Here is a 55,166-nt window from a genome sequence, read left to right as displayed (position 1 = left end):
CCGGGGTCAGTTCCGCGGCGGTGCGGGTGTGGCCGTCGGGCTGGAGGATGGGGTCGTAGCCGAAGCCGTTGGTGCCGGCGGGGGTGGGGCGGAGGGTGCCGGGCATGCGGCCTTCGACGACGCGTTCGGTGCCGTCGGGGAGGGCGAGGGCGGCGGCGCAGAAGAAGTGGGCGGCGCGGTGTTCGGGGGCGATGTCGGAGAGCTGGGCGAGGAGGAGGGCGAGGTTGGCGGCGTCGTCGCCGTGGGTGCCGGCCCAGCGGGCGGAGAAGATGCCGGGGGCGCCGCCGAGGACGTCGACGCAGAGGCCGGAGTCGTCGGCGATGGCGGGGAGTCCGGTGGCCTGGGCGAGGGCGTGGGCCTTGAGCAGGGCGTTCTCGGCGAAGGTGACGCCGGTTTCCTTGACGTCGGGGATCTCGGGGTAGGCGTCCGTGCCGACGAGGTCGTACGGGAGGTCCGCCGCGGCGAGGATGGCCCTGAGTTCGGTGATCTTCCCGGCGTTGCGGGTGGCGAGGACGATGCGGGTCATGCCCCGATTATCCGGGCCCGCGGATCAGGTGTTGTCCGGGGCCCGGATTCCGGGTGGTGTCAGGGGCTGCAGACCTTGCCCATCTCGGCGGCGGCGTCGGTGACCGGGGTGATGTCGGGGGTGGGGTCGCCGCCCTCGATGGACTTGCGGACGTTGTCGACGGCGGCGCCGAGGTCGTCGCCCGCCTTCTTCACATCGGCGTTGTCCGTCTTGTCGCCGAGCTCCTTGAGCTCCTTGTCGATGGAGTCGAGGGCCTCACGCGCCTTGGTGGGGTCCTCGGCGGCGCTGCCGACGGCCTCGGTGAGCTGGCCGACGCTGGTGGTCACGGCCTTGGCGGTGTCGACGCAGTCGAGGGCCTTGTCGATGGCGCTGCAACCGACGGTGATCGGCACGATCAGAGCGGCGGTGGCGAGCGTAAGAGCGAAACGGCGGCGCGCGGCCATGGAACTGGTCCCTCCCGGATGTGGATGTGCGCACGGTTCGATTCCGTGCGCACATGCCACTGACGACGCCCCTGGGGGCGTTTTTGGTTGCTTCTTTACCTGACCCGGCTTTACCCGGGTGGTCTTTCCTGCTCGTCGGCGGTGCCGGCGGTCGCCGGTTATCCGGCGGCGGCCTCGGTGCGGGCGAGGGCGTCGCGCTGGATGGCGGTCAGATCGGCGCAGCCGCCGGCGGCGAGGTCGAGGAGGGCGTTGAGTTCGGCGCGGTCGAAGGGCTCGGCCTCGGCGGTGCCCTGGACCTCGACGAAGCGGCCGTCGCCGGTGCAGACGACGTTCATGTCGGTGTCGGCGCGGACGTCTTCCTCGTAGCAGAGGTCGAGGAGGGGTGCGCCGTCGACGATGCCGACGGAGACGGCGGCGACGGTGCCGGTGAGGGGCTGTCGGCCGGCGCGGACGAGCTTGCGGTTCTGGGCCCAGGTGACGGCGTCGGCGAGGGCGACGTAGGCGCCGGTGATGGCGGCGGTGCGGGTGCCGCCGTCGGCCTGGAGGACGTCGCAGTCGAGGACGATGGTGTTCTCGCCGAGGGCCTTGTAGTCGATCACGGCGCGGAGTGAGCGGCCGATGAGGCGGCTGATCTCGTGGGTGCGGCCGCCGATCTTGCCGCGTACGGATTCGCGGTCGCCGCGGCTGTTGGTGGCGCGGGGGAGCATCGAGTACTCGGCGGTGACCCACCCTTCGCCGCTGCCCTTGCGCCAGCGCGGCACGCCTTCGGTGACGGAGGCGGTGCAGAAGACTTTGGTGTCGCCGAAGGAGATGAGGACGGAGCCCTCGGCGTGCTTGCTCCATCCGCGCTGGATGGTCACGGGGCGGAGCTGTTCGGGGGTGCGGCCGTCGATTCGAGACATGGCGTTGAGCCTATCGGCTGCGCGGAAGGGCCCGGCTCCATGGAGCCGGGCCCTCGCCGGGCGGCTGTCGCGGGCCTGTCTGTGGGCGGCGCGGTCAGTCCGGGTGACCTGTGGGGCCGGTGTGGTCTGTGCGGCTGGGGTGGCCGGTCGTCACATCATGTCTTCGATCTCGGCGGCGATCGGGTCGGCGTCGGTGCCGATGACGACCTGGATCGCGGTGCCCATCTTGACGACTCCGTGTGCGCCCGCGGCCTTGAGCGCGGCTTCGTCGACGAGGTCGGGGTTGGCGACTTCGGTGCGGAGTCGGGTGATGCAGCCCTCGATCTCCTCGATGTTGTCGACTCCGCCGAGCCCGGCGACGATCTTCTCTGCCTTGCTGGCCATGGTTCTCTCCCTGCGTTTCAAGCGGCGCCCGCATCGGGCGCTCGGCGCTCGTCGGCCCACCAGCGGTCCGCTTTTGTCACGGTAACGCACGGTTGGCCCATCTTCACGGGCGGGTAACCGTCATCTGTCGAATGATGACGATCACCGGCGTTCCCCGTCTCGGCCGCCGTCATGGCCCGGCGATGTATTGCAACTGGTCTACACCAATTTGGGACGCCTGCCAAACCTGGTCAGTCCGGGAGGACGCCGATGAGTTCAGGGAGTGCCGTCGCGGCACAGCCGTCCGCCTGGAACAAGCTGTTCCAGGGCTTGCAGAAGATGGGGCGGAGCCTTCAGCTCCCCATTGCCGTACTGCCCGCCGCGGGCATCCTCAACCGGCTGGGACAGCCCGATGTCTTCGGCCAGGACGGCCTGGGCTGGAACGATGTCGCCAAGGTCATGGCCGGCGCGGGCGGTGCGCTGCTCGACGCGAACATCGGGCTGCCGCTGCTGTTCTGCGTCGGTGTCGCGATCGGCATGGCGAAGAAGGCCGACGGCTCGACCGCGCTGGCGGCGGTCACCGGCTTCCTCGTCTACTACAACGTGCTGCTCCAGTTCCCCAAGGACTGCGAGGTCGGCGGCCAGGTGGTGGTCACCGGCTGCCAGGGGGCGGACGGCTCGGTCGCCCCCTTCACGTATCAGAACCCCGGGGTCTTCGGCGGCATCGTGATGGGTCTGCTGGCGGCGTACTTCTGGCAGCGCTACCACCGCACCAAGCTGGTCGACTGGCTCGGATTCTTCAACGGGCGGCGGCTGGTGCCGATCATCATGGCGTTCGTCGCGATCGCCTTCGCCGCGCTGTGCCTGTGGATCTGGCCGCCGATCGGCTCCGCCCTGGAGAGCTTCAGCGACTGGCTGGTCAGCCTGGGCGCATGGGGTTCGGGCATCTTCGGTGTCACCAACCGGGCGCTGCTGGTCATCGGGCTGCATCAGTTCCTCAATGTGCCGATCTGGTTCCAGCTCGGCAGTTACACCAAGCCGGACGGCACGGTGGTGCACGGCGACATCTCGATGTTCCTGGCCGGGGACCCGAACGCCGGGCAGTTCACCACCGGCTTCTTCCCGATCATGATGTTCGCGCTGCCCGCCGCCTGTCTCGCGATCACCCACTGCGCGCATCCGCACCGCCGCAAGGAGATCGGCGGGCTGATGCTGTCGGTCGGTCTGACCTCCTTTGTGACGGGCATCACCGAGCCGATCGAGTACTCCTTCCTCTTCGTGGCCCCGGCGCTCTACGCGGTCCACGCGGTGCTCACCGGTGTGTCGATGGCGGTGAGCTGGGCACTGGGGGTCAAGGACGGATTCAGCTTCTCGGCCGGACTGATCGACTATGTGATCAATTGGAGTCTCGCGACCAAGCCCTGGCTGATCATTCCGATCGGGCTCGGCTTCGCGGTCGTGTATTACGCGATCTTCCGGTTCGCGATCACCAAATTCGATCTTCCGGTGCCCGGGCGGGAGCCCGAGGAGATCGAGAAGGAGATCGAGCGGGACAACGTCAAATAGGCCTCCATCAAGGGGCTTTGAAAGGCCGAAGGGGCTCACCGGATCCGCGCGAGGGGACGGTGGACCCCTTCCGTTGTGCGTCCTTCTCTCTGCCGCGATGAAAGCCCGCAGGTCGAGTGCCGTTCAATTCCACAGGATCGTTGTCTAATCGGCCGCTATTCGCAGGTTCCTTATCTAAGTTTCACGTGCTACAAAGGTCTACACCACTCAGTGGTTTAGACCACGCGGCGGCGTGCCGCGTCCCCCTGAGACGCCGCCTCTTCTGCTTTTCTCCCCCGGCGGCGCCTTGGCCCCCTGGAGGATTGTGATGACCACGGCTGGCGCCGCCCCCGCGGCCGAGAAGAAGAAGGGCGCGGGCGTGATGGCTGTCATGCAGCGCATCGGCCGCAGCCTGATGCTGCCGGTGGCGGTGCTGCCCGCCGCCGCGCTCCTCGTCCGGCTCGGCAATGACGACATGCTCGGACGGGAGTCCTTCCCGGCCTTCGTCACCAAGTTCGCCGGATACATGCACGCGGGCGGCAACGCGCTGCTCGACAACATGCCGCTGCTCTTCGCCGTCGGCATCGCGATCGGCTTCGCGAAGAAGTCGGACGGCTCGACCGCGCTCGCCGCCGTCACCGGATACCTCGTCTTCAAGAACGTCCTCGCCACCTTCACCGACAAGAACCTGGCGCAGGTCGGCAAGGTCGTCGACGGCAAGATAGTGATGCAGGACGCCCCCGTGGACGCCAAGGTCCTCGGCGGTGTGGTCATGGGCCTCGTGGTCGCCCTGCTCTACCAGCGCTTCTACCGCACCAAGCTGCCCGACTGGGCCGGCTTCTTCGGCGGCCGGCGGCTCGTCCCGATCCTCTCCGCCTTCGCCGGTCTCTTCATCGGCATAGCCTTCGGCTTCATCTGGCCCGTCCTCGGCACCGGTCTGCACAACTTCGGCGAGTGGCTCGTCGGCTCCGGAGCGGTCGGCGCCGGAATCTTCGGCATGGCCAACCGCGCGCTCATCCCGGTCGGCATGCACCACCTGCTGAACTCCTTCCCCTGGCTCCAGGCCGGTTCCTACGAGGGCAAGAGCGGCGACATCGCCCGCTTCCTCGCCGGGGACCCGACCGCCGGACAGTTCATGACCGGCTTCTTCCCGATCATGATGTTCGCGCTGCCCGCCGCCTGTCTCGCGATCGTGCACTGCGCCCGGCCCGAGCGCCGCAAGATCGTCGGCGGCATGATGCTCTCCCTCGCCCTGACCTCCTTCGTCACCGGCGTCACCGAGCCCATCGAGTTCACCTTCATGTTCATCGCGCCGGTGCTCTACGCCGTCCACGCGGTCCTCACCGGGGTGTCGCTGGCGCTGACCTGGGCCCTCGGCATGAAGGACGGCTTCGGCTTCTCCGCCGGAGCGGTGGACTTCGTACTGAACCTCGGGATCGCGTCCAACCCGTGGGGGCTGGCGCTCGTGGGGTTGTGCTTCGCGGCCGTGTACTACGTGGTGTTCCGGTTCGCGATCACCAAATTCAATCTGCCGACGCCCGGGCGCGAGTCCGACGAGGAGCTGGCCGAGCTGCTCAAGGCGGAGGGGAAGTAGCCCCCTGTGCACAACGGCCCCGGTCCTGGTTCAGGATCGGGGCCGTTTCTCGTTCAGGCGTTCATGCGTTCAGACCGTGTACGTCACTCCTGTGGCCGCCAGCTCCGCCGGGCCCCCGTAGACCGCCCGGGCGTCCGCCAGATTGCGCTCCCCGTCCGTCCACGGCGGCACATGCGTCAACAGCAGCCGCCCCGCCCCCGCGCGCTCGGCGTGCGCGCCCGCCTCTCGGCCATTGAGGTGAAGATCCGGGACGGTCTCCTTCCCGTGGGTGAAGGACGCCTCGCAGAGGAAGAGATCCGCGCCGTCCGCCAGCTCGTGCAGCGCCTCGCAGACCCCCGTGTCCCCCGAGTACGTCAGCGTCCGGCCGCCGTGTTCCAGCCGGATGCCGTACGCCTCCACCGGGTGGGCCACCCGTTCCGTACGGACCGAGAACGGGCCGATCTCGAAGCTGCCCGGCTTCAGGGTGTGGAAGTCGAAGACCTCGCTCATCGAGGAGGGGGAAGGGGTGTCCGCGTACGCGGTGGTGAGGCGCTGCTCGGTGCCCTCGGGGCCGTAGACCGGGATCGCGTCGCAGCGGCCGCCGTCGTGGCGGTAGTAGCGGGCGACGAAATACCCGCACATGTCGATGCAGTGATCGGCGTGGAGGTGGCTGAGGAAGATGGCATCGAGGTCGTAGAGACCGATGTGACGCTGCAACTCGCCGAGGGCGCCATTGCCCATGTCGAGGAGCAGCCGGAAGCCGTCGGCCTCTACGAGGTAGCTCGAACAGGCCGATTCCGCGGACGGGAACGACCCCGAGCAGCCGACGACGGTGAGCTTCATGAAGCTTGGACCTCCGTGGACGGGGAGGAGGGCTGGGGGTGGGTCTGGGTGTGCGGTCCGTTGAGCGTAAAGCGCAAAACGAGGTGCCGCTCCTCCGGGGTGGGGCGTTGTGGGCGAACTCACCTGCGCTGTCACCGATTCGGAGGGCGCACAAAGGGGGGCACGCCTGCGGCGGGCCCCGGGGGAGGTCCACACCCGGTGCGGGTCGATACCTGGGGTCCGGGTCCGTGGCCGGGGGCCGGTGCCTGGGGTACGGGTCCGCTCCGGGCTCGGGTCCGGGACTGCTTTCCTCACCGCGCTCCGCGCGAGCTGCGCCGCTTTACGTCCCGGCCCCGATCCCTGCGCGTCCCCTCCACGTCAGAGCCATCCCCGCCGCGCTGGGCAAGAGCCTCAAAATCCAGCCTCGCTGGGGGTCCCTCCCAGGCGAAGCCCTGGGGGAGTTTGAGGCGCGGGGGCTTGGGGGCTGGCCCCCAACCAGGGCCCGCACCTGGCAAGAGCCTCAGAATCAAGCCCCGCTGGGGTCCCTCCCAGGCGAAGCCCTGGGGGGGAGATTGAGGACGGACCCCGTGCCCCAGGGGCCCTCACTGGGGCAGGGTCGTCAATCAGCAGGACGGCTGCCCTACGCGGGCCCCTCCTGGGCGGGGCCAGGGGCCCCGAAGGGTCAGGCCCAGAGTTGGCCCTGGAGGAGGGTGATGGCGGCTTCGGTGGTGGGGGCGGTGTAGACGCCGGTGGAGAGGTATTTCCAGCCGCCGTCGGCGACGACGAAGACGATGTCGGCGGACTCGCCCGCCGCCAGGGCCTTGCGGCCGACGCCGATCGCGGCGTGGAGCGCGGCCCCGGTGGAGACTCCGGCGAAGATCCCCTCCTGTTGGAGGAGCTCCCGGGTGCGGGTAACCGCGTCGGCGGAGCCGACGGAGAAGCGGGTGGTGAGGATGGAGGGGTCGTAGAGCTCGGGGACGAAGCCCTCGTCGAGGTTGCGGAGCCCGTACACGAGGTCGTCGTAGCGGGGCTCGGCGGCGACGATGCGGACGCCGGGGACGTGTTCGCGGAGGTAGCGGCCCACGCCCATCAGGGTGCCGGTGGTGCCGAGGCCGGCGACGAAGTGGGTGATGGAGGGGAGGTCGGTGAGGATCTCCGGGCCGGTGGTGGCGTAGTGCGCGCCCGCGTTGTCGGGGTTGCCGTACTGGTAGAGCATCACCCAGGAGGGGTTCTCGGCGGCGAGTTCCTTGGCGACGCGTACAGCGGTGTTGGAGCCGCCGGCCGCCGGGGAGGGGATGATCTCCGCGCCCCACATGGCCAGCAGCTGCCTGCGCTCCTCGCTGGTGTTCTCCGGCATCACGCAGACGATGCGGTAGCCCTTGAGCTTGGCCGCCATCGCCAGTGAGATGCCGGTGTTGCCGGAAGTCGGCTCCAGGATGGTGCAGCCGGGGGTGAGGCGGCCGTCCTTCTCCGCCTGTTCCACCATGTGGAGGGCGGGGCGGTCCTTGATGGAGCCGGTCGGGTTGCGGTCCTCCAGCTTGGCCCAGATGCGGACGTCGTCCGAGGGGGAGAGCCGGGGGAGGCGGACCAGCGGGGTGTTGCCGACCGCGGCGAGCGGGGAGTCGTAACGCATCAGTACATGCCGCCGGCGACCGCCGGGAGGATGGTGACGACGTCGCCGTCGGAGAGCTTGGTGGTGATGCCGTCCAGGAAGCGGACGTCCTCGTCGTTGAGGTAGACGTTGATGAAGCGGCGGAGCTGGCCCTCCTCCACGATGCGCTCCTGGATGCCGCTGTGGCGGGTCTCCAGGTCGGTGAAGAGGTCGGCGAGGGTGTCGCCGCTGCCGGGTACGGCCTTCGCGCCGTCGGTGTAGGTGCGCAGGATGGTGGGGATGCGGACGTCGATGGCCATGGCGTGGGGCTCCAGTCGTCAGGACGGTAGGGCGAGAGCGGAAGAGCTGGGGAACGGCGGTCGAGAGGCTCGGTGGCCGGAAAGCGGTGGGGCTTTCGGTGCTCAGGGACACATCGCGCCGGCGACGCGGCACAGGTCGACATGGAGCCGTGCGACGAGCAGCACTGAGCCGCCTCGCGCCTTGTCGCTCATGTCGTGGAGAACCATGCGGTCATCGTATCGATTCCCGGTCCGGGATCCGGAATGTGATCTCGGATGCCGGACGGAAACCGTTCACTATGCGGGCGGGAGATAGGTGATCGTGGGGGCTCCGGTGGTCGGATGGACCGCGATCTCGGCCTTGACGCGGTAGACCTCGGCGAGCAGTTCGGGGGTCAGGACCTCGTGGGGCGTGCCGGATGCGACGAGCCGTCCGGCCTTGAGGACATGGATCCGGTCGCAGTAGTAGGCGGCGAGGTTGAGGTCGTGGAGGGCCAGCAGGCTGGTGGTGCCGAGGGTGCGGATCAGGCCGAGGATCTCCAGTTGGTAGCGGATGTCGAGATGGTTGGTGGGTTCGTCGAGGACGAGCAGCGCGGGCCGTTGGACCAGGGCGCGGGCGACGAGGGCGCGCTGGCGTTCGCCGCCGGAGAGGGAGGGGAAGGCTCGGTCGGCGAGGTCGGTGATGCGGAGCCGGTGGAGGGCGTCGTCGACGACGGAGGCGTCGTTCGCGGTGTCCTGTTCCCAGAAGCGTTTGTGCGGGGCGCGTCCCATGGCGACGATCTCGCGGACGGTCAGTTCGAATTCGCCGGGGCTGTCCTGGGGGACGCTGGCCACGCGCCGGGCGCGGGCCTTGGGTCCGAGTGCGGTGAGTTCGTCGCCGTCGAGGTGAATGCTTCCGGCGCTGGGGCGGAGTGTGCCGTAGACGCAGCGCAGCAGGGTGGTCTTGCCGCTGCCGTTGGGGCCGACGAGGCCGACGGTCTCGCCCGGGCGGGCGTCGAGGGCGATGCCGTGCAGGAGGGTGCGGCCGTCGGTCTCGTAGGTGATTCCGGTGAGGGTGAGGGAGGCGGTCACAGGACGGCTCCTTGTGCGTTGCGGGAGCGCATCAGCCAGAGGAAGAGCGGGCCGCCGATGAGGGCGGTGAGCACTCCGACGGGGATGTCCTGCGGTGAGGCGACGGTGCGGGCGGCGAGGTCGGCGACGACGAGGGCGAGGGCGCCGCCGAGGGCGGAGACCGGCAGGAGGGCGCGGTGGGTCGCGCCGACGAGGAGCCGGGCGGCGTGGGGGACCATCAGTCCGATGAAGCCGACGGCGCCGCTGGCGGAGACCAGGACGGCGGTGACCAGGGAGACGAGGATGAAGACGGCGGCCCGGAAGCGGGAGACGTCGAGTCCGAGGACGGTGGCTCCTTCTTCTCCGACGAGCAGCAGGTCGAGGGGGCGGGCGAGGGCGAGGAGCAGGGGCAGGGCGGCGGCGAGGACGAGGCCGGGGATCCAGAGGGCGTCCCAGCGGGCGCTGCCGAGGCCGCCGAGTGACCAGTAGAGCGCTTCGCGGAAGTGTTCGGGTCGGGCGGAGGAGACGAGGACGAGGGTGGTGAGGGCGGTGAGGATGTACGAGACGGTCACCCCCGCGAGGACGAGCCGGGTGCCGGTCATGGAGCCGCCGCGGCGGGCCAGTCCGTAGACGAGGACGGTCGCGGCGAGCGCTCCGGCGAACGCGCCGATGGGCATGGCGACGGCGGTGGTGGCGCCGATGCCGAGGGTGAGGACGACGACGGCTCCGGTGGAGGCTCCGGAGGAGATCCCGAGGAGGAAGGGGTCGGCGAGCCGGTTGCGCACCAGGGCCTGGAGGACGGTGCCGCAGACGGCGAGCCCCGCGCCGACGAGGACGCCGAGCAGGACGCGGGGCAGTCGTACGTCCATGACGATGGTGCGGAACGGGCTGGGTGCCGCGCCGGGGAGGAGCGCGTCGATCACCTGTCCCGGCGGGATGCGTACGGAGCCGAGGCTGAGGCCCGCGACCACCGCGAGGGCGAGGGCCGCCGTGAGGGCGGTGAGGACGGCCCCGTACCGCAGCCGGGAGGCGGCTGCGGTGGAGGGGCGGGCTCCGGTCCGGCGGGCGGGCACGGGGGCGGGTTCCGTGCCGGGCACGGAGGCGGGTTCCGTGCCGGGCACGGAGGCGGGTTCCGTGCCGGGCGCGGGGGTCGGCTGGGTGGCGGGCTTCACAGCGGCGGGCCTCACTCGGAGAACTGCGAGGCCAGCTTGGTGATGGCTTCGGGTGCGCGTACTCCGAGGACCGCGTCGGAGAGCGGGAGTACGGCGAACTTCTTGTTCTTGACGGCGGGGACGTCGCGGAGCACCGGGTCGTCCAGCAGGCGCTTCTTCTTCTGTTCGACGGTGGTGGCGCCGTAGTCGAGGATGACGATGATCTCCGGCTTGCCGGCGACGACCTGCTCCCAGGTGGCGTCGCCGAAGGCCTTGCCGATGCCCGCGAAGACATTGCGGCCGCCGGCCCGGGTGATCAGTTCGTTGCCGATGCCGGTGCCGCCGACGGTCTGGGCGGTCTTGTCGCCGCTGTCGTAGACGAAGACGGGCTTGGGCTCGCGGCCCTTGAACCGCTCCTCGGTCTTCTTGACGGTGGCGCGCGCCTCGGTGATCCACTTCTGGGCGCGGTCGCCGGCGCCGAAGGTGCGGCCGATCTCGTCGATCTCGCGGTAGACCTCGTCGAGGGTGGTCCTGCCCTTGGCGCAGTATTCGATGTTGAGCCGGGAGTCGATGCCGGACTTCTTCAGCTCGTCGCGGGTGCGGCCGTCCTTGGCGTCGAAGGCGCTGGCGTATCCGCCGTAGACGAAGTCGGGGTTGGCGGCGAGGAGCTTCTCCTTGGAGGGGTACTCCTTGGCGAGTACGGGGATGGCGTCGTACGTCTTCCGGTGGCGCGGCAGGACCTGGTCGTCGAGGTAGGCGGTGCCGGTGAGGGACTTCTCCAGGCCGAGTTCGAGCATGATCTCGGTGACGTGCTGGTTCATGGTGACGGCCCGTTCGGGGGCCTTCTGGTACGTCGTCTTCACACCGCAGTTGTCGACGGTGTAGGGGAAGGCTCCGCCGGTGTCGGCGGCCTTGGTGTCGGCGGGCTTCTTCTCCGTGTCGGCGGCGCAGGCGGCGAGCGGGAGCAGCAGGGCGGCGGCTATGAGCGCGCGGGTGGAGCGGTGTGCGGAGCGGTGTGCGGAGCGGTGTGCGGACATGACGGGGTACGGCCTCCTCCGGGGATTTCCACGTCCCCTTGGTGTTGGGAGAAGGGCGGCAGGTCAGTTCCTGGCTGCCAAGCCGGGGGGCTTGGTCACAGTGGCGGGACCGCGCCGGATTCGCACCGGCTTCCTGGGTCCTGCCGCCCGTTTTCAGACATGTCGAGTCGGAACTCGGTCAGCGCTCAGTATGCATCCACGACCTTGATGTCTTCTTCGGTGATCTCGCCGTCCACGATGCGGAAGGAGCGGAATTGGAAGGGTCCGGCGGCGTCGGTGTCGGCGGTGGAGACCAGTACGTAGTGCGCGGCGGGTTCGTTCGCGTAGGAGATGTCCGTTCGCGAGGGGTATGCCTCGGTGGCGGTGTGCGAGTGGTAGATGATCACCGGCACTTCGTCGTTGTCGTCCATCTCACGGTAGAGCTTGAGCAGATCCGCGGAGTCGAACTCGTAGAACGTGGGCGAGCGGGCGGCGTTCAGCATGGGGATGAAGCGCTCGGGGCGGCCGCTGTCCTCGGGGCCGGCGACCACGCCGCACGCCTCGTCGGGGTGGTCGGCGCGGGCGTGCGCCACGATCTGGTCGAAGAGAGCCTGGGTCAGGGTCAGCATGGCGATCAGGATAAGCAGACGGGCGAACGGGCGGGCCCGTACCGCTGTCGGTACGGGCCCGCCCGTTCGTTCGCCGCCGCCGGCGGGGCGGCGGTCAGCGCTTGAGGAAGGCCGCGCCCTGGGGGTTGCGGCGCTTGAGGAGCAGATAGGACACGCCGAGGATCAGCGCCCAGAACGGGGCGACGTAGAGGGAGATCCTGGCGTCCTTGTCGATGCCCATGAGCACGATGACCATGCCGATGAAGGCGAGCGCGAACCAGCTGGTGTAGGGCGCGCCGGGGGCCTTGAAGGTGGACTGCGGGAGTTCGCCGCGGTCGGCCTTGGCGCGGTAGCGGATCTGGCTGACCAGGATCATGATCCAGGCCCACATGCCGGAGATGGTGGCGAAGGAGACGATCTTGTTGAAGGCCTCGCCGGGCCACTGGTAGTTGATCCAGACGCCGATCATCATCAGGCCCGCGGAGAAGGTGGTGCCGATCAGCGGGGTGCCGTTCTTGGTGAGCCGGGTGAAGAACTTCGGGCCCTGGCTGTTGAGCGCGAGGTCGCGCAGCATCCGGCCGGTGGAGTACATGCCGGAGTTGCAGGAGGAGAGGGCGGCGGTGAGGACGACGAAGTTCACGATGGCCGCGCCGGTCTGGAGGCCCATCTCGTCGAAGGCGGCGACGAAGGGGGAGACGCCGGGCTTGAAGTTGGTCCAGGAGACCACCGACAGGATCATGATCAGCGCGCCGATGTAGAAGACGGCGATGCGCCACGGCACGGTGTTGATGGCCTTGGGGAGGGTCTTCTCGGGGTCCTTGGACTCGCCCGCGGTGACGCCGACCAGTTCGACCGCGAGGAAGGCGAACATCACGATCTGGAGGGTCATCAGCGTGCCGCCGATGCCCTTGGGGAAGAAGCCGCCGTCGTCCCAGAGGAGGGAGACGGACGCGGTGTCGCCCGCGTCGGAGAAGCCGAGGGTGAGGATGCCGAGGCAGATCAGGATCATGCCGATGATGGCGGTGACCTTGACCATGGAGAACCAGAACTCCAGCTCGCCGAAGAGCTTCACGGAGATCAGGTTCGCGCCGTAGAGGATGATCGTGAAGACCAGTGCGGAGATCCACTGGGGGACGTCGAACCAGTACGTCATATAGCTGGCCGCGGCGGTGACCTCGGTCATTCCGGTGACGACCCAGAAGAGCCAGTAGGTCCAGCCGGTGGCGTAGCCCGCGAAGGGGCTGATGAACTCGCGTGCGTACTCGGAGAAGGAGCCCGCGACCGGGCGGTACATCAGCAGTTCGCCGAGGGCGCGCATGATGAAGAAGATGACCACGCCGGCGATGGCGTAGGCCAGGATGAGGCTGGGTCCGGCCTTGGAGATGCCCTTGCCCGCGCCGAGGAAGAGACCGGTGCCGATCGCTCCGCCGATCGCGATCATCTGTATCTGGCGGGCGCCCAGGCTGCGGTGGTAGCCCTGGTCCGCGCCCGGTCCGCCCGCGGTCTCCGCGGCGGTGGCGGTGGCGGTGCCGGTGAGCCCCGCGACACCCTTGCCGTCGTGCCCGTCATCTTTGCCGACCTGCACTGAGGTCATGTTGGTGCGCCCTTTCTCCATGCGGATCCGCTCCCGCCGCCATTGGCGCGCGGACGCGGATCAGGTCCTGATCCCCCCGGATACGGATGGAGTGCTACCGGCGATCCGCCGGCTCAAGCGCCCCCAGGGGCATGGGTGGCGCCCCTGGCGGTCGTGAAGATTTATCACGGTCGACACGGAGATCATTGAGGAAGAGTGTGACGCAGACCACCGCCAGAGACGGACATATGTCCCCCGACACGACAAAGCGTTCGGGTGCGGTGATGTGATCGTTATCCGGATTTGAGCGTCCGCTGAGCGTTCACCGGGGGGTCGGTACGGGGGTGGCGCGGGGGCGCGCCGACGGGCCCCGGCGGGGCGGGCCGCCGGGGGCCGTGAAGGGGGTGTGAAGGGGCCGCGCAGGGGGCCGCGGGGAGGGCGGGTGGAGCCGGGTCAGGGCATCAGGGTTTCGACGAGGGTCTCCTGAAGCACCCCGAGCCAGAGGTAGGCCATCACCATCGGCTTGCGCGGATCGGAGTCCGGCAGCCGGTAGAGCCCCGCGCCCTCGTCCTCGTCGGTGACCTCCAGACGGGTGCCGATGGTCAGCCTGAGGTCGTTCAGCGAGCGCAGCCAGGGCACGGAGTCGGGCGCGGTCAGCTTCAGCACCGCGCCGCCCTCGCCGTCCACGGTGAGTGAATCGAGGGCGCGGACCACCGCCATCGCGTCCTCGCGCTTGTGGGTGCGCAGATCGTTCTCGGTGAAGCGGCGGAATTCGGAGGAGGCCTCCTGAAGCTCGTCGTCGGGCTTCCCGGCGGCGGGGTCGACATAGGCGTCGGGGAAGAGCCGGGCCAGCGCGGGGTCGGCGGGCGGCTCGCTCGGGCCCTCGGCGAAGAGGGCGGCGAGGGGGTCCTCGCCCTCGACGGGCGTCTCGCCGGGCCCGATCAGTTCGAGGAGCTGCACGGCGAGCGAGCGCAGGATCGAGATCTCGACCTCGTCCAGCGCGATGGCCGCGCCGCCGCCGGGGACCGGCTCGAAGTGTCCCGGCATCAGTTGCGGTCCTGGGAGAGGGTCGCCCACAGTCCGTATCCGTGCATCGCCTGGACGTCGCGCTCCATCTCCTCGCGACTGCCGCTGGAGACGACGGCGCGCCCCTTCTGGTGGACGTCGAGCATCAGTTTGCGCGCCTTGTCCTTGGAGTAACCGAAGTACGCCTGGAAGACGTAGGTCACATAGCTCATCAGATTCACCGGATCGTTGTGGACGAGCGTCACCCACGGCACGTCGGGCTCGGGAACGGCGAAGGTCTCCTCCGCCGACTCAGGACGTTCGATCTCTGTGGGAGCAACACTCACCTGGTCCATGCTGCCACTCAGGGGGGCTCGGCGCATAAACGGCCACCCACATCTCGTCACTTTGACGAGATGTGGGGTAGCATCCGGGCCATGGCTGGATCGCCCGTGCTCGAAGGGCGACCGAGACGAAAGCGCGAGGCTGAGTGCCGTGAACACCGCTGATCTGGGACTGCCGGTGGACGTCCCCTCGACCGCCCTCTTCACCGACCAGTACGAGTTCACGATGGTCCAGGCGGCCCTGCGGGCGGGCACCGCGGGCCGCCGCTCGGTCTTCGAGGTCTTCACCCGCAGGCTCCCCGAGGGACGGCGGTACGGCGTCGTCGCGGGCACCGGCCGGGTGCTGGACGCCGTGGAGAACTTCCGCTTCGACGCGGATGTGATCGGCTTCCTGCGCGAGCGCGGGATCGTGGACGAGCCCACCCTGAAGTGGCTCTCCTCCTACCGCTTCAGCGGCGACATCTGGGGCTATCCGGAGGGCGAGGTCTACTTCCCCGGCTCCCCGCTGCTGCGGGTCGAGGGCTCCTTCGCCGAGTGCGTGCTGCTGGAGACGGTGATCCTGTCGATCCTCAACCACGACTCGGCGATCGCCGCCGCCGCCTCCCGGATGTCCTCGGCGGCCGGCGGCCGGCGGCTGATCGAGATGGGCGCGCGGCGCACCCACGAGCTGTCCGCGGTGGCCTCCGCCCGGGCTGCCTATGTCGGCGGCTTCGACTCCACCTCCGATCTCGCGGCGGGCTTCCGCTACGGGATCCCGACGGTGGGCACCAGCGCGCACGCCTTCACCCTGCTGCACGACAGCGAGCGGGACGCCTTCCGCGCCCAGGTCGACTCGCTCGGGCGCGGCACCACCCTGCTGGTCGACACCTACGACGTGGCCGAGGCCGTCCGTACCGCCGTGGAGATCGCCGGGCCGGGTCTCGGGGCGGTCCGGATCGACTCCGGCGATCTGCTGCTGGTCGCGCACCGGGTGCGCCAGCAGCTCGACGAGCTGGGCGCGCGGGACACCAGGATCGTCGTCACCTCCGACCTGGACGAGTACGCCATCGCCTCGCTGGCCGCCGCGCCGGTGGACGCGTACGGGGTCGGCACCCAGCTGGTCACCGGCAGCGGGCACCCCACCTGCTCGATGGTGTACAAGCTGGTCGCCCGCGCCCGCTCGGCGGAGCCCGGGGCCCCGCTGGAGCCGGTGGCGAAGAAGTCCCTCGGCGCGAAGTACTCCCTCGGCGGCCGCAAGTGGGCCGCCCGGCGGCTGGACGCGGAGTCGGTCGCGGAGGCCGAGGTCGTGGGCACCGGGCCGGTGCCCACGGAGCTGGCGGCGCGACAGCTGCTGGTGGAGCTGGTCAGGGACGGCAAGGTGGTGGCGCGGGAGTCGCTGGACACGGCGCGCGAGCGGCACATCGCCGCGCGGGCGGCGCTGCCGATGTCGGCCGTCCAGCTCTCCCGGGGGGAGCCGGTCCTGCCGACGGAGTATGTGTGAGACGGGCGGGCGCGGCAAGGCTTCCCCCTGTGACGCGCCCGCTCTCCGCTGCCATGCTCATGAAAAGGCTCCCGTGCGGTATTACTGAGGCACGGAGAGACACGGAGAGGCACGGAAGCCTCACCGGCGTCTCCAGCCACCGCGCGACCCCGACCCCGACCCCGACTCCGAAGGACAGCCGCCATGCACCGGGCCTTGATCGTCGTCGACGTTCAGAACGACTTCTGCGAGGGCGGCAGCCTCGCGGTGACCGGGGGCGCCGAGGTCGCGGCCGGCGTCACCGAGCTGATCGGCCAGTCGGCGCCCGCCGGATACCGCCATGTCGTCGCCACCCGTGATCACCACATCGACCCGGGCGGCCACTTCTCCGACACCCCCGACTTCGAGACCAGCTGGCCGCGCCACTGTGTGGCGGGGACGGAGGGCGTGGGCTTCCATCCGAACTTCGCGCCCGCGGTCGCCTCGGGCGCGATCGACGCGGTCTTCGACAAGGGCGCCTACGAGGCGGCCTACAGCGGCTTCGAGGGCTCGGACGAGAACGGCGCCAAGCTCGCCGACTGGCTGCGCGCGCACCGGGTGACCGAGGTCGACGTGGTCGGGATCGCCACGGATCACTGTGTGCGCGCGACGGCGCTGGACGCGGTGCGCGAGGGGTTCACCACCCAGGTGCTGCTCGATCTCACGGCGGGCGTGTCGAAGGAGCGCACCGAGCGGGTGCTGGAGGAGCTGCGGGAGGCGGGCGTGACGCTGACGGGGAAGCCCGTCGGCTGACGCGACGCCGGAGCGGCCCGGCGGGATTCATGAACACGCGCTGTTCACTCCCGTAACGCGGAGCGCTCCCGCAGCAGGGTGCGGAAGGGGTGCCACAGCTCGGACGCGGTCTGCGGCAGCGTCCGCCACAGCAGCCCGTCCGGATGGTGCAGCACCGCGGTGATCTCGTCCGGGGTCGGCGGCTCCGTGTTCCCCCGGAGATAGACCGCCCGCAGCCCCAGATTGCGCAGCCTGGTCAGGGCTCGCGCACGGTTCGCCGCGTGCACCAGGAATCGGGCCGGCCGGCCGTCGCCCAGCGGGCTGGGCAGGCTGAGCGCCACCACCACACTGCCGTTCGGCAGCTTGCTGAATCCTCCACCGGGCATTTTGATCCACTCCCCCGTCAAGATGGTCTGTCAATAACGGTCCCGTCCCCGCACCTAAACACGATCGGCCGCCGCCCGCTAGAGGGCGACGGCCGATCATGCTTTGACCTGCTGTTATGCCAATTACTTGGTCGAGGGACCAACCTTGACCGTGATCGTCTTGCCGTTCTTCGGCTCCTTGACGATCGAGATCTTGGTGTTGGTGTCAGCGACCTTGACGCTGGCCGTCGGGTTCTCGGCGGTCCAGTAGACGCCCTTGCGGTCGTCGAAGACGCTGTTGCCCGGCCGCGACTTGATCGTCGTCGGCACGCCCGCCCGGTGCAGGGTCACCGCGTCGTACGGCCGGGTGCTGAAGGTCGCGTCGAAGGACTGGATGCGGTTGCGCATCATGGTGCCGTCCGACCACTTCAGCGGCGCGGGGTTGGCGTCGATCGGCAGGATCTGGCCGGCCCCCGGGTGGAGGATGGTGTTGTTGTCCCGCTGGAAGGTGTCCCAGAGCCAGATCAGCAGACCGTTCTGGTTCTTGTAGTGCTCCACCCACTGGTGCTTCGGGGCGGTGAACCCGAAGTTGTACGGGCCGAGCTCCAGCGTCTTGTCATAGCCGGTGTACTGGCGGTTCTCGGCGATGTAGTACTGCTCGTAGTCCTTGGTGAAGGAGTCGCCGATGCGCGAGAAGCCCTTCACGGTCCAGCCCGCGTCGTCGCCCTCGGCGTTGTCGGTGAACAGCGGCGCGCCGTCGGCCTTGACGGTGATCGCGTCGGCCGCGAACCCCTTCTCGGCCGTCGCGCCGTCCGTGCGGTACTGGAACCGGAGGTCGATCTTCTTGCCCGCGTACGCGTCCAGCCCGTAGACCAGCTGCTTGTACGCGCCCGAGCGGCCGGTCAGCGCCGGAGTGCCGCTGGCGTCACGGGTGATCGGCTTGCCGTCGGCCGTGCCGTCCAGCGCGGTCCAGTTGGCCCCGCCGTCCGTCGACACCTCGGTGTAGACGTGGTCGTAACCCCGCTCGGCCTGCCACCAGCCCCACAGCTCCAGCGCGGCGCTGGACTTGCCCGTCAGGTCGACCGTACGGGTGAGGGTGTTCCGCAGGTCGTCGCCCATGTCGCTCCACCACTGCTTGGAGCCCTCGGCGGGCTTCACGACAGGGGTGGTGCCGGGCTTCTTCGGGAGGTCGACGATGAGCGCCTGGGGGCGCTTGGTGTTGTACGCCGAGACGCCGAGGGTGTGGGTCGAGTCCGTCGCGGCCCGCGCCTTGGTGTAGTTGAGCCAGCCGAGCTGGAGCTTGTCCCAGGAGGTCATGTCGCCGGGCAGGTCGCCGATGGCGCCCTTGCCGGTGCCCAGCCACGAGCCCGAGGACATCAGGCTCCAGAAGCCGGTGGAGTTCTCGCCGCCCCGGCCGGAGTAGTCGTACAGATCGGGCAGGCCCAGGTCGTGGCCGTACTCATGGGCGAAGACGCCGAGTCCGCCGTTCTCGGGCTGCACGGTGTAGTCGCCGACCCAGATGCCGGTGTCGCCGATCTGGGTGCCGCCGGCCTTGTTCTGCCCCGGGCCGGTCTTGCCCGCGTCGGTGCCGTACGCGTACCAGCGGTGCGCCCACAGGGCGTCCTTGCCCTGCGCGCCGCCGCCCGCCGACTCGTCCTCGCCCGCGTGGACGAACTGGAAGTGGTCGATATAGCCGTCGGACTCGTTGAAGTTGCCGTCGTTGTCGAAGTCGTAGCGGTCCCAGAGGTCGTACTCGGCCAGCGCCGCCTTGATCTGCGCGTCGGTGCGGCCCTGTGCCTTCTGGTCCCGGACCCAGGCGTTGACGCCGTCGCGGACCGCGTCCCAGGCGTTGTCGCAGTTGCTGCCGCCGCAGTAGTTGGAGCCGTAGCGGGCCTCGTTGTAGTCGACCTTCACCCAGTCGGAGACGGTGCCGTCGACCGAGTAGCGGCCCGAGGAGGCCTGCTCGAAGTAGGTCTTCACCGACTGCTTGGCGACGCCGTTCGCGTCCTTGCCGGTGCCGAAGTAGAGGTCCTCGAAGTGCTTGCGGTTGTAGTCCGCCCGCCAGTCCGTGGAGTTGTTGACCGCGCGGTCCGGCTTGGCGATCTGGTTGTGGGCGGGGCCCGGGGTGCCGCCGTACTTCTTCACCGGCGGAAGGGGGCCCTCCGGCCCGTCCGGGTCGTGCGTGGTGGTGTCGTCGACCTTGTCGCCGAACTCCAGCAGGATGGTGAAGATCTTGTCGGTCTTCTCCCGGCCCAGCTCGACGTACTTGCCCTTGTCGAGCTTGACCACATTGGAGCCGTCGCGCCGCTGCACGGTCGCGTCCCCGGATATGACCTTCTCCAGCGCCGACTCGCGCTGCTGGGCCTGCTGCTTGCTGAAGGGACCGTCGAGGTCGTGGTCGACATGGTCCTTCCCCGGCGCCGGGTCGTGGCGCTCGATGCCGTTGGCCGCCGGGACCGGGGATCCCTGATCCCCCGCCTGGGCGGTGCTGAACGCCGCTGCCGCCGCCGTGGTCGCGGCGAGCGCGACGATCACGGCCGTCGCTCGGGTCGTCCGTCTCTTGGTGGTCACGTGTTCCGGTGTCCTCCCCCGCGCCCTCGCCGCAGACCGGAGTGGGGCTGCCCGGCCGAGGGACGCGCGCGTCACAAGTGACCGCATTCGACCGTAGTCGGAGAAGAAAAGACAACCCTTGACTAGGACATTCCAACTGCACTATGCAGAAGTGGAGTTCCGGTATCCGGACAGCCCCCGAAGAGACGGCAAATACGCGAGAACCGGACAGAGGGCAGAGGGAACAGGCCAGTCGGAGGTCTGTATGGCATGGTGCGCCCCCTATGCTCCGAGGCCGTGAGTGAGGCGGGACTCACCTCGCGGTTTCGGAGAACATCGGAGGGCAAAGGCCCCGGGTCACGCCGGAACGGTCACCACCACGGTCTTGCCCGCCTTGTCGTGCAGCCCCTGGCGATAGGGCTTGTCGGCGATGATCGTGATGATGATGACCAGCCACCAGACACAGAAACAGCAGATGAGAGCGGGGGCCCAGAGCACCGTGGCACGCAGCAGCGCGGAGCGGGTGTCCGGGGTGCCGCCGTCGTTGAGCAGCGCGACGCGGAGCTTGAACAGCCGCTTGCCGATGGTCTGGCCGTCCTTCTTCACCATGAGGGTGTCGTAGGCGACATAAGCCACCAGGGAGATCAGCGACCACGCCCACTGCCGTCCGGTGTTCACATCGTTGGCGATGTCGTCCCAGCTGTCCCCGCTGTCGCCGACGTTCCAGCCCCCGAAGATCAGGGAGAGCAGGAAGAGCGGGATGAAGATGATCAGTGCGTCGACGATCCGGGCGGCGAGCCGCTTGCCGAAGTCGGCGAGCGGGGGCATCCCGGCCAGCGGATCGGGGCCGCCGCCGTACGGGCCGCCGCCGTAGGCGTTCGGATCGTACGGGGGCATCCCGCCGCCGTACGGGCCGCTCTGGCCGCCCTGGCCCCCGCCGTACGGGGAGCCGGGCGGGGCGGGGTCCTGCGGCTTCTTGGCGAAGGGGTCGTCCTCGGGACCGCCCGGGCCGGGGGGCGGCGGCGGCTGGTCGTTGCTCATGAGGGCAGTGCACCCCGAGCCCGGTCCCCCCGCAAAAGCTCGTGTGCCGTTCGGGGGAACCGGGCCGTGCGGCGGGCCGTCAGCCGCCGGTGACGAAGGTGTGCGCCGCCTTGTCGTGCCAGCACTGCCGCCAGGGCCGGTCGAACAGCCCCCAGAGCACATTGAGCACCCCGACGACGGCGAGGCCGAGCACCCCGTACACCAGCCAGCGGCGCAGCGCCGCCCCGAACGGCGGGGGTTCGTGCGATTCGATGTCGACCACCTTGAGCCCGCAGAGCCGCTTGCCGAGGGTGCGGCCCCAGCGGGCGACCGGCAGTGCCTCGTAGAGCGCGCCGAGGATCAGCAGCGCGCCGAGGACGATGCCGAGGTGGACGGCGGTGGTGCCGTCGAGGAGCCAGACGGTGACGGTGCGGCCGGACTGTCTGGCCGCCTCGATCTTGCCGTCCACATGGTCGAGGGACTTCAGCGCCACGGGCACGGCGACGGCCGCGGTGAGCGCGCCGAGGACGACGGTGTCGATCAGCCGGGCGGCGAACCGCCTGCCGAGCGCGGCGGGCCGGGCGGCTGCCTGCGCCTGGGCCAGTTGGAGGAACGGATCGGCGACCGGGGGCTTCCAGGGGACGACGGGCTGCTGCCGCTCCCCCTCGTCGGCCCGCGCGAGCCGGTGCACCTGCTGGGCCCAGGAGTCGGCCCCGCCGCCGCCCGGCCCCTCGGCGACGGCCGCCGGGGGCTGCGGCTGCGGCTGCGGCTGCGGCTGGGCGTACTGCTGCTGTTGCTGTTGCTGTTGTACGGGGGGCTGCGGCCGGACCGGCGGTGCGGCCGGGGCCGGGCTCGGGGCCGGGGACGCGGGCCTGGGGCGGATGGTCATGGTGCTCTCGGCCGGGGGCCGCTGCTCGCCGGGCTCCGGACGGGAGCGGACCGGCCGGATGGTGACGGTCCGGTCGGCCGGCGGCCCGCCGGTCGGGTCGCCGCCCTGCGCGGGCAGCCGGGGATCCGCGGCCCGCCCGGGGGCGCGGCTCTCCGGGACCTGTCCCCGGGCGTCGGCGGCCCCGGGAGCCGACACCGGCCCCTGGGGAGCGGGCACATGCGCCGCCGCCGCGTCGGGCGCGCGCACGGGAGCGGAGGGCCCCTGGGCGCGCGGGTCCTGGCCGCCGCCCCAGGAGACCCGGTGGTCCCGCTCGCCGCCGAAGCCGGTCTGCCGCGAGGTGTCCGCCTGCCAGGCGGTGGCCGGTTCCGGCAGTCCGGGCTCGTCGGAGGGGTCCTCGTCGAGAAAGACCGGCCCGGTCTCCTCCAGCCGCTCCGCGGCGGCCGACTCCGCCCGGTCCCCCGGTCCGGCCCCGGCCGGGCGGGGCGCCTCCGGCCGGGCGGCCCGGCCCGGCTCCGGCGGCATCACCTCACCCGTCTTGGGCGCGGGCCTGCTCGTACCGGGCACCCAGGCGGCGCCGTTCCAGTAGCGGACATATCCGGGGATGGAAGGATCCGGGTAGTAGCCGGGCCGGGGACTGTCGTCCCCGCCGGCCGGGGTTGGGGCGCTCATCACCGTGGTCCCGTATCTCCTCAAGAGCCTCGATCAAGGCTCCACATCTATCAGACGCTCGTGGGCACCTGGGCCCGTCCAGCTGTAACGACCACTATCCGGGGAGGTTCCGTTCCGGTAGGCGTTCCGGGGCGGTGGGGCCGACTCGGAACCGAGCCTGTCGGGTAACCCCAAGATCACAGAAAGTTCTTGTCGAAAGTCGCGTCATCGGCGGGCGCGACCCCGCTCTCACCTCGCGAGGGCCTGATCGGGGCCCTGTACCCAGCGGGCGAGGGAGCCTCTTATGCACACCGTGATCGAACGTGAACTGGAGCTGAATCTGGTGCTGTCGCCGGAGCGCAGCATCCCTGTTCCCGCGCGGCTCACCTATCGGACGGCTGATCCGTACGCCGTGCACATCACCTTTCACATCGGGTCGGAGCACCCGGTGACCTGGACGTTCGCGCGTGAGCTGCTGGTGGAGGGGGTGTTCCGGCCGTGCGGGCACGGGGATGTGCGGATCTGGCCGACGAAGGTGTCGGGGCGGAGCGTGGTGCTGATGGCGCTCAGTTCGCCGGACGGGGACGCGCTGCTGGAGGTGTCGGCGGGGGTGGTGTCGGCGTGGCTGGAGCGGACGCTGAGGATCGTGCCGCCGGGCGCGGAGGGCGGGCGGCTCGATCTGGACGGGAGGCTGGCGGAGCTGCTGTCGCCGAGGCGGACGAACCAGCTGTGGGCCGGGGGGCACCGCGCTCCGGGCGAGGAGACTCCCCGGCCCTCCGACGAGCCGTCGGACGGCGAGGCGTAGCCGGGGTGAGGGCCTGGGCGGCCGGGTCCCGTGCTCAGAAGAGTTTGCCGGGGTTGAGGATGCCGAGCGGGTCGAAGGTCCGCTTGACGCCCCGCTGGAGCTCCACGCCGACCGGCCCCAGCTCCCTGGCGAGCCACTCCTTCTTGAGCAGGCCGACGCCGTGTTCGCCGGTGATCGTGCCGCCCAGTTCCAGTCCCAGGGCCATGATCTCGTCGAAGGATTCACGGGCCCGGCGGGACTCGTCCGGGTCGTGGTGGTCGAAGCAGACGACCGGGTGGGTGTTGCCGTCGCCCGCGTGGGCGCAGACGCCGATGGTCAGCCCGTGCTTGGCGGCGATGGCGGCGGTGCCCTCGATCATCTCGCCGAGTCGGGAGCGGGGTACGCACACGTCGTCGATCATCGTGGCGGGCTTGAGCCGTTCCAGTGCGGGCAGTGCGGTGCGGCGGGCCTGGAGGAGGAGTTCGGACTCGGCGGCGGTGTCCGCCGGGACCACCTCGGTGGCTCCCGCCGCGCGGCACAGTTCGCCGACGGCGGCCAGATCGGCCGCGGGGTCGGCGGTGTCGAACGCGGCGAGCAGCAGGGCCTCGGTCGTCTCCGGCAGGCCCATGCCGGTCATCGCGTTGACCGCGCGGACCGTGGTGCGGTCCATCAGCTCCAGCAGTGAGGGGGTGTGTCCGCGCTCCATGATCGAGCAGATCGCCTCGCAGGCGGAGGCGGCGGAGGGGAACTCCGCGCCGAGCACCAGCCGGGCGGGCGGCTTGGGGCGCAGCGCCAGGACCGCTTTGACGACGATGCCGAGGCTGCCCTCGGATCCGACGAAGAGTCTGGTCAGGTCGTATCCGGCGACGCCCTTGGCGGTGCGGCGGCCGGTGGTGAGGAGCCGGCCGTCGGCGAGGACGACGTCGAGGCCGAGGACGTACTCGGCGGTGACTCCGTACTTCACACAGCAGAGCCCGCCGGAGGCCGTGCCGATGTTCCCGCCGATGGTGCAGGTCTCCCAGCTGGAGGGGTCCGGCGGGTAGGTGAGTCCGTGCTCGCCGACCGCGCGGGCGAGATCGGCGTTGATCACGCCGGGCTCGACCACGGCGATCCGGTCGACCGCGCTGATCTCCAGGATGCGATCCATCCGGATCAGCGAGAGCACCACACAGCCGTCGCTGGCGTTGGCCGCGCCGGACAGTCCCGTACGGGCGCCCTGGGGGACGACGGGCACGCGCAGCGCCGTGGCGGTCCGCATGACCCGCTGGACCTGTTCGACCGTGCGGGGGAGCACGACGGCCGCGGGGACGCCCGCCTCGCAGAAGCCGGCCATGTCCCGTGCGTAGGAGGCCATCACATCGGGGTCGGTGATCAGGGCTTCGGCGGGCAGGTCCGCGCGGAGCCGTTCGAGGAGATCGTCCATGATCCCAGCCTCGCACCCGGGGCCATCGGTGTGAACCCGTCGGCCTTCCGCCGCCCCGAACGGAGCGCGTTCATCATATGGACTGCCCGCTGACGCACAGTGAGCGTCATGGGCAGTGAACGGATGAAGAACGCCGCCGTCGGGACACTGGTCGCCGCGACGCTGATCGCCGGGCTGGTCGCGATCGCCCCCCAGGAGCGGGAGGGGCCGCGCCCCGCGCCCGGTCCGGCCGCGCGCGCCCGGACGGCGTTCGCCGTCGGCGCCCCGGCCTCCCTGCCGGAGCTGAACGCGCTGATCGCCGAGCGGGAGCGGTGGCTGAAGACCCGTCAGGACGACGAGGAGTCCTGGGCGGTGCTGGGGACGGCGTACGCGGAGCGCGGGGCGCGCTTCGCGGACTGGGCCGCGCTCCCCCGGGCCCAGAGCGCGCTCCGGCGCTCGCTGGAGCTGCTGCCGGCCGCCGAGGGCAACGCCGAGGCCCTTCTGGGGCTGTCGGTGCTGGCCGGGGCGCGCCAGGACTTCACGGCCGCCCGCGACCACGCCCTCCAGGCGCGGAAGCTGCGGCCCCGGCGGTGGACGGTGCACCGGGCGCTGATCGAGGCGTACAGCGGGCTCGGGGACTACAAGGCGGTCGCCGCGTCGCTGGAGAAGCTGACCGCGCTGTACGACGGGCCGCAGGCGCGGGGCGTGGCCGCCCGGGTCTACCGCGACAAGGGCTGGCGCGAGGACGCTTCGGCCAACGCCCACGACGCGGTCGCCGCCGCCGAGGGGAGCGCCGAGCGGGCCGCGGCGCTGTACCGGCTCGGCGAATTCGCGTGGGAGCGGGGCGAGCCCCGGGAGGCGATCGAGAGTTACGCGCTGGCGCTGCGGCTCGACGCGGGACACCGTCCCGCGCTGGCGGGGCGGGCCAGGGCGCTGGCGGCGCTGGGCCGCACCGACGAGGCGCTGCGCGACTACCGGGCGGTGCTGGACCGGCATCCGCTGCCGGAGTACGCCCTGGAGGCGGGCGAGCTGAGCGAGTCGCTGGGGCTCGGCGCCGAGGCCGAGGCGCGGTACGGGGAGGTGCTGGAGTCGGCCCGGCGGGCCGGGGCGGCCGGGGTGAACCAGGAGCTGACGCTGGGACGGTACGAGGCCGACCACGGGGATCCCGACGAGGCGGTGCGGCGGCTCACGGCCGAGTGGGAGCGGGGTCGGCACAGCTTCGAGACGGCGGACGCGCTGGGCTGGGCGCTGTTCCGGGCGGGGCGGGCGCGGGAGGCGCTGCCGTACGCGAAGAGGGCGACCAAGGAGGGGCCGCGCAGCCCCTTGTTCTCGTACCACCGGGGGGAGATCGAGCGGGCGCTCGGGCTGTACGGTCCGGCGCGCCGGGACATCGGGCAGGCGCTGCGGATCAATCCGTACTTCTCTCCGCTGCTGGCCCCGGCGGCCCGCGCGGCCCTGTCGGCGCTGGGCGAGCCGCCCGCGGGCGGTCCGAAGAAGATCACGGGCCGGGAGGGGCTGATCAGGCCCGGCGCGGTCGGCGGCGGCGTACGGCAGCGGACCGGGACCACGAGCGGCACCGGGACCGTGGGGACGGGGCGTTAGGTCAGGTGCGGGTGGCGTAGACGATCAGGTTGTCCACCGGGTGGCCGTCGGCGTCGAAGCCTCCGTCGCAGGTGATGAGGCGCAGCTCGCGGCCGTTGACCGGGCCGTACACCCGCTGGGTCGGGAAGGCCTTCTTGCGGACGGTCTCGGTGTGGGTGACCTTGAAGCGCGCGGTGGTTCCGGCGTCGTTGCGGACGGCGATCTCCGCGCCCTTGTCGATCTTCTTCAGATCGTGGAAGACGGCTTTGCCGAACTTGGTGTCGTTGTGACCGATGATCACGGACGCGCCGGGTTCGCCGGGGACGGGCGCGCCGGTGTACCAGCCGGCCGTCATGCCCTTCTCGGGCGGCGGGACCTCGACCGTGCCGTCCTTGTTGAGGCCGAGGGTCATCAGCGAACTCTTCACGCCGATGGAGGGGATGGCCACCTCGACGGGGGCCGCGGCCCGGTCGGCCTTCTTCGGTTCGGACGCCTCTGACGCCTCGGACGGCTGGGACGGCTCCGGCGGGTTCGCGGGGGCGGTCGGGGCGGCGGCCGTGACCGGGGCGCGGTCCAGGGTCTCGTCGGCGTCCTGGGCGCAGCCGGTGAGGGCGGCGAGGGCGAGTGCGGCGAGCAGCAGGGGCGGGAGGGTGCGGGGTTTCGTCGGGGGCATCAGGGGCTCCAGGTCCGGGCGGCGACGGGCGACGACGGGCGGGGGGGCCCGCGGGGGGGTGCCCCGGGGGCCCGCCGGGGGGGGGGGGCGGGGGGGGGGGGGGGGGGCGGGGGGCCGCGCCCGGGGGGGGGGTTCCGCGGGGCCTGCCGCGGAAGGGGGGTCAGGGGGTGTCGGAGGCGCGGCGGCGGACCACGAGGACTCCGGCACCGGCGACGAGCGCGAAGGCGACGGCCGAGCCGGTGAACAGGCCGGTCGTGCCGCCGCTCTCGGCGGGGCGCTCACCGGCGGCGACGCCGCCGCGCGGGGCGACGACGGCGGGAGCCCGGCGGTCGGCGGGCTTGGCGGAGGGGCGGGCGGTGGACTTGGCGTCGCCCGGGCTCACCCTGGGCTGCTCGCCCGCGGCGACACCGCCGCGCGGGGTGACGGCGGGGGCCCGGCGGTCGGTGGGCTTGACGGGCTTGGCGTCGCCCAGGTTGACCTTGGGCTGCTCGCCCGCGGCGACACCGCCGCGCGGGGTGCGGACCTCGGGGGCCCAGACGGTGCCGGCGGTGGCGCCCTTCTTCCGCAGGGCCTCCTTGTCGGCGGCGGAGGCGTTCGCCCACCTCTCCTCGGCGGCCGCCGCGGCCTTCTTCTCCCGGGTGTCCCCGGCGCCCGCGGAGGGGGTGGCCGTCGGCGTCGAGTCGGCGAACGCCGCCCCCGCCGGGACGATCATCGCGCCGGCCGCCGCGACGGCGACGACCAGGGCGCGCGGGGAGAGACGGTAGGTCTTCACAAGTGGCTCCATTCCGGCTTACAGCTCGGGCTGTGGGGTGCTGCCGAGGCCGCGTCGCGATCACGACCCGGCATGACCGCCAGGCTGGCGTGAAGATATGAAGAACCTGTCAGAGCGCTGTGGTGGGGGTATCAGGGCTGCCGGACGGGCTCCAGCGGCAGCCGGAGGGTGAAGACCGTCCCCTCGCCCTCCCGGCTCGTCACACCCACCGAGCCGCCGTGCGCCTCCATCAGCTTGCGGACGATGGCGAGGCCGAGCCCGCTGCCTCCGGTGCGCCGGTTGCGGGACTTCTCCGCGCGCCAGAACCGGTCGAAGACATGCGGGAGGTCGGCGGCGGCGATGCCCTGCCCGGTGTCGGCGACCTCCAGCGCGAGCAGCCGCTTCCCGTCCTCGTACGCCCGCAGGGTGACCGATCCGCCGGGCGGGGTGTGGCGTACCGCGTTGGAGACGAGATTGCCCACGGCCTGGCGCAGCCGGACCGGGTCCGCGTGCAGGAGGGGCACGGGGGCGGGGCCGGGCGGGGCGACCCGGAGGGTGACGCCCGCGGTGTCGGCGCGGCCCTGGTGGGCGGCGGCGACCTGGGCGAGGAGTTCGGCGGCGCGGAGCGGTTCGGGGTGCAGCCGCAGGGCTCCCGCGTCGGCCTCCGCGAGGTCCTGGAGGTCGTCGATGATGTGCTGGAGCTGTACGGCCTCCTCCAGGAGCGAGGAGACGAAGGCCTCGTCAGGTTCGGCGACGCCGTCCTGCGCGCCCTCCAGCCAGCCCCGGATGTTGCTGAGGGGGGTGCGCAGCTCGTGGGCGACATCGCTGACCATGGCGCGGCGCTGGGCCTCCAGCCGGGCGCGGTGCTCGGCCATGTCGTTGAAGGCGGCGGCCAGTCGTCCGACCTCGTTGTCGGCGGTGACGGGGACCGGCTCGGCGCTCTCGCCGTCCTTCATCCGCTGGGCGGCCCCGGTGAGCGCGCGCAGCGGTTTCACCAGCCGGGTGGCGGCGAGGAGGGTCGCGCCGACGGTCAGCGCGAGGACGAGGGCGGCGACGCCGACGATCCGGGCGGTGTTCGTCGGGGAGAGGTCGAAGCCGGGGACGGTCGCCTGGTCGGAGTCGCCGATGAAGAGCAGCGCGGGCGAGGAGACGTGGGAGCCGAGCTGTTCGGTGCGGGCGGTGCCGACGCAGCCGGCGATGTCGCGGTCCGCGGCGCTGTCGGCGGGGGGCACCGGCTCGGCGGCGCGGGGTTTGACGGGGCCGGGGCTCTGCCACACGGCAGGCGCGCCGAGGTCGACCCCGGCGTAGCGCTCGTCCACCGCGGGCCCCTCCTTCCAGGACAGGTCGAGACGGAGCCGTACGCCGGGCCGTCCCTTCCGCTGGAGGCAGGCGTCGGAGAGCCTGTTGAGCTCGGTGAGCGCGCGGGCCTCGGTCTTGGTGGGGGCGGCGAGTTCGTCCTTGCCGCAGTGGGTGTCGCCGGGGACCCGGTCGCCGGTGTGGCCGACGATCTGGATCCGGGGGCGGCCGCTGGGGGTGTCGACGATGTCCGAGGAGAGCCCGAATCTGCGCAGGCACTGGGTGGCGCGCTCCGCGACCTTCCGAAGCTGCTCGCGTTCCCGCTGGGGCAGCCGGAAGGGGCCGACGGCGCGCGGGTCGATCCGGTCCGCGGCCCGGCCGCCCGGCTGCTGGGGGTCGGCGACCAGCGCGCTGTCGGAGCTGAGCGGGTCGACCACGGCGGACGGCTGGGCGGGCAGGGCGGGCGGCGCGCTCTCGCCCCCGGCGGCGGAGTCGGCGATGATCCGCCGGTCCCGGGTGGTCAGCGCGATCCGGCGGTCGTAGGTGCGGGCCAGCTCTCGTACGGTGCTCTCGACGCCGTCCCACTGGGCGTTGGTCGCCGCGTGGCCGCGCAGGGCGTCGTAGACACGGGCGCTGTCGGTGAGGTTCTGGCCCTGCTCGCGCTTGATGGCGCCGGAGGTGGTCTGGACGGCGAGCCAGGCGGTGGCCGCCACCGAGCAGGCCGCCACCAGCGCGGAGACGGCGAGGAGGCGGCCCAGCAGGCTCTTGCGGAGCGGCAGTCTGCGCTGCCGGTGCTCCTGCCCGGCGGCCCGGGCCTCCCGGGCGGCCCGCCTGCGCTCACGCCCGCGCACGGTCGGTCTTCCGCTCCGGGGCGGCCATCTTGTAGCCGACGCCGAAGACGGTGAGCAGCAGCGCGGGTCTGCGGGGCGCGGGTTCGATCTTCTTCCGCAGATTCATGATGTGGACGTCCACGGTCCGGTCGCCTATGTAGCGGGCGAAGCCGTGGAGTTCCTCCAGGAGCCGTTTACGGGTGAAGACCCTGCCCGGCTCGGCCGCCATCGCCGCCAGGATGCGGAACTCGCCTGGGGTGCAGTCGATCCGCGCGCCGCCGACGGTGACCTCGTGCCGGTGCGGGTTCACCACGAGGGGGCCGACGGTGAGTACGGGTTCGGCGGGCGGGGCGCTCACCTCGGCGGGCGCCCGGGTGCGGCGCAGCAGGGTGCGGACGCGGGCCATCAGCTCGCGGGGGCTGTAGGGCTTGGTCATGTAGTCGTCGGCCCCGAGGTCGAGTCCGAGCAGCAGATCGTCCTCGGTGGAGCGGGCGGTGAGCATCAGCACCGGGAGTCCGTACTCCTCGGCCCGCAGGATGCGCAGCACGTCGAGGCCGTCGACCTTCGGCATCATCACATCGAGGACGAGCAGATCGGGCGGTCTGCGGCGGACCGCTTCGACGGCGGCCCGGCCGTCCCGTACGAGGGTGACGCTGTGGCCCTCCCGTTCGAGATAGCGGCGGACCAGTTCGGCCTGCTTCTCGTCGTCCTCGGCGATCATCACTAGTGCGCACATTGGTCCCGATCGTAGGCAGCGCACCGCACGCGAGGCCGGGCGGGTCGTCGCGGCCCCGCCCGGCCGACGCCCGGCCGATGCCCGAAAGCGGCCCGCTCAGAGGTTGCCGCGCTTCTCCTGCTCGCGCTCGATCGCCTCGAAGAGCGCCTTGAAGTTGCCCTTGCCGAAGCCCATCGAGCCGTGCCGCTCGATCATCTCGAAGAAGACGGTCGGCCGGTCCTGCACCGGCTTGGTGAAGATCTGGAGCAGATAGCCGTCCTCGTCGCGGTCGACGAGGATCTTCAGCTCGCGCAGCGTCTCGACGGGCACCCGGGTCTTGCCCGCCCAGTCGCCGAGGGTGTCGTAGTACGAGTCGGGGGTGTCCAGGAACCGCACGCCGGCGGCGCGCATGGCGCGCACGGTCGAGACGATGTCGTTGGTGGCCAGGGCGATGTGCTGGACGCCCGCGCCGCCGTAGAACTCCAGATACTCGTCGATCTGGGACTTCTTCTTCGCGATGGCGGGTTCGTTGATCGGGAACTTGACCTTGAGGGTGCCGTCGGCGACGACCTTGGACATCAGGGCGGAGTACTCGGTGGCGATGTCGTCGCCGACGAACTCCTTCATATTGGTGAAGCCCATGACCCTGTTGTAGAAGGCGACCCAGTCGTTCATCCGGCCGAGTTCGACATTGCCGACGCAGTGGTCGATGGCCTGGAAGGTCCTCTTCGCCGGGGGCTCGACGATCGGCTCGGCGGCGACGAAGCCGGGGAGGTACGGGCCGTCGTAGCCGGAGCGGTCGACCAGGGTGTGCCGGGTCTTCCCGTAGGTGGCGATGGCGGCCAGCACCACCGTGCCGTGCTCGTCCTTCAGCTCGTACGGCTCGGCGAGCCCGCGTGCGCCGTGCTCCACGGCGTAGGCGTACGCGGCCCGGGCGTCGGGGACCTCGATGGCCAGGTCGACCACGCCGTCGCCGTGTTCGGCGACATGCTCGGCGAGGAAGGCGCCCCACTCGCCGGCCTGTTTGACGACCGAGGTGAGGACGAAGCGGGCGGACCCGCTCTCCAGGACGTAACTGGCGGTCTCCCGGCTGCCGTTCTCCGGTCCGGAGTAGGCGACCAGCTTCATGCCGAAGGCCGTGGAGTAGTAGTGCGCCGCCTGCTTGGCATTGCCGACGGCGAAGACGACCGCGTCCATTCCCTTCACCGGGAAGGGGTCTGCCTCGCGCGCGGTGGTCAGGTGATGATCAATGGTCTCAGTCATAGTCGCAGGCTCCACCCGATCCACAAGGTGCGCAATAGTTCGCGTTTTGACTGGGCAATATGACTAGAGCGGTCCCAGAACGGTGATGCTTTCTGTACATGATGACCACTCGGAGGGCTCCATGGCGATCGATCATCTGGACGGGCGGCTGATCGTGCTGCTGGCGCGTGAGCCGAGGATCGGGGTGCTGGAGGCCTCCCGCAGGCTGGGGGTCGCGCGCGGCACCGTGCAGGCACGGCTGGACCGGCTGCGGGCGCACGGCGTCATCAGGGGTTTCGGCCCCGACGTCGATCCGGCGGCGCTCGGCTACCCGGTGACCGCGTTCGCCACGCTGGAGATCAAACAGGGGCAGGGCGCGGATGTGCGGGCCCATCTGGCGACCGTCCCCGAGGTGCTGGAGCTGCACACCACCACCGGGCACGGGGACATGCTCTGCCGGCTGGTGGCCCGCTCCAACGCCGATCTCCAGCGGGTGATCGACCGGGTGGTGGGGTTCGAGGGGATCATGCGGGCGTCGACGGCGATCGTGATGGAGAACCCCGTACGGCTGCGCATCATCCCGCTGGTGGAGCAGGCGGCCGGGCCTCCCCCGTAAAAAGCGGATGGTCTCAGCAGGAGGGAACCTTCCCGCCCTTCTCCAGGGCCCGCAGCGACTCCACCGCGCCCTTCAGATCGGTGACGGGGACCAGCCTGAGCCCCTTGGCCTCCCCCGCCTTCGCCGCCTCGCACTCGCTCTTGGGCACGAGGAAGACCTCCGCGCCGTCCCTCTTGGCCGCCTGGGTCTTGAGCGCCACCCCGGCGACGGGGCCGACGTCGCCGTCGGCGTCGATGGTGCCGGTGCCCGCGATGTCCCGGCCGCCGGTGAGGTCGCCGCCGGAGCCGTCGCCGTCGAGCTTGTCGACGATCCCGAGGGAGAAGAGCAGCCCGGCGCTGGGCCCGCCGACATCGGCGAGACGGAGCGTGACCTTCACCTTCTTCGGGTCCCGCCCGAGATAGGAGAGCGCGGCCAGCGTCGCCTCATGCTGGGAGTCCGCCATGTCCGCGAGATTCCGCTCCGCGACCTGCTCGTCCGACTTGCCTGCCGGATACACGGTGTCCCGGGGCATCACCGAGCGGTCGGTACGGAACCACCCGTCGGCCACATCCCCGAGATCCACATCAGCGTCGGGCCCGGTGGCGACGATGGTGGTCATCCGCAGATCCCCCTCGGTCTCCCGCACGGGCGCGCCCGTGATGGAGATGACCGGGCTGCCCTGGTGCTCACCGAGGACGTTCACGGTGGCCCCGGGCTGCGCGATCACATACGGCAGCGGCGCGAACGCGGCGACGGCGAGCAGGGCGGCGACGGGGACGGCACTGAGGGCGATGGCGCGGGTGCGCGTGAGGCGGGAGAGCACAGCGCCAATCTATCGGTGACGGCACCGGCCCCGTGAAAGCATCGACGGATGATCGACGCGGCCGCGTCTGGACGGCCTCGGCCCGGTGCGGGGTCGGGTGGTGCGCGGGTCCGGTGGTCGGGGTACGGGTCCGCTCCGGGCCCGGGTCCGGGACTGCTTTCCTCACCGCGCTCCGCGCGAGCTGCGCCGCTTTACGTCCCGGCCCCGGTCCCTGCGCGGCCCCTTCGCGTGTACGTCGGCGATCTCCGGGCCTTGGGTCTTGCACGGCCTCTGCGTGTGTACGTCGGTGACTCCCGGCCTTGGGTCCCGTGCGCCCCTTCGCGTGTACGTCAGCGGACTCCCGGCCCGTACGTACGACATCGGCCCGGCTTCCCCTTTCACCGGTTCGCCGACCAGCGAATCCTCTCCGTCCGGGCGATCCGTCACCAGGACAGCGGATTCGACCGCACCGTCCTCTGGGACGACCTGGTCGTGACCGGCGAGGAGCTGAGCACGCTCGACCCCGAGCCGCGAGAAGAACCATTGACACCACTCCACTCGTAGTACTACGTTCAAACCACTTCACTCGCAGTACTCCGGAAGAGGTATCGCATTGCGCAAGCTCGTCTACTACATCGCCGTCTCCCTCGACGGATACATCGCGGGCCCCGGCGGGGAGTACGACTTCTACCCGCTCGGCGACGAGGAGCAGGCCGCCGCCTACTCCTCGTGGATCAATGCCCGCTACCCCGAGACCGTCCCCCACTTCGCCCGGGAGGCCCAGGGCCTGGCGGACGCGCCCAACCGGCGCTTCGACACCGTGCTGATGGGGCTCGGGGCCTACGGCCCGGGTGTGGCGGCGGGCTTCACCAGTCCGTACGCGCATCTGCGGCAGTACGTCGTGTCCAGCACGCTCGCGCCCGACACCGACCCGGCGGTGACGGTCGTCCCGAACGACCCGCTCGCCCTGGTCCAGAAGCTCAAGCGGGAAGAAGGGCTGGACATCTGGCTCTGCGGCGGCGGAATCCTCGCCGGGGCGCTGCTGCCCGAGATCGACGAACTGATCATCAAGAGCTACCCCGTGGTCGCCGGCTCCGGGATCCCGGCCTTCAGCGGCGCGTTCGACCCCACTCTCTTCAGGGTCACCGACCGCACCTCGTTCGACAACGACGTCACGGTCACCCACTTCACCCGCCGCTGAGATGCGGCCGTACTCGCCGATGTCGTACGTACGGGCCGGGAGTCCGCTGACGTACACGCGAAGGGGCCACGCAGGACCAAGGCCGGGAGTCGCCGACGTACACACGCAGAGGCCGTGCAAGACCCAAGGCCCGGAGATCGCCGACGTACACGCGAAGGGGCCGCGCAGGGACCGGGGCCGGGACGTAAAGCGGCGCAGCTCGCGCGGAGCGCGGTGAGGAAAGCAGTCCCGGACCCGGGCCCGGAGCGGACCCGTAACCCGAACACCGGACCCGCACCGCCCCCCGCTTCAGCGAAGAGCGTCCGCGACCTCACGGGCGGCGTCCATGACCCGGGGCCCGACCCGCTCCGGGACGGACTCCGCGAGCATCACCACCCCCACACTGCCCTCTATCCCCGTCACCCCCACCAGCGGCGCGGCCGCCCCGCACGCCCCCGCCTCCAACTCCCCGTGGGTCAGGGTGTACCCGGGCTCGTCCGGGTTCCCCTGGCGCGCGGCCAGGATCGCCCGTCCGGCGGCTCCCCGGTCCAGCGGGTGCCGGAATCCGGCCCGGTAGGCGACGTGGTAGTCGGTCCAGGTGGGTTCGACGACGGCGACGGCGAGTGCTTCGGCGCCGTCCACGAGGGTGAGGTGCGCGGTGGCTCCTATGTCCTCGGCGAGCGCCCGCAGCGCGGGCATCGCGGCTTCCCGCACCAGCGGGTGCACCTGTCGGCTGAGCCGCAGCACGCCGAGCCCCACGCGGGCCCGCCCGCCGAGGTCGCGGCGGACGAGTGCGTGCTGCTCCAGCGTGGCGAGCAGCCGGTAGACGACGGTCCGGTTGACGCCGAGCCGAGTGGACAACTCGGTGACGGTCAGACCGTGATCGGTGTCGGCGAGCAGTTTGAGGACGCGCAGTCCTCGGTCGAGCGTCTGGGAAGTCTCCGCGGTCACGACGCCCTCTCCTTCGGAGTGTGTGACGGCGGATCCCATGGCGGTGCGGCGCGACGCCGATGACGATGGCGTCGCGCCCCCCAGAGGCCCGCCGGCAGGCCAAGGCACACCGACTGGGCTCCGCGGCGGCGCTGCCACGGGGCGCTTGTGTTGCCCGGGACAGTAGCGAGCCGGTCCGCTCAGCGGAAGACCTCGTCCAGAATCCGGGCGTCGCGCTGCGATACGGCCCGGATTCCGTCGGCTTTCGGCCTCAGCGCATCCGAGTGGCCCATTCCTGGACCTTTTTGATCCGCTCCCGGATCTGCCCGGCGGTGGCCTCCGCGCTCGGCGGTCCGCCGCACACCCGCCGCAGCTCGGTGTGGATGACGCCGTGGGGTTTGCCGCTCTGGTGGACGTAGGCGGCGACCATGGTGTTCAACTGCTTGCGCAGTTCGAGGAGTTCCTTGTGGGAGACGACGGGCCGCCGCTCGGCGGGCAGTTCGAGGAGGTCGGCCTCGTCGTCGGGCTTCTTGCGGCTGTGGGCGATCTGCCGGGCCTGCCGCTTCTGGAGGAGCATCTGCACCTGGTCGGGTTCGAGGAGCCCGGGGATGCCGAGGTAGTCCTGCTCCTCCTCGCTCCCGGGGTGGGCCTGCATCCCGAACTCGGCCCCGTTGTACATGACCCGGTCGAAGACGGCGTCGGACTCCAGGGCCTCGAAGGGCAGGCTGTCCTGTTCCCCGGTGTCCTCGTCCTGCTCCTTGTTGGCCTCGTCCATCTCCTTCTCGGACTCGGCGTAGGGGTCTTCCTCCTCGCCGTCCTTCTTGGGCCGGTCGAGCACATGGTCGCGCTCGACCTCCATCTCGTTGGCGAAGCCGAGCAGCGAGGGGATGGTGGGGAGGAAGACGGAGGCGGTCTCGCCGCGTCTGCGCGATCGTACGAAGCGGCCCACGGCCTGGGCGAAGAAGAGGGGGGTCGAGATGGTGGTGGCGTAGACGCCGACGGCGAGGCGGGGGACGTCGACGCCTTCGGACACCATGCGGACGGCGACCATCCAGCGGTCTTCGCTCTCGCTGAACTCGTCGATCCGCTTGGATGCGCCGGTGTCGTCGGAGAGGACGACGGTGGCTCTGGTTCCGGTGATCTCCCGGATGAGCTTGGCGTAGGACCGCGCGGAGTCCTGGTCGGCGGCGATGACGAGCCCGCCGGCGTCGGGGATCGCCTTGCGGACCTCGCTCAGCCGCCGGTCGGCGGCGCGCAGCACATTGGGCATCCAGTCGCCGCGCGGGTCGAGCGCGGTGCGCCAGGCCTGGGAGACGGCGTCCTTGGTCATGGGCTCGCCGAGCCGGGCGGCGACCTCGTCGCCGGCCTTGGTGCGCCAGCGCATGTTGCCGCTGTAGCTGAGGAAGATCACGGGCCGGACGACGCCGTCGCCGAGGGCGTTTCCGTAGCCGTACGTGTAGTCGGCGGAGGATTTGCGGATGCCGTCGTTGCCCTCTTCGTAGGTGACGAAGGGGATCGGGTTGGTGTCGGAGCGGAAGGGCGTGCCGGTGAGGGCGAGCCGCCGGGTGGCCGGGTCGAAGGCTTCGAGGCAGGCCTCGCCCCAGGACTTGGAGTCACCGGCGTGGTGGATCTCGTCGAGGATGACGAGGGTCTTGCGCTGCTCGCAGCGGTTGCGGTGGAGCATGGGGCGGACGCCGACACCCGCGTAGGTGATGGCGACACCGTGGTACTCGCGGCTGAGCGGCCCCGCGCTGTAGTCGGGGTCGAGCTTGATGCCGATACGGGCGGCGGCGGCCGCCCACTGCTTCTTCAGATGCTCGGTGGGCGCGACGACGGTCACCTGCTGGACGACATGGTGGTGCAGCAGCCAGGAGGCGAGGGTGAGCGCGAAGGTGGTCTTTCCTGCCCCGGGGGTGGCTACGGCGAGGAAGTCCCGGGGCTGTTCCTGGAGGTATCTCTCCATGGCCCCCTGCTGCCATGCTCGCAGCTTCCCGGCGGTGCCCCAGGGGGCCCTACCGGGGAAGGCGGGGGAGAGGTGGTGGGAGTGGGAGGCGGTAGTAGTCACGGTCTCCGGTTCGGCGCTGGTCCAGTCACGACAGGTATGACAACCGGGCCACCCTACCGGTGCCGGAACCCCGGCCCGGGCCGGACGAGACGGTTGCGCCGGGGTTGAGACCCGCCTCACAGCGGGGGGTTTTCGGGCTCCCTACGGGGGTGGTACGGGGGGTCACTGGGCGTCGTGAAGGCTCCGCAGCCGGGCGGCGATCCGGGCCGTTTCCTCCAGGGCGCCGGTGGCCACCTCGATGACCAGGCCGTACGCGGCGTCCTGGTCGACCGCGACCATGTCCGCGCCGTTGATGTCGAGGAAGACCACCGTGCACATCCACGCCATGCGCTTGTTGCCGTCCACCAGGGGATGGTTGACGGCGAGGGACTGGAGGAGGGCGGCGGCCTTCTCGAAGGGGTCGGTGTACGCCTGGATGCCGAACATCTGCGACTGGGGCCGGTGCACGGCGGAGCTGAGCAGCCCGAGATCCCGCACGGCGACGGGCCCCCCGCAGGCCAGCTCCGCCAGGTCCAGGGCCTCCTGGACCGTCAGGTACTTCACCGGCTACTCCCCCAGGCGGCGCAGCAGCCCGGCGTGGTGGTTGGCGTACTTCGCCCCGAGGCGGCGGACCGACTCCCGGTCCGTCTCCTGCTCCAGATAGCGGTCGATCGCCTGGAGCACCAGGGCGTGCATGCTGCGGCCCTCCTCCTCGGCGCGGAGCTTGAGGGCCTCTTGCTGGTCGTCACGGAGACGCAGATTCATGGCCATACCACGACGGTACCAAAAGTGGGGTCATTCTGGTACCAGTCGTCTGGCCTCTCAGGCCTCCCGTACGCGCAGCCTGGTGGCGACCCAGGCGCCGGCCAGGGCGACGAGGGCCATGGGGAGGAAGACGACGGCGAAGGCGGCGGGCTGGGACTCGCCGACGGCGGTGGCGGTGTGGCCTGCGACGGTGCCGCCGCCGAGGGCGGCGAAGGCGGCGCCGCCGGCGGCGAGGAGCATGACGTTGGAGAGGCCGTCGGAGATCTGGAGGGAGGCGGAGTTCGCGCCGGCTTCTTCGGGGGCGGAGAGCTTCAGGAGCAGGACGCTGGTGGAGGCGATCACCATGCCCATGCCGAAGCAGCCGATGCCCCAGGCGAGGCCGAGGACCCAGACGGGCACGGAGTGGATCAGCACGCTGGGCGCGGCGGCTATGGCGGCGGCGACGAGGACCATGCCGATGGTCGTGAGCTTCTCGCGGTGGGGCTCCATACGGGGCCTGGACTGGAGGAAGGAGCCGAGCGCCCAGGTTCCGCCGCCGACCGCGAGGGAGAGGCCCGCCATGGTCGGGGAGAGGTCGCGCTGGGTGACCAGCATCAGCGGGATGAAGGATTCGGCGGCGATGAAGGATCCGGCGGCGATGCCGCGGAGGAGGACGACGGAGGGCAGGCCGCGCGCGGCGCGGTAGGTGCCCCTGGGCAGCAGTCCGAGGACGGCGGGGACCATCAGGGCGGTGCCGAGGGCGAGTGGGAGGAGGGAGAGCCAGCTCAGGTCCTGGGCCGCGTACTGGATGAGGGCGACGCCGAGGGAGATGCCGAGCGCGAGCCGGATCCGCCGGGCGTCGAAGGCCGGGCGGGGCGCGGTCGGGTCGGCGGGGCCGGTGGTCATCCGGCGGATCGCGGGGAGGGCGAGGGCGAGGGGGAAGACGACGAGGGCCGGTATGCCCATGAAGACCCAGCGCCAGCCGAGCTGCTCGGTGACGGTGCCGGAGGCGAGCGGGCCGACGACCGAGGGGATCACCCAGCTCGCGGCGAACGCGGCCAGGATGGCGGGCCGCAGCTTCTCCGGGTAGGCCCGGCTGATGACCACGTACAGCGCGACGATGACCAGCCCTCCGCCGAGGCCCTGCACGGCCCGGCCGAGGATGAAGAGCCACATGGTGCCCGCCGTGCCGGAGAGCAGCAGTCCGACCGCGAACGCCGAGATGCCGGTGGCGAGCGGCCGCAGCGGTCCGTCCCGGTCGGCCCACTGCCCGGAGAGCACCATCGCGAAGAGGCTCGTCGTGAAGTAGGAGGAGAAGGCGAACGCGTACAGCCCGATCCCGTCCAGCTCCCGCGCCGCCACGGGCATCGCCGTGCCCACGGCGGTCGCTTCGAAGGCGATCAGCAGCACGACGGCGATGATGCCGATGCTCAGCGCCCGGTACTCCCGCCCGAGAATCCCGCCCCGCGGGTGCTGATCAGGGGTTTCGGCTATGGGCGGCGTGACCTCGGCGTCACGGGGTTCCAGGGCGGTCATGGGCCAAGCGTAAGGGGCATGACCGAATATGAACCCTGTCCCCGGGTGGGACCGGGGCTGGTCCCTTGGTCCTAGGGCCTGTGAACGGCGTGTGGCAGTCGTATTGCGGGGTGCCTTGATCCCTTGAGCGGGGCCCGTGGGGCGGCCTACGGTTTGATCAGTTCAAGCACACGGCCGTGTGCCCGAGTGGTTCAGGGACTCGCCTGCAAAGCGAGTTACGTGGGTTCGATTCCCGCCACGGCCTCCATGAAAGGCCGGTCAGGCACCGAAGCGAAACGGTGCCGGACCGGCTTTTCGGCGTATCCGGACGGCCGGGGCACTCCGCTCAGACCCGGGCCTCCGGGAGCCGCGCGAGGAGGGTGTCCACCGTCTCCTCGGGGGTCTGGTCGCTGGTGTCGAGCCAGAGGCCGAGGCGGGGGGTGTGCTCGCGGAGGAGGGTGTCGAGGGCGGTGACGGTCCAGTCGGGGCCGTAGCCGGTCTTGGGGCGGGCCGCCTCGCGGGCGGCGACGGCGGCGGGGGTGGGGGCGAGGACAACGAGGTGGAGGGGGCGGGTGCGGACGAGGGCGGGATAGGCGGCGAGGTCGTCGCCGATGACGATGTCCTGGACCACGGCGGTGAAGCCGGCCTCCGCGTAGGTGTCCGCGGCCCCGGCGGCGAGGCGGTGGCGCAGCCGGAGCTGCGCGAGGGCCTCGCGCTCGTCGGGTGAGCCCATCTCGACACGGCCGGAGACCGTCATCCGCCGGAAGGCGTCGCCCCGGATGTGCGCGGCTCTCGGCAGCCGCTCGGCGAGGGCCTGGGCGACGGTCGATTTGCCGGAGGCCATGATCCCGGTGATGAGGACGACGGACGAGGACAGTTGTTCGATCATGGATCCAGGTTAGGGAAGGGCGACCGCCGCCTGGGGGCGGATGGGGAGACGGTTGACGGGACGGCCGGTGGCCGCGCGGACGGCGGCGGCGACGGCGGCCGGGGAGGTGACCACGGGGACCGCGCTCGCCGCCTTCGCGCCGAAGGGGGCGACCACGTCGCGCTCCTCGACCAGCTTCACGATGCGGATGTCGGGCGCGTCCAGGGCCGTCGGCAGGGCGTAGCCGGTGAGGTCGGGGTGGCGGATCACACCGCGCGTGGTGCGGAGGTTCTCCGTCAGGGCGGTGCCGACGCCGAGGGTGATGCCCGCCTCGATGCGGCTGGCGAGCTGCGCCGGGTTGAGCACCCGGCCGACGTCCTGTGCGACGGCCATCTCGACGACCCGGATCGAGCCCAGTTCGATGTCGACGTCGACGACGGCGCGTACGGCGCAGAAGGCCATGCCGACGAAGGCGTCGCCCTGTCCGGCCTCGTCCAGCGGTTCGGTGGGGTGGGGGCGGCACTGGGCGGTGGCCCACAGCTCCTTGCCCTCCATCGCCTCCATCACGGTGGTGGAGAGCACCCCGTCGTACGAGGTGATCTTGCCGTCGGCGATCTGGAGCAGCTCGGTCGACATCCCGAACTGGTGGGCCAGCGGCTGGAGCAGCTGGGTACGGACCATCTTGGCCGCGCGCTCGACCGCGCCGCCCGAGACCCAGGTGTGTCTGCCGTGGGCCGCCGGGCCCGCCGGGGGCTGGTCGGTGTCGACGGCGGCGACATGGACCTCGTCGACGCCGAGGGTCTCCTGGACGATCTGGCGGGCGAGGGTGGTGAAGCCCTGGCCGGTGTCGACGGCGGCGCAGATGACGGTGGCGATGCCGTCGTGGATCTTGACAGTGGCGGTGGAGACCTCGTCGGTGCCCTCGGCCCCGAGCATGTGGACCATGCCCAGCGCGTAGCCGACGCCGCGGCGGACCGCGCCGGGCTCCCCCGCGCCCTCGGGGCCGCCGGGGAGCAGCCAGTCGTCCTCGGGCGAGTCCTTGGGCAGCGGGGGCAGCGGGAAGTCCCGTACGGCCTGGAGGAGTTCGGCCACCGGGGCCGGGCAGGTGACGGTCTGCCCGGTGGGCAGGATGTCGCCGGTCGCGAGCACATTGCGCAGTCGCAGCTCGGTGGGGTCGAGGCCGAGCTTGACGGAGAGCTTGTCCATCTGGGCCTCGTAGGCGGCGCACACCTGCATCGCGCCCTCGCCGCGCACATGGCCCGACGGGGGGTTGTTGGTGCGTACGGCCCAGCCCTCGATGAAGGCGTGCGGGACGACGTAGGGGCCGCAGGCGAAGGCGACGGCGGCGGCGAGCGACTCGGACGAGGAGTCGGCGTAGGCCCCGGCGTCGAGGAGGAGTTGCGCCTCGACCTTGACCAGCCGGCCGTCGGCGTCGGCGTGGTGGCGGTAGCGGAGCAGGGTGGGGTGGCGGTGGGCGTGGCCGAGGAAGGACTCCTCGCGGGTGGCGGTCAGCTTGACCGGGCAGCCCGTCTTGAGCGCCAGCAGCCCCAGCGGGAGCTGGAAGCCGGGGTCCTCGCGGTCGCCGGTCGCGCCGGGGACGCCGGTGACGACGATCTTGACCCGGTCGGGCGCCAGGCCGAAGCAGTCGGCGGCGAGATCGCGGTCGGTGTGCGGGTCGGTGGAGGCGACGTACAGCTCGACCCCGCCGTCGGGCCTGGGCACGGCGAGACCGGCCTCGGCGCCGATGGGCGCGGGGTCCTGGCGTCCGATGCGGTAGAGGCCCTCGACGACGATCTCGCCGGCGGCGTCGGGGTCGCCGTAGCGCAGCGGGATGTGCCGGATCAGATTGCCGTCGGGGTGCAGGGGTTCGGCGGCGAAGGCCTGCTCCGGGTCGGTGACCGGCTCCAGCACCTCGTACTCGACCGCGATGGCGGCGGCGGCGAGCCGGGCGGTGTCGGGGTGGTCGGCGGCGACGGCGGCGATGGCCTCGCCGTGGTGGCGGACGAGGTCGGAGGCGAAGACCGGACGGTCGGCGATGCGCCTGCCGTACGAGACGTCCCCGGGGATGTCCTGGTGGGTGACGACGGCGCGGACGCCGGGCATCTCCAGGGCCGCCGAGGTGTCGATCGAGGTGATCCGGGCGTGGGGGTGCGGGGAGCGGAGGATCGCCGCCCAGAGCAGTCCCTCGGCCCAGAGGTCGGAGGCGTACGGGAAGGTGCCCTCGGTCTTGGCTCGGGCGTCGGCCGGGGGGAGGGAGGCCCCGAGGCCGTGGGCGGGCTGCTCCGGCCGGGGGAAGGGGGCCGTCCGGGGCGTCGCGTCGGCGTCGTTGGTCACGCCATGCCTCCGTCGTGCGGGTGGGGCTGCACACTACCGGCGCCGGGGGGCGCCTGGTGCGGAATGCGGGCATCCGGCGACTGTGGGGCATCGGCGGCCTCGGCCGCCGCGGCGGCGCTCGCCTCGCGGCCCTCGACCACGTCCCGTACGGCGTCGAGGACGCCCCGGTAGCCGGAGCAGCGGCAGAGGTTGCCGCACAGGGCCTGCCGGGTCTCCAGCTCGCTGGGGCGGTGGTTGCCCTCCAGGAGGTCGTGGACGGTCATCGCCATGCCGGGGATGCAGAAGCCGCACTGGACGGCTCCGCAGGCGGCCAGGGCGCGCTGCACGTCGGAGGGTTCGCCGTCGGTGGCGAGGCCTTCGACGGTACGGACCTCGGAGCCCGCGGTGGTGGCGGCGGGGACCAGGCAGGAGGCGACGAGCCGGCCGTCCACCTGGACGTTGCACGCGCCGCACTCGCCCTGCGAGCAGCCGTCCTTGGCCCCGGCGAGGCCGAGGCGCTCGCGCAGGACGTAGAGCAGGGACTCGCCGATCCACGCCTCGGTGACGGGGCGGTCGACGCCGTTGACGCGCAGGACGTAGGAGGTGGGCGGGTGTTCCTGGGCGGCGGCGGAGAGCGGGCCGGGGGCGGCGGGTTCGGCCTCGGGGGCCGCTTCCGGGGCCGGTTCCGGGTCGGGCTCCGGGGCCGGGTCCGCGGGAGTGGCGACGTCCGGTTCCGATTCCGGTTCCGGTTCCTGTGCGGGCTCGGGCTCGGGCTCGGGCTCGGCGGACTGGGCCTCGGGCTCGGGGGTCACCGGCTCGTGCGGCGTCGGCGCGTGGGTCGCCGTCACCGGCTCCTGGGGGGGCCGGGGCGCGTCGGCCCCGGGGGTGTGGGGCGCGGGCGCGTGGGTGGCCGGGGCGGGGGCCTCGGGCTCGGCGGGCGGGAGCTGTTCGGCGGCCCAGGGGGCGGGCGCGCCGCCGGGGAGGGTGGCCGGGGGCTCGGCGGCCCAGGGGGCGGTGGCGCCGCCGGGCAGGGTCGCGGGGGCGGCGTTCCACTGGGCCTGGAGCATGGAGGCGGTGAACTCCCCCGTCTCCTCGGGCAGATCGCCCCGGGCCACCGGGATCGTCCACTGGCCGGTGACGTCGGCGGCGGGCGGCCCGGACTGCTGCTGGGGCGCGGGGGCCTGGGGGGCCTCCGGAGCCTGGGGGGCCTGCGGGGCGGCCTGGGTGAAGCTCCACTCGCTGGTCGCGTGCGGGTCCGTCCGCGGCTGCTCCGGGCCCGGCGCGGGCTCGGGCCAGCCGTGCTCCGGCCCGCCGTGCCGGCCGTGCTGCTGGGCCTGCGGAGCCTGCTGGTGCTGAGCGGCCTCCGGAGCCTGCTGCGGGGTCTGCCAGACCTCCGGCACCTGGGGGTCGGCGGCGGGGGTCAGCGGAAGGATCATCGGGGGCACGTAGCCGTGCCCCGGGGCCTCCAGCGGCGAGGCTCCGGGCATGTCCTCCGGCGGGATGTGCACGAAGGCCGTGGCCTCGTAGTCGTAGTCGCCCTGCGGCGTCGGCTGCCAGCCGCCGTGCTCAGCCGGGTACCCCTGCTGAGGCCCGTGCTGGTGCCCGTGCCGCTGGTCCCGCCGACGCCCCTGCGGGTTCTCCTCGTTGCTCATGACAGCGCCCTCCCCAGTGCCCGTCGGGCCAGCGCGGCGACGGTGCGCCGCAGATGCAGTACGGCCGGCGGGTGTACGGCCGCCTCCGAGCCCTCCGGAGCCGGTGGCGGATCCGGGATGCAGGCGGCGGCGACGTACTCCCCGAAGGCGGTCAGCGCCTCGACGGAGAGCCCTCGTTCGCCGTCCCAGTCGATGAGCGAGGCGATCCAGCGCTCGGCCTCCATGGGCCGCAGCGGCATCGGCGCGATCGCTCCCACCGCGCAGCGCACTCCGCGCCGCACGGGGTCCAGCACGACGGCGACGGACGCGGTGGCGCGGCCGGGGCCGGTGCGGCCGGTGGCCTTCAGGAAGACCTGGGGCGCGTGCAGCAGCGGTACCCGCACATGGCCGATGAGTTCGGCGGGGCCGAGCATCTCGCGGCCGGCGAGCAGATGGGAGACGGGCAGCTCACGGCGGGCCCCGCCGGGGCCCGCGATGATCAGCTCGGCCTCCAGGGCGGCGAGCACGGGCAGGCTGTCGCCGGTCGCGGCGGCGGTGGCGATATTGCCCCCGAGCGTGCCCGCGTTGCGGATCTGCGGCGGGCCGGCCGCGCGCGCCGATGCGGCGAGCGCGGGGATGAGCGCGGCGAAGTCGGGGCGGCCCATCCGGGCGTGGGTGAGTCCCGCGCCGAGGAGGGCGTGCCCGTCCTGGTAGCGCCAGCCCCGGATCTCGCTGATCCTGCCCAGTCCGACGAGCCCCGCGGGGCGAAGCTGCCCCTTGTTGACCGCGGCCATGAGGTCTGTTCCGCCGGCCACCGGCACGGCGGCGGGCATGGCGGTCAGTGCCGCCACTGCCTCGTCGAGCGACGTCGGCAGCGTCACCGACCGCGTCGTCTGCGGTGCGTGCGTGGTCACCCAGCTGCCCCTTCCCGGTGTCCGGCCATCCCGCCTGTGTTGCCGTACCGTACGTGCTCACAGGCTAGGGATGGCAACTCTGGCACATGTTCCGGGCCGACCGGCGAGAGGGTCCACGAAGGGCGCATCCACGAAGGATGCGCCCTAACCGCTATGGCGTCCGCTTTTGTTATGGCTTCGGTGGCACATACGGATTGCCGGTCTTCAGCGGTGTTGCGCGGCTTGTTCCTCATGGCCGTCCCACGGTGCCAGAGTCCGGGGCGGGGGACGGCCGGCTTGGGCGCGGACTCACACGTTCGGGGGCGCTCCCTCACGCGGGAAGCCGGTCACCCCGGGGCGCTTCTGCCACGGCAACGGGCCCCCGGGTGGCCGATAGTCGACGCCGAGGGCGTCAAGGCGGCGGTAGTGGGTGGCCATTCGGCGTTCGAAGTCGGCGTAATCCCGCTCCGGGGAGGCGGGCAGCCGGGACCAGGCGACCTCGGCGAAGGCGGCGAGGCGGGGAAAGACCTGGTAGTCGATGCGGGAGCGCTCCTGCAGGACCTCGGTCCAGACATTGGCCTGGGTGCCGATGATGTGCGCCTCGGCCTCGGGGCTGAGGCCGGGCGGCACCGGTTCGAACCGGTAGACGTCCTCCAGGGTGCGGATGTACCCGATGGGCATCGGCTCGTCGGGGCCGCCGTCCTGGCGGAAGTCCAGATAGACGTGCTGCTCGGGGCACATCACGACGTCGTGGCCTGCTTCGGCCGCCTCGATGCCGGCCGCGTAGCCGCGCCAGGAGGAGACCGCCGCGCCGGGCGCGAGGCCGCCTTCGAGGATCTCGTCCCAGCCGATGAGGCGGCGGCCCCGGGCGGTGAGCCAGGTGTCGAAGTGGCGGATGATCCAGGACTGGAGTCCGTCCTCGTCACCGACGCCGAGTTCGGCGATCCGGGCCTGGGCCGTCGGGGACTGCTTCCACTGGTCCTTGGGGCATTCGTCGCCGCCGATGTGGATGAAGGGCGAGGTCTGGACGGGGAAGAGTTCGAGGACCTCCTCCAGGACGCCTTCGTAGAAGCGCAGGGTGTTGTCGGTGGGGGAGAGTACGTTGGGATTGATCCCCCAGGTCTCCCAGGGTGAAAGCGAGGCGGTGTCGATGACGTCGGTGTTGCCCAGTTCCGGATATGCGGCGATGGCGGCCTGCGAGTGTCCGGGCACATCGATCTCGGGCACGACGGTGATATGCCGCTCGGCGGCGTAGGCGACGATTTCGCGGATGTCGTCCTGGGTGTAGTAGCCACCGTAGGGCTTGTCGTCCCAGAGTTCGGAGAATCGGTGGCCCCATTTGGTGCGGGAGCGCCAGGATCCGACTTCGGTGAGCCGGGGATAGCGCTTGATCTCGATGCGCCAGCCCTGGTCGTCGGTGAGATGGAAGTGGAAGACGTTGAGTTTGTGGGCGGCCAGCAGATCGAGGTAGCGCATCACATCGGTCTTGTGCGTGAAGTGACGTGAGACGTCGAGCATCATTCCGCGCCAGGAGAAGCGGGGGCCGTCCTCGATGATCTGGGCGGGGATGTCATGGACCGCGCCGGAGCCGATCGGGGCCCGGCGGAAGGAGTCGGCGCCGAGGAGCTGGCGCAGGGTCTGCGCGCCCCAGAAGACGCCCGCGCCGGAGCCGCCGCGGATCTCGATGCCCCGGCCCCCCACGACCTCCAGCCGGTACGCCTCGGGCTCCAGGTTGTCGTCGACGAGGAGGGTGAGGGAGTTCTCGGCGTTCTCGGTCTCCCCGGGCGGCAGTGGCAGCCCGAGGGCCGGCCCGACCACCGAGCGCAGCCAGCGCTCGGTGGAGCCGGTGCCGGCGCCCGCGTAGAGGGTGGTGCGGGCGTCGGGGGCGAAGCCGCCGCCGGCGCCGTTCTCGACGGCTCGGGGGGCCGGGATCAGATCGGGAGGGTTCGCTTCAGCGGTCATGACATCCATCCTTGAGGGTTGCTCAGTCCTTTACGGCGCCGCCCAGTCCGGAGACCAGCCGTCGCTGTACGAACACGAAGAAGATGAGCACCGGCACGGTCATGACGGTGGAGCCCGCCATGATGCCGCCCCAGTCGTTCTCATCCGGTTTGAAGAAGACCAGCAGCGCCATCGGCAGGGTCGACTGCGAGGTGTCGCTGATGATGAAGGACTTGGCGAAGAGGAAGTCGTTCCAGGTCGAGATGAAGGAGAAGACACTGGTCGCCACAAGGCCCGGGAAGACCAGCGGGAAGAGGATCTGCCACAGGAAGCGGGTGCGGCTCGCGCCGTCGATGTAGGCCGCTTCCTCCAGCGCCTCGGGCACCGCCTTCACGAATCCGCGCAGCATCCAGATGGCGAACGGGAGGGAGAAAGCGATATGGGGCAGGATCAGCGACCAGAGGGTATTGAGCTGACCCGCGTCCCGCATGAGGAAGAACAGCGGGATGGCGAGCGCCTCGATCGGCACCATCTGCGCCACCAGGAACATGATGAGCAGGGTGGTGCGGAACTTGAACCGGAAGCGGGTGACCGCCGTCGCGGCGAGGAAGGCTATCAGCGCGGACGCCACCACGACGGCGCAGGCGACGAGAAGGCTGTTGAGGAAATAACGGCCGAAATCCTGCTGCTCGAACACGCGGCGGAAGGAGTCGAGCGACGGATTGAGCGTCCAGGGCAGCGCGTCGGTCGACTGGATCTCGCCCGCCGGTTTGAAGGCGGAGAGCACCATCCAGTACAGCGGGAAGGCGGTGATCACCGCGATGACGAGCGCGGACGCCTCGGCGAACAGCCGCCAGGGGCGGCGGACGCGGAACATGCTCGTACGGCTCACAGTTCTTCTCCCTGGCGTCGCAGAAGGCGCAGATAGACGAGGGTGACGGTCAGCAGGATCAGCAGCATGACGATGCCGATCGCCGAACCCAGGCTGTACTGCGAGGACGCGAAGGCTTTCTGGTACGCGTACACATTGAGGACGAGGTTCTGGCCGGCGATGCCGCCGCCGTTGGTCATCACATAGATCTGGGTGAAGATCTTGAAGTCCCAGATGATCGACTGAATGGTGACGACGACCAGGATGGGGCGGAGCATGGGCGCGGTGATGGAGCGCCAGATCTTCCACTGGGAGGCGCCGTCCAGCGAGGCCGCCTCCAGGACTTCGGTGGGGATGGCCTTGATGCCCGCGTACACGGTCACCATCACGAACGGGAACGAGCACCAGACGACCGCGAAGAGGACGAGGGCGAAGGCGCTGTAGCGCTCGTAGGTCCAGGAGAAGTCACCGAGGCCCAGGAGGCGGTTCACCGGTCCGTAGTCGGGGTCGAAGAGGAAGACCCAGACAGTGGAGCTGGTGATGGCCGGGGTCGCCCACGCGCCGAGCGCGGCCATCATCAGGGCGAGGCGGGGCACCGCCCTGATGCGGGTCAGCAGCACGGCGAGCACACAGCCGACGATGAGGGTGGCGATCACACAGGCGGCGGCGAAGAGCACCGTGGCGAGCAGGACCTGCCAGAACTGGCTGTCGGCGAAGAGTTCCCGGTAGTTGCCGAGGCCCTTGAAGGTGGTCGGCTCGCCGCCGCTGACCTGTGCCTGGGTGTATTCGAGGAAGGAGATCAGGCCGAGCTGGTAGATCGGGTAGACCAGCAGCGCGGCGAGGACGACGAGCGCGGGCAGCAGATAGAGCCAGGGCGTCCAGCGCCCGCCCTTGCGGCCGGATCGTTTTCTGGGGGGCTTCGCGGCCGGGGCCGGCGCGGTCTTGGGGGAGACCGCGGCCGGGCCGGCGGCTGTCGCTTGGTGGGTCATGTCGGTCAGCCGGCGTCGGTGAACGCCGTGTCCATCTTCTTGGCCGCTTCGTCGGACGCCTTCGCGACGTCCTTCTTGCCGCTGATGACTTCCTGGAACATCGTCGGCAGGACGAGGGAGGCGTCCACCTGGCCCCAGCCGGAGGAGGCGGGGACGAACTTGGTGCCCGCTCCGAGCGTCTTGACGAAGGGCTCGACGAAGGGCTTCTTCTTCGCGACCTCGTCACGGACGTCGGTGTACGTCGGCAGGAAGCCCATGGCGTCGAAGAACTTGCGCTGGGACTCCTTGCCGGCGAGCTTCTTCGTCAGCTCCACCGCGAGGGTGCGGTGCGAGGTGCTCTTCAGGACGCCGATGTTGTTTCCGCCCGCGAAGGCCGGGGCGATCTCGCCCTCCTTCATGCCGGGCAGCGGCACGACGGCGTACTTGCCCTTCACCGTGCCCGCCTCGACGGCCTGGTGGCTGAAGTCGCCGCCCATGGCCATGGCGGCCTTCCCGGAGGCGAAGGCGGTGACGACCGCGTTGCCGGTCATGGCGGCGCACTTGGCGGCCGGACAGTTGTCGTCGCCGAAGAGCGAGGTGTAGGCCTTGATGCCCTTCTGGGAGGCCTCGCTGTTGATGGCCGACTTGTAGGAGCCTCCGCTGCCCTCGGCCAGCTCGCCGCCGTTGGCCCAGATGAAGGGCATCGCACCGTAGGTGTACGCGCCGCCGACCGCCATGCCGTAGAGCTCCGGCTTCTTCTCGCGGATCTTCTTCGCGGTGGCGATCAGCTCGTCCTGGGTCTTGGGCAGCTTGAGGCCCAGCTCCTTGAAGACGTCGGTGCGGTAGTACAGCGCGCGGACGCCGACGAAGAGGGGAGCACCGTAGATCTTGTCGTTGACGGTGACCGACTGGGTCGCGGTGGGGTCGCTGCTCTTGGCCTCGTCCCAGGCCTTGAACTCCTCGCTGATGTCCGCGAGTCCGCCGTCCTTGACATAGCCGGCGGTGTCGGTGTTGCCGTACTCGATCACGTCGGGGGCGCTCTTCGGGTCGTTGAAGGCGGCCTTGATGCGCTGGGCGCGGGTCTCGACGGGGATGTACTCGACCTCGACCTTGGCGTCCTTGTTCTCCTTGGTGAAGGCCGCGACGGCCTCGTCCACGACCTTCTTCTTCGGGTCGTTGTTGACTTCCTGGAAGAGCCAGACGCGCAGGGTCCCGGACTTCTCGTCCTTCGAGGAGCTGTTGTCGGAGGTCTGGGGGGCACAGGCGGTCGCGGTGAGACCCGCGAGCACCAGTGCCGCGGTCGGAGCGGCGATGCGGGAGCTGAGCTTCATGAGCGGTCCCCTACGGTATTCGTTGCAGCATCTGCAACGTACGTTTCGTGCTGCACAACACGAGGAGGCTAGAGCGGGACAAACCTGGGGACAAGAGGTCTCAACCACTCTGTGACCGGCAGACGCATCCTGTGCAACGGCTGTGGCCCCGACGGCCCGAAAGGGGAACGGCCGGTGAGCGGACGGACACGGAAACGGCCCCGGGGGCACGCGTGTTCGCGTGCCCCCGGGGCCGTTCGTTCATGTCTTCGCCGCGGCGGCTACTTGTCCTTGCCGCCCTTGCCCTTGTCCCCGCCCGGGCCCATGGACTCGTAGATTTCCTTGCACATCGGACAGACCGGGTACTTCTTGGGGTCACGCCCCGGCACCCAGACCTTTCCGCACAGGGCGACCACGGGAGTGCCGTCGAGGGCGCTCGCCATGATCTTGTCCTTCTGGACGTAATGGGCGAAGCGCTCGTGATCGCCGTCGCCGTGCGACACCTGCGGCGTCGGCTCTACGAGGGTTCCCGTCCCAGACCCGCGCTCGGGCTCAAGAGTGCTCATGAACTCCAAGGGTACCCGGGCCACCGGCTCCTGGACCGCACCCGGGTCCCACTCCCCCGGACCGCCCGGGGAGCCGCTCACGCGTCGCGTCGCCGCAGCGCCGCCAGACCGCCCGCGAAAGCCACCGCCGCCCACACCAGCATCACCGCCAGCGCGCCCCCGGGACCGAAGTCCACCCGCTCGTCCGGGAAGCTCCGCATCAGCTGGGAGCCCGCGAGCTGCGGCAGATACCAGGCGAGGCGCCCCACCGTCCCCGGCACCGGTCCGATCATCTGGGGCAGCAGAAAGATCAGCGGCACCAGGACGCCGAGCGAGAGCACCGTGCCGCGCAGCACCGCCGTCACCCCCGCGGAGATCAGACAGATCACCGTCAGATGGACCGCCACCCCCAGCGTGGCGCGCAGCGCGCCCGGATCCCCGAGCGAGACGTTCAGCTCGGGGCCCATCGAAAGCTGGGCCAGCCAGAAGCCGGCGAACGCGGCGGGCAGGGCCGCCGCGAGCGCCACGGCCCCCAGCACCGCCGACTTCGCGGCCCAGAACAGGCCCCGGCGGGGCACGGCGGCCAGCGAGGACCGGATCGTGCCGGAGGAGTACTCGCCGCCGACGGCCAGCACCCCCAGACAGACCATCGCCAGCTGGGCGATCATCTGGCCGCCGAACCCGAAGAAGACCGGGTCGAAGGCGGGGTCGCCCAGATGCTCCGCGACGCGGCCGCCGGCCGCCGTGCCGTAGAGCACCGCGAAGGAGGTGCCGACGGCGAAGAAGGCGAGAAGGATCCACCAGGTGGAGCGCAGGGTGCGCAGTTTGAGCCACTCCGCGGAGACGGCGGCGGCGAAGTCGGCCGCGAGCCCGTCGTACCGCCCCCGGCTCCTCGGCCCGGCTCCGGGCCTGGACGCGGACGCGGACGCGGACACGGGCGTGGTCTGCGGTGTCATCGGGTGCTCCCCCGCTCCGAGCGACCGGCACCGGCCGCGGTTCCAGCCCCGGCACCGGCCGTGGTTCCAGCCCCGGCACCGGCCCCGGCCGAGTGGTCGGCCGGGCCCCCGGTCAGCCGGATGAACGCCTCCTCCAGAGAGCCGCCGGGAGAGGCGTGCCCGGACACGATCTCCTCCAGCGGGCCCGCCGCGAGCAGCCGCCCCCGGGCGATCACCACCACATCGTCGACGGTGAGCGCGGCCTCGGCCATCAGATGCGAGGAGACCAGCACGGTGCGGCCGTCCCCCGCCCACCGGCGCATCAGCGAGCGGATCCACACCACCCCCTCCGGGTCCAGCCCGTTGACCGGCTCGTCCAGCAGCAGCACCGCCGGGTCGCCGAGCAGCGCCGCCGCGATCCCCAGCCGCTGCCGCATCCCCAGCGAGTACGTCCCGGCCCGCCGCCGCTCCGCCCCCGCGAGCCCGGTCAGCTCGATCACCTCCGCCACCCGGCGGTCGCCGATCCGATGGGTGCGGGCGAGCGCCCGCAGATGGGACCGGCCGCTGCGCCCCGGATGGACGGACTCCGTCTCCAGCAGCGCCCCGACCTCGTGGAGCGGGCGGCGCAGCCGCTCGTAGGGCACCCCGTCGTAGCGGACCGTGCCCCCGTCGGGCCGGTCCAGGCCGACCATCATCCGCAGTGTGCTGGACTTCCCCGCGCCGTTGGGCCCGAGGAAGCCGGTCACCCGCCCGGGTGCGGCGGTGAAGCTCAGCGCGTCGACGACGGTCGCGCGCCCCTGTCGTTTCGTCAGTTCGGTTACGTCAATCACCCCGCCGACACTCCCCGGCCGGGCCCCGGGCGCGCATCGGCCCGGGGGCGGAGCGGCGGTTCTCCTCCCGGGGACGGAGGCGGGCGGCACCCCGGCGGCTCTACGGTCGGGGGATGTCCGACGCGATACGGCTGGTGGGGCGGGACGCGGTCGCGGTCGCGGTGTACGCCCTCCTGCTCACTCTGGTGGGCTCGCCCACGGTGCCCACCGCGCCCACGGTGCCCGGGGAGCCCACGCCGCTCTCCGGTGTGCCGCTCGTGCTGCTGACGGCGGCCGCCGTGCTGCCGTGCGCGCTCCGGCGGCTGTGGCCCGTGCCGGTCTTCTGCTGGGTGCTGGCGGTGACCTGGGTCGCCGTGGTGCTGGACGCGGTGCTGGACCCCTTCCTTCCGGCGGCGTTCGCGCTCCACGCGGTCGCCGTCGGCGCGGTGGGGCGGCGCTGGTGGCAGCGGTGGCCGCCGGGGCCCGCGATCGCGGTGCTGCTCTGCGCGGGGCTGGTCGCCCCGGCCCGGCAGGGGGCCCGCTACTGGTGGTCCGGCGGGCCCGGCCTGATCATCCTGGGGTGTGTCGCCCTGGTGGCGGCCTGGGAGCTGGGCCGGGCGGCCCGGGAGCGCCGGGCCTTCGCGCTGCGCGCGGCCGAGCAGCTCGCGCAGCGCGCGGTCACCGAGGAGCGGCTGCGGATCGCCCGGGAGCTGCACGATGTGGTGACCCACTCGATGGGGCTGATCGTGGTGCGGGCGGGGGTGGCCAACCATGTCGTACAAAGCCGTCCGGAGGAGGCGGCCGGGGCGCTGCGGGACATCGAGGCCACGGGCCGCAGCGGGCTGCTGGAGCTGCGGCAGATGCTGGGGGTGCTGCGTTCGCAGGGCGGGGAGCGGCTGCCGGCCTCGTACTCCCCCGCCCCGGGCCCCCGGGAGCTGGCGGAGCTGGCGCGGCGCGCCGGGGCGGAGCTGGAGACCGCCGGCCTCGGCGGGCTGCCGGAGGGGGTGGGGCTCGCGGTGTACCGGATCGTCCAGGAGGCGCTGACCAATGTGCTGCGGCACGCGGGCCCGGGCGCGGTGGGCCGGGTGGCGGTGCGCGCCGAGGGCGGCGAGGTGCGGCTGACGGTGCGGGACGACGGCCGGCCGAGGTCTTCGTACGGGCCGCCGGGGCACGGCATGGTGGGCATGCGGGAGCGGGTGGCGCTGTACGGCGGTACGTTCACGGCCGGGCCGGTGGCGGGCGGCGGTTTCGAGGTCCGGGCGGCGCTTCCGTACGCTCCGGCCGGGTGCGAGGAGGAGGGGGCGACCGGTGATCCGGGTGCTGGTGGCCGATGATCAGGCGCTGCTGCGGGGAAGTCTGCGGCTGCTGGTGGAGGCGACGGAGGGGCTGACTCCGGTGGGCGAGGCGGCGGACGGCGCCGAGGCGGTGCGCCTGACCCGCTCCACCCGGCCGGACGTGGTGCTGATGGATGTGCGGATGCCGGTGCTGGACGGCATCGAGGCGACCCGGCTGATCTGCTCGTTCCCGGAGACGGCTCGGACCCGGGTGCTGATGCTGACCATGTTCGACCTGGACGACCATGTGTACGGGGCGCTGCGCGCGGGCGCGAGCGGCTTTCTGCTCAAGGACACCCCGCCCTCGGAGCTGCTGGCGGCGGTGCGGGTGGTGGCGGCGGGGGACGCGCTGATCGCTCCGGCGGTGACCCGGCGGCTGATCTCCGAGTTCGCGCGGCGGCCGGGTCCGGCCCGGCCGGACGCGGCCGGTCTGGGCTCGGTGACCGGCCGGGAGCGCGAGGTGCTGGAGCTGGTGGCCCGGGGGCTGAACAACGCGGAGATCGCGCGGCGGCTGTATGTCGGCGTCTCCACGGTGAAGACGCATGTGAGTCATCTGCTGGGGAAGTTCGGCGCGCGGGACCGGGCGCAGCTGGTGATCGTGGCGTACGAGACGGGTCTGGTGGTTCCGGGGACGGGCACGCATACGGAGGCGGGGCTCGGGGGTCAGTTCATCGAGGGGTCGTCGGGGTAGGTGGCGAACATGGCCAGTTCGCTGCGCTGGCGGCGCAGGACGGCCCGCCAGAGGGACTCGGGGCGGGGCGAGGAGACGTCGCCGGGTTCGGACTCGACGACGTACCAGGCGCCGTCGTCGAGCTCGTTCTCCAGTTGGCCGGGGCCCCAGCCCGCGTATCCGGCGAAGATGCGCAGCGAGCCGAGGGCCGCGCCGAGCAGTTCGGGCGGGGCTTCCAGGTCGACCAGGCCGATCGCCCCGTACACCCGGCGCCAGCCGGCCGGGCCCTCGTCGCCGGGGATCACGGCGACGCCGAGTGCGGAGTCGAGGGAGACGGGGCCGCCCTGGAAGACGACTCCGGGCTCGCCCGCGAGCGGGGCCCAGGGTTCCAGGATGTCGCCGACTCCCACGGGGGTGGGCCGGTTGAGGACCACGCCGAGGGAGCCCTCGTCGTCGTGGTCGAGCAGCAGGACGACGGCGC

General features: G+C 71.4%; 53 protein-coding genes, 1 tRNA gene and 1 riboswitch (2 of these 55 cut by a window edge). Of the genes, 11 read left to right on the top strand and 43 right to left on the bottom strand.

Going from position 1 to position 55,166, the window contains the following annotated elements; genetic code table 11:
• The 4 genes from rdgB to IE247_RS26180 form a co-directional block, all read right to left on the bottom strand.
• Positions 1 to 526, bottom strand: the 5' portion of a protein-coding gene (gene rdgB / locus IE247_RS26195; RefSeq protein ID WP_190125749.1) for an RdgB/HAM1 family non-canonical purine NTP pyrophosphatase. It extends 77 nt beyond the left edge of the window; 526 of the gene's 603 nt are visible here — the first part of the coding sequence; it begins with the start codon at positions 524 to 526; its stop codon lies beyond the left edge, outside the window.
• 59 nt (positions 527 to 585) lie between these two features.
• Positions 586 to 969 (bottom strand): DUF8711 family protein, encoded by a 384-nt coding sequence (locus IE247_RS26190; protein WP_190125748.1) that lies wholly within the window; start codon positions 967 to 969, stop codon positions 586 to 588.
• A gap of 158 nt (positions 970 to 1,127) precedes the next feature.
• Positions 1,128 to 1,871: a ribonuclease PH gene (gene rph / locus IE247_RS26185; RefSeq protein ID WP_190125747.1), complete on the bottom strand. Its 744-nt coding sequence runs from the start codon at positions 1,869 to 1,871 to the stop codon at positions 1,128 to 1,130.
• 150 nt (positions 1,872 to 2,021) lie between these two features.
• On the bottom strand, positions 2,022 to 2,255 hold the full coding sequence (locus tag IE247_RS26180) for a PTS sugar transporter subunit IIB (RefSeq protein WP_190125746.1): 234 nt from the start codon (positions 2,253 to 2,255) through the stop codon (positions 2,022 to 2,024).
• Between the two features lie 249 nt (positions 2,256 to 2,504).
• Here IE247_RS26180 and IE247_RS26175 point away from each other — a divergent pair, with 249 nt between their 5' ends.
• Together IE247_RS26175 and IE247_RS26170 are read left to right on the top strand one after the other, a co-directional pair.
• On the top strand, positions 2,505 to 3,800 hold the full coding sequence (locus tag IE247_RS26175) for a PTS transporter subunit EIIC (protein ID WP_190125745.1): 1,296 nt from the start codon (positions 2,505 to 2,507) through the stop codon (positions 3,798 to 3,800).
• A gap of 307 nt (positions 3,801 to 4,107) precedes the next feature.
• Positions 4,108 to 5,373: a PTS transporter subunit EIIC gene (locus IE247_RS26170; RefSeq protein ID WP_190125744.1), complete on the top strand. Its 1,266-nt coding sequence runs from the start codon at positions 4,108 to 4,110 to the stop codon at positions 5,371 to 5,373.
• A gap of 69 nt (positions 5,374 to 5,442) precedes the next feature.
• Here the strand turns inward: IE247_RS26170 and IE247_RS26165 are convergent, their stop codons facing one another.
• From IE247_RS26165 to clpS, 11 genes are all read right to left on the bottom strand, one after another.
• Positions 5,443 to 6,195 (bottom strand): MBL fold metallo-hydrolase, encoded by a 753-nt coding sequence (locus IE247_RS26165; protein ID WP_190125743.1) that lies wholly within the window; start codon positions 6,193 to 6,195, stop codon positions 5,443 to 5,445.
• A 661-nt stretch (positions 6,196 to 6,856) separates the two neighbouring features.
• Positions 6,857 to 7,807: a PLP-dependent cysteine synthase family protein gene (locus IE247_RS26160; protein ID WP_190125742.1), complete on the bottom strand. Its 951-nt coding sequence runs from the start codon at positions 7,805 to 7,807 to the stop codon at positions 6,857 to 6,859.
• On the bottom strand, positions 7,807 to 8,085 hold the full coding sequence (locus IE247_RS26155) for a MoaD/ThiS family protein (protein ID WP_190125741.1): 279 nt from the start codon (positions 8,083 to 8,085) through the stop codon (positions 7,807 to 7,809). The genes IE247_RS26160 and IE247_RS26155 overlap by 1 nt, the downstream gene beginning before the upstream one ends.
• Before the next feature lie 102 nt (positions 8,086 to 8,187).
• Positions 8,188 to 8,292, bottom strand: a complete 105-nt coding sequence (locus IE247_RS35075) for a putative leader peptide (RefSeq protein WP_344473934.1) — start codon at positions 8,290 to 8,292, stop codon at positions 8,188 to 8,190.
• Positions 8,293 to 8,361: 69 nt separating this feature from the next.
• Positions 8,362 to 9,135 carry an ABC transporter ATP-binding protein gene (locus tag IE247_RS26150; protein WP_190125740.1) on the bottom strand — a complete coding sequence of 258 codons (774 nt, stop codon included), beginning with the start codon at positions 9,133 to 9,135 and terminating at the stop codon, positions 8,362 to 8,364.
• Positions 9,132 to 10,187, bottom strand: a complete 1,056-nt coding sequence (locus IE247_RS26145) for a FecCD family ABC transporter permease (protein WP_190125788.1) — start codon at positions 10,185 to 10,187, stop codon at positions 9,132 to 9,134. Before IE247_RS26145 ends, IE247_RS26150 begins: the two co-directional genes overlap by 4 nt.
• A 110-nt stretch (positions 10,188 to 10,297) precedes the next feature.
• The gene (locus IE247_RS26140; protein ID WP_190125739.1) at positions 10,298 to 11,302 is read right to left on the bottom strand and encodes an ABC transporter substrate-binding protein; all 1,005 of its coding nucleotides are present in this window, start codon (positions 11,300 to 11,302) and stop codon (positions 10,298 to 10,300) included.
• 44 nt (positions 11,303 to 11,346) lie between these two features.
• Positions 11,347 to 11,461, bottom strand: a riboswitch (cobalamin riboswitch).
• Between the two features lie 26 nt (positions 11,462 to 11,487).
• Complete coding sequence (locus IE247_RS26135; protein WP_190125738.1) at positions 11,488 to 11,910, bottom strand: M67 family metallopeptidase; 423 nt, start codon at positions 11,908 to 11,910, stop codon at positions 11,488 to 11,490.
• A 94-nt stretch (positions 11,911 to 12,004) separates the two neighbouring features.
• Entirely contained in the window at positions 12,005 to 13,483 is a 1,479-nt protein-coding gene (locus IE247_RS26130; protein WP_229869357.1) for an amino acid permease, read from the bottom strand.
• Positions 13,484 to 13,915: 432 nt separating this feature from the next.
• Complete coding sequence (locus IE247_RS26125) at positions 13,916 to 14,509, bottom strand: DUF2017 domain-containing protein (protein WP_190125736.1); 594 nt, start codon at positions 14,507 to 14,509, stop codon at positions 13,916 to 13,918.
• Positions 14,509 to 14,823: an ATP-dependent Clp protease adapter ClpS gene (clpS, locus tag IE247_RS26120; RefSeq protein WP_190125735.1), complete on the bottom strand. Its 315-nt coding sequence runs from the start codon at positions 14,821 to 14,823 to the stop codon at positions 14,509 to 14,511. The genes IE247_RS26125 and clpS overlap by 1 nt, the downstream gene beginning before the upstream one ends.
• A gap of 139 nt (positions 14,824 to 14,962) precedes the next feature.
• Here clpS and IE247_RS26115 point away from each other — a divergent pair, with 139 nt between their 5' ends.
• Positions 14,963 to 16,291 (top strand): nicotinate phosphoribosyltransferase, encoded by a 1,329-nt coding sequence (locus IE247_RS26115; RefSeq protein WP_190125734.1) that lies wholly within the window; start codon positions 14,963 to 14,965, stop codon positions 16,289 to 16,291.
• Between the two features lie 183 nt (positions 16,292 to 16,474).
• A complete protein-coding gene (locus tag IE247_RS26110) occupies positions 16,475 to 17,062 on the top strand; it encodes a nicotinamidase (RefSeq protein ID WP_190125733.1) in 588 nt (195 codons plus the stop codon).
• Between the two features lie 44 nt (positions 17,063 to 17,106).
• On the opposite strand, the gene IE247_RS26105 is transcribed toward IE247_RS26110, so the two are convergent.
• The 4 genes from IE247_RS26105 to IE247_RS26090 form a co-directional block, all read right to left on the bottom strand.
• Positions 17,107 to 17,427 carry a hypothetical protein gene (locus IE247_RS26105; RefSeq protein ID WP_190125732.1) on the bottom strand — a complete coding sequence of 107 codons (321 nt, stop codon included), beginning with the start codon at positions 17,425 to 17,427 and terminating at the stop codon, positions 17,107 to 17,109.
• 123 nt (positions 17,428 to 17,550) lie between these two features.
• Entirely contained in the window at positions 17,551 to 19,977 is a 2,427-nt protein-coding gene (locus tag IE247_RS26100; RefSeq protein ID WP_190125731.1) for an immune inhibitor A domain-containing protein, read from the bottom strand.
• Positions 19,978 to 20,313: 336 nt separating this feature from the next.
• Positions 20,314 to 20,997, bottom strand: coding sequence for an RDD family protein (locus tag IE247_RS26095; RefSeq protein WP_190125730.1), 684 nt, complete (start codon positions 20,995 to 20,997; stop codon positions 20,314 to 20,316).
• Positions 20,998 to 21,076: 79 nt separating this feature from the next.
• The gene (locus IE247_RS26090; RefSeq protein ID WP_190125729.1) at positions 21,077 to 22,534 is read right to left on the bottom strand and encodes an RDD family protein; all 1,458 of its coding nucleotides are present in this window, start codon (positions 22,532 to 22,534) and stop codon (positions 21,077 to 21,079) included.
• 283 nt (positions 22,535 to 22,817) lie between these two features.
• Here IE247_RS26090 and IE247_RS26085 point away from each other — a divergent pair, with 283 nt between their 5' ends.
• On the top strand, positions 22,818 to 23,318 hold the full coding sequence (locus IE247_RS26085) for an SsgA family sporulation/cell division regulator (protein WP_190125728.1): 501 nt from the start codon (positions 22,818 to 22,820) through the stop codon (positions 23,316 to 23,318).
• Between the two features lie 34 nt (positions 23,319 to 23,352).
• Here IE247_RS26085 and IE247_RS26080 read toward each other — a convergent pair whose 3' ends face one another.
• Entirely contained in the window at positions 23,353 to 24,720 is a 1,368-nt protein-coding gene (locus IE247_RS26080) for an FAD-binding oxidoreductase (protein ID WP_190125727.1), read from the bottom strand.
• A 108-nt stretch (positions 24,721 to 24,828) separates the two neighbouring features.
• Here IE247_RS26080 and IE247_RS26075 point away from each other — a divergent pair, with 108 nt between their 5' ends.
• Positions 24,829 to 26,301: a tetratricopeptide repeat protein gene (locus IE247_RS26075; protein ID WP_190125726.1), complete on the top strand. Its 1,473-nt coding sequence runs from the start codon at positions 24,829 to 24,831 to the stop codon at positions 26,299 to 26,301.
• A gap of 1 nt (position 26,302) precedes the next feature.
• On the opposite strand, the gene IE247_RS26070 is transcribed toward IE247_RS26075, so the two are convergent.
• The 5 genes from IE247_RS26070 to hppD form a co-directional block, all read right to left on the bottom strand.
• A complete protein-coding gene (locus tag IE247_RS26070) occupies positions 26,303 to 26,953 on the bottom strand; it encodes a class F sortase (RefSeq protein WP_190125725.1) in 651 nt (216 codons plus the stop codon).
• Positions 26,954 to 27,113: 160 nt separating this feature from the next.
• Positions 27,114 to 27,725, bottom strand: coding sequence for a hypothetical protein (locus IE247_RS26065; protein ID WP_229869356.1), 612 nt, complete (start codon positions 27,723 to 27,725; stop codon positions 27,114 to 27,116).
• Positions 27,726 to 27,856: 131 nt separating this feature from the next.
• Positions 27,857 to 29,851, bottom strand: a complete 1,995-nt coding sequence (locus tag IE247_RS26060) for a sensor histidine kinase (RefSeq protein WP_373305608.1) — start codon at positions 29,849 to 29,851, stop codon at positions 27,857 to 27,859.
• On the bottom strand, positions 29,838 to 30,566 hold the full coding sequence (locus IE247_RS26055; protein WP_373305607.1) for a response regulator transcription factor: 729 nt from the start codon (positions 30,564 to 30,566) through the stop codon (positions 29,838 to 29,840). Before IE247_RS26055 ends, IE247_RS26060 begins: the two co-directional genes overlap by 14 nt.
• Before the next feature lie 96 nt (positions 30,567 to 30,662).
• Positions 30,663 to 31,808 carry a 4-hydroxyphenylpyruvate dioxygenase gene (gene hppD / locus IE247_RS26050; RefSeq protein ID WP_190125723.1) on the bottom strand — a complete coding sequence of 382 codons (1,146 nt, stop codon included), beginning with the start codon at positions 31,806 to 31,808 and terminating at the stop codon, positions 30,663 to 30,665.
• A gap of 121 nt (positions 31,809 to 31,929) precedes the next feature.
• On the opposite strand from hppD, the gene IE247_RS26045 reads away from it, so the two are divergent.
• Positions 31,930 to 32,403, top strand: a complete 474-nt coding sequence (locus IE247_RS26045; RefSeq protein WP_190125722.1) for an Lrp/AsnC family transcriptional regulator — start codon at positions 31,930 to 31,932, stop codon at positions 32,401 to 32,403.
• Between the two features lie 13 nt (positions 32,404 to 32,416).
• Here the strand turns inward: IE247_RS26045 and IE247_RS26040 are convergent, their stop codons facing one another.
• On the bottom strand, positions 32,417 to 33,205 hold the full coding sequence (locus tag IE247_RS26040; protein ID WP_190125721.1) for a hypothetical protein: 789 nt from the start codon (positions 33,203 to 33,205) through the stop codon (positions 32,417 to 32,419).
• Between the two features lie 592 nt (positions 33,206 to 33,797).
• Here IE247_RS26040 and IE247_RS26035 point away from each other — a divergent pair.
• Positions 33,798 to 34,385, top strand: coding sequence for a dihydrofolate reductase family protein (locus IE247_RS26035; protein WP_190125720.1), 588 nt, complete (start codon positions 33,798 to 33,800; stop codon positions 34,383 to 34,385).
• A 288-nt stretch (positions 34,386 to 34,673) separates the two neighbouring features.
• Here IE247_RS26035 and IE247_RS26030 read toward each other — a convergent pair whose 3' ends face one another.
• From IE247_RS26030 to IE247_RS26010, 5 genes are all read right to left on the bottom strand, one after another.
• Complete coding sequence (locus IE247_RS26030; RefSeq protein ID WP_190125719.1) at positions 34,674 to 35,315, bottom strand: IclR family transcriptional regulator; 642 nt, start codon at positions 35,313 to 35,315, stop codon at positions 34,674 to 34,676.
• 250 nt (positions 35,316 to 35,565) lie between these two features.
• On the bottom strand, positions 35,566 to 37,359 hold the full coding sequence (locus IE247_RS26025) for a DEAD/DEAH box helicase (protein WP_190125718.1): 1,794 nt from the start codon (positions 37,357 to 37,359) through the stop codon (positions 35,566 to 35,568).
• Between the two features lie 162 nt (positions 37,360 to 37,521).
• Positions 37,522 to 37,902, bottom strand: coding sequence for a type II toxin-antitoxin system death-on-curing family toxin (locus tag IE247_RS26020; RefSeq protein ID WP_190125717.1), 381 nt, complete (start codon positions 37,900 to 37,902; stop codon positions 37,522 to 37,524).
• Between the two features lie 3 nt (positions 37,903 to 37,905).
• Positions 37,906 to 38,103: an Arc family DNA-binding protein gene (locus tag IE247_RS26015; protein ID WP_190125785.1), complete on the bottom strand. Its 198-nt coding sequence runs from the start codon at positions 38,101 to 38,103 to the stop codon at positions 37,906 to 37,908.
• A gap of 57 nt (positions 38,104 to 38,160) precedes the next feature.
• Positions 38,161 to 39,618 (bottom strand): MFS transporter, encoded by a 1,458-nt coding sequence (locus IE247_RS26010; protein WP_190125716.1) that lies wholly within the window; start codon positions 39,616 to 39,618, stop codon positions 38,161 to 38,163.
• Positions 39,619 to 39,790: 172 nt separating this feature from the next.
• Between IE247_RS26010 and IE247_RS26005 the strand changes: the two genes are divergently transcribed.
• Positions 39,791 to 39,865, top strand: a tRNA-Cys gene (locus tag IE247_RS26005).
• Positions 39,866 to 39,943: 78 nt separating this feature from the next.
• Here the strand turns inward: IE247_RS26005 and IE247_RS26000 are convergent.
• The 11 genes from IE247_RS26000 to IE247_RS25950 all read right to left on the bottom strand — a co-directional run bounded on the left by IE247_RS26000 (position 39,944) and on the right by IE247_RS25950 (position 52,702).
• Entirely contained in the window at positions 39,944 to 40,486 is a 543-nt protein-coding gene (locus IE247_RS26000) for an AAA family ATPase (protein ID WP_190125715.1), read from the bottom strand.
• Between the two features lie 9 nt (positions 40,487 to 40,495).
• Positions 40,496 to 42,799 (bottom strand): xanthine dehydrogenase family protein molybdopterin-binding subunit, encoded by a 2,304-nt coding sequence (locus IE247_RS25995; protein ID WP_190125714.1) that lies wholly within the window; start codon positions 42,797 to 42,799, stop codon positions 40,496 to 40,498.
• Positions 42,796 to 44,430 carry a 2Fe-2S iron-sulfur cluster-binding protein gene (locus IE247_RS25990; protein ID WP_190125713.1) on the bottom strand — a complete coding sequence of 545 codons (1,635 nt, stop codon included), beginning with the start codon at positions 44,428 to 44,430 and terminating at the stop codon, positions 42,796 to 42,798. The genes IE247_RS25995 and IE247_RS25990 overlap by 4 nt, the downstream gene beginning before the upstream one ends.
• Positions 44,427 to 45,323: an FAD binding domain-containing protein gene (locus IE247_RS25985; protein ID WP_190125712.1), complete on the bottom strand. Its 897-nt coding sequence runs from the start codon at positions 45,321 to 45,323 to the stop codon at positions 44,427 to 44,429. Before IE247_RS25985 ends, IE247_RS25990 begins: the two co-directional genes overlap by 4 nt.
• A 288-nt stretch (positions 45,324 to 45,611) precedes the next feature.
• On the bottom strand, positions 45,612 to 47,264 hold the full coding sequence (locus IE247_RS25980; protein ID WP_190125711.1) for a beta-N-acetylhexosaminidase: 1,653 nt from the start codon (positions 47,262 to 47,264) through the stop codon (positions 45,612 to 45,614).
• 22 nt (positions 47,265 to 47,286) lie between these two features.
• Positions 47,287 to 48,120 (bottom strand): carbohydrate ABC transporter permease, encoded by an 834-nt coding sequence (locus IE247_RS25975; RefSeq protein WP_229869363.1) that lies wholly within the window; start codon positions 48,118 to 48,120, stop codon positions 47,287 to 47,289.
• An 11-nt stretch (positions 48,121 to 48,131) separates the two neighbouring features.
• Entirely contained in the window at positions 48,132 to 49,103 is a 972-nt protein-coding gene (locus IE247_RS25970; protein WP_190125709.1) for a carbohydrate ABC transporter permease, read from the bottom strand.
• Between the two features lie 5 nt (positions 49,104 to 49,108).
• On the bottom strand, positions 49,109 to 50,413 hold the full coding sequence (locus tag IE247_RS25965; protein ID WP_190125708.1) for an extracellular solute-binding protein: 1,305 nt from the start codon (positions 50,411 to 50,413) through the stop codon (positions 49,109 to 49,111).
• Between the two features lie 260 nt (positions 50,414 to 50,673).
• Complete coding sequence (locus tag IE247_RS25960) at positions 50,674 to 50,958, bottom strand: DUF3039 domain-containing protein (RefSeq protein ID WP_190125707.1); 285 nt, start codon at positions 50,956 to 50,958, stop codon at positions 50,674 to 50,676.
• 77 nt (positions 50,959 to 51,035) lie between these two features.
• Entirely contained in the window at positions 51,036 to 51,893 is an 858-nt protein-coding gene (locus tag IE247_RS25955) for an ABC transporter permease (RefSeq protein WP_190125706.1), read from the bottom strand.
• Complete coding sequence (locus tag IE247_RS25950; protein WP_190125705.1) at positions 51,890 to 52,702, bottom strand: ABC transporter ATP-binding protein; 813 nt, start codon at positions 52,700 to 52,702, stop codon at positions 51,890 to 51,892. Before IE247_RS25950 ends, IE247_RS25955 begins: the two co-directional genes overlap by 4 nt.
• Before the next feature lie 113 nt (positions 52,703 to 52,815).
• Between IE247_RS25950 and IE247_RS25945 the strand changes: the two genes are divergently transcribed.
• Both IE247_RS25945 and IE247_RS25940 read left to right on the top strand, forming a co-directional pair.
• On the top strand, positions 52,816 to 54,015 hold the full coding sequence (locus tag IE247_RS25945) for a sensor histidine kinase (RefSeq protein WP_190125704.1): 1,200 nt from the start codon (positions 52,816 to 52,818) through the stop codon (positions 54,013 to 54,015).
• On the top strand, positions 53,990 to 54,706 hold the full coding sequence (locus IE247_RS25940; RefSeq protein WP_190125703.1) for a response regulator: 717 nt from the start codon (positions 53,990 to 53,992) through the stop codon (positions 54,704 to 54,706). The genes IE247_RS25945 and IE247_RS25940 overlap by 26 nt, the downstream gene beginning before the upstream one ends.
• On the opposite strand, the gene IE247_RS25935 is transcribed toward IE247_RS25940, so the two are convergent.
• Positions 54,679 to 55,166, bottom strand: partial view of a YqgE/AlgH family protein gene (locus tag IE247_RS25935; protein ID WP_190125702.1) — the 3' portion only. The gene runs 73 nt beyond the window's last position; 488 of the gene's 561 nt are visible here — the last part of the coding sequence; its start codon lies beyond the right edge, outside the window; it ends in the stop codon at positions 54,679 to 54,681. The two genes, IE247_RS25940 and IE247_RS25935, sit on opposite strands and share 28 nt — an antisense overlap.

It is taken from the genome of Streptomyces inusitatus (assembly GCF_014651115.1).
Classification (GTDB): Bacteria; Actinomycetota; Actinomycetes; order Streptomycetales; family Streptomycetaceae; genus Streptomyces; species Streptomyces amakusaensis.
Note: the sequence above shows the minus strand (reverse complement) of the source record. Positions and strands in the feature narration are given on the sequence as shown.

What these genes read in the sequence shown, in the direction of transcription:
- IE247_RS26045 (WP_190125722.1), top strand. Translation starts at nt 31,930, where the DNA reads ATGGCGATCGATCATCTGGACGGGCGGCTGATCGTGCTGCTGGCGCGT.
- IE247_RS26140 (WP_190125739.1), bottom strand. Translation starts at nt 11,302, where the DNA reads ATGTCCGCACACCGCTCCGCACACCGCTCCGCACACCGCTCCACCCGC.
- IE247_RS26010 (WP_190125716.1), bottom strand. Translation starts at nt 39,618, where the DNA reads ATGACCGCCCTGGAACCCCGTGACGCCGAGGTCACGCCGCCCATAGCC.
- IE247_RS26110 (WP_190125733.1), top strand. Translation starts at nt 16,475, where the DNA reads ATGCACCGGGCCTTGATCGTCGTCGACGTTCAGAACGACTTCTGCGAG.
- IE247_RS35075 (WP_344473934.1), bottom strand. Translation starts at nt 8,292, where the DNA reads ATGGTTCTCCACGACATGAGCGACAAGGCGCGAGGCGGCTCAGTGCTG.
- IE247_RS26015 (WP_190125785.1), bottom strand. Translation starts at nt 38,103, where the DNA reads ATGAATCTGCGTCTCCGTGACGACCAGCAAGAGGCCCTCAAGCTCCGC.
- IE247_RS26170 (WP_190125744.1), top strand. Translation starts at nt 4,108, where the DNA reads ATGACCACGGCTGGCGCCGCCCCCGCGGCCGAGAAGAAGAAGGGCGCG.
- hppD (WP_190125723.1), bottom strand. Translation starts at nt 31,808, where the DNA reads ATGACTGAGACCATTGATCATCACCTGACCACCGCGCGCGAGGCAGAC.
- IE247_RS25975 (WP_229869363.1), bottom strand. Translation starts at nt 48,120, where the DNA reads ATGTTCCGCGTCCGCCGCCCCTGGCGGCTGTTCGCCGAGGCGTCCGCG.
- IE247_RS26180 (WP_190125746.1), bottom strand. Translation starts at nt 2,255, where the DNA reads ATGGCCAGCAAGGCAGAGAAGATCGTCGCCGGGCTCGGCGGAGTCGAC.
- IE247_RS26090 (WP_190125729.1), bottom strand. Translation starts at nt 22,534, where the DNA reads ATGAGCGCCCCAACCCCGGCCGGCGGGGACGACAGTCCCCGGCCCGGC.
- IE247_RS25970 (WP_190125709.1), bottom strand. Translation starts at nt 49,103, where the DNA reads ATGACCCACCAAGCGACAGCCGCCGGCCCGGCCGCGGTCTCCCCCAAG.
- IE247_RS26095 (WP_190125730.1), bottom strand. Translation starts at nt 20,997, where the DNA reads ATGAGCAACGACCAGCCGCCGCCGCCCCCCGGCCCGGGCGGTCCCGAG.
- IE247_RS25945 (WP_190125704.1), top strand. Translation starts at nt 52,816, where the DNA reads ATGTCCGACGCGATACGGCTGGTGGGGCGGGACGCGGTCGCGGTCGCG.
- IE247_RS25960 (WP_190125707.1), bottom strand. Translation starts at nt 50,958, where the DNA reads ATGAGCACTCTTGAGCCCGAGCGCGGGTCTGGGACGGGAACCCTCGTA.
- IE247_RS26135 (WP_190125738.1), bottom strand. Translation starts at nt 11,910, where the DNA reads ATGCTGACCCTGACCCAGGCTCTCTTCGACCAGATCGTGGCGCACGCC.
- IE247_RS26070 (WP_190125725.1), bottom strand. Translation starts at nt 26,953, where the DNA reads ATGCCCCCGACGAAACCCCGCACCCTCCCGCCCCTGCTGCTCGCCGCA.
- IE247_RS26175 (WP_190125745.1), top strand. Translation starts at nt 2,505, where the DNA reads ATGAGTTCAGGGAGTGCCGTCGCGGCACAGCCGTCCGCCTGGAACAAG.
- rph (WP_190125747.1), bottom strand. Translation starts at nt 1,871, where the DNA reads ATGTCTCGAATCGACGGCCGCACCCCCGAACAGCTCCGCCCCGTGACC.
- IE247_RS26160 (WP_190125742.1), bottom strand. Translation starts at nt 7,807, where the DNA reads ATGCGTTACGACTCCCCGCTCGCCGCGGTCGGCAACACCCCGCTGGTC.
- IE247_RS25965 (WP_190125708.1), bottom strand. Translation starts at nt 50,413, where the DNA reads ATGAAGCTCAGCTCCCGCATCGCCGCTCCGACCGCGGCACTGGTGCTC.
- IE247_RS26075 (WP_190125726.1), top strand. Translation starts at nt 24,829, where the DNA reads ATGGGCAGTGAACGGATGAAGAACGCCGCCGTCGGGACACTGGTCGCC.
- IE247_RS26080 (WP_190125727.1), bottom strand. Translation starts at nt 24,720, where the DNA reads ATGGACGATCTCCTCGAACGGCTCCGCGCGGACCTGCCCGCCGAAGCC.
- IE247_RS26155 (WP_190125741.1), bottom strand. Translation starts at nt 8,085, where the DNA reads ATGGCCATCGACGTCCGCATCCCCACCATCCTGCGCACCTACACCGAC.
- IE247_RS26085 (WP_190125728.1), top strand. Translation starts at nt 22,818, where the DNA reads ATGCACACCGTGATCGAACGTGAACTGGAGCTGAATCTGGTGCTGTCG.
- IE247_RS25980 (WP_190125711.1), bottom strand. Translation starts at nt 47,264, where the DNA reads ATGACCGCTGAAGCGAACCCTCCCGATCTGATCCCGGCCCCCCGAGCC.
- IE247_RS26055 (WP_373305607.1), bottom strand. Translation starts at nt 30,566, where the DNA reads ATGTGCGCACTAGTGATGATCGCCGAGGACGACGAGAAGCAGGCCGAA.
- IE247_RS26190 (WP_190125748.1), bottom strand. Translation starts at nt 969, where the DNA reads ATGGCCGCGCGCCGCCGTTTCGCTCTTACGCTCGCCACCGCCGCTCTG.
- IE247_RS26105 (WP_190125732.1), bottom strand. Translation starts at nt 17,427, where the DNA reads ATGCCCGGTGGAGGATTCAGCAAGCTGCCGAACGGCAGTGTGGTGGTG.
- clpS (WP_190125735.1), bottom strand. Translation starts at nt 14,823, where the DNA reads ATGGACCAGGTGAGTGTTGCTCCCACAGAGATCGAACGTCCTGAGTCG.
- IE247_RS26000 (WP_190125715.1), bottom strand. Translation starts at nt 40,486, where the DNA reads ATGATCGAACAACTGTCCTCGTCCGTCGTCCTCATCACCGGGATCATG.
- IE247_RS26130 (WP_229869357.1), bottom strand. Translation starts at nt 13,483, where the DNA reads ATGACCTCAGTGCAGGTCGGCAAAGATGACGGGCACGACGGCAAGGGT.
- IE247_RS25955 (WP_190125706.1), bottom strand. Translation starts at nt 51,893, where the DNA reads ATGACACCGCAGACCACGCCCGTGTCCGCGTCCGCGTCCGCGTCCAGG.
- IE247_RS26125 (WP_190125736.1), bottom strand. Translation starts at nt 14,509, where the DNA reads ATGCCGGGACACTTCGAGCCGGTCCCCGGCGGCGGCGCGGCCATCGCG.
- IE247_RS25990 (WP_190125713.1), bottom strand. Translation starts at nt 44,430, where the DNA reads ATGAGCAACGAGGAGAACCCGCAGGGGCGTCGGCGGGACCAGCGGCAC.
- IE247_RS26165 (WP_190125743.1), bottom strand. Translation starts at nt 6,195, where the DNA reads ATGAAGCTCACCGTCGTCGGCTGCTCGGGGTCGTTCCCGTCCGCGGAA.